Raw genomic sequence first — 57671 nt, 5'->3', positions numbered from 1 at the left:
AAATTATGCAAGATCCCCTCAAAGGGATGGCGTTTTACTCGAATATCCCCACGATCATTCACGTATTTGAATTCAATCTCACTACGCCCAGATCCTTGTAAAATCATATCTTGGATACGTTTCGACAGTTTATTAAATGGGGTATGCAAATCAAAATTATAGTGTTCTGCTAATGAGGTGAGCATCTGAAAATAATAGTAATTTTTTTGATCCCAACCGCGAATCGCTCCCTGTGCAAGGCTTAAGCTTGCATCTTGAATCACTCGGGTAGGATCAAAATATTGTTGTACACCTAATCCATCACAAGTTGGGCAGGCACCTGCCGGGTTATTAAATGAGAATAAGCGAGGCTCTAGTTCACGCATACTATAGCCGCAGTGTGGGCAAGCAAAGTTGGCTGAGAAAATTAGCTCTTCCCCTTCTTCTTCCATCGGGGCTATCACCACAAGCCCACCTGATAACTCTAGGGCAGTTTCAAAGGATTCAGCTAAACGTTGCTGGAGATCGGTGCGAACTTTAAACCGATCAACCACCACTTCAATGGTATGTTTCTTATGTAATTCTAGTGTGGGAGGGTCGGTGAGATCACAAGTTTCACCGTCAATACGGGCCCGGATAAATCCCTGTGCTGCTAAATTTTCTAATGTTTTAACGTGTTCGCCTTTACGCTCTTTGATAATGGGAGCAAGCAGCATCATTTTTGAACCTTCAGGGAGGGCCAATACTTGATCAACCATTTGACTGATGGTTTGCGCCGCGAGAGGAACGTGGTGTTCAGGACAGCGGGGTTCGCCCACGCGCGCATAAAGTAAGCGTAAATAGTCATACACCTCAGTAATTGTTCCTACGGTTGAGCGAGGATTATGCGAGGTGGATTTTTGTTCAATAGAGATAGCAGGAGAAAGCCCTTCGATGTGATCGACATCGGGCTTTTCCATTAAAGATAGAAACTGCCTAGCATAAGCGGAAAGCGATTCCACATAACGACGCTGGCCCTCTGCGTATAGCGTATCAAAAGCGAGAGAAGATTTTCCCGAACCGGATAAACCGGTGACGACAATTAACTTATCACGGGGAATCGTCAGGTTAATATTCTTTAAATTATGGGTACGAGCACCACGTACTTCGATTGTGTCCATCAGATCAACTCTATGTAATGCCAAGTTGCACAAGTATTACATAGAGTGAGATTTGTGCAATAATCACTGGATAAAAAAACAGTAATAAATTAAAGCCACCCAGTGGATGGCTTTAAAAATCGGGAAAAATTAATGATTAAGACTTTGTGGTAGATTGTTTGGCCAGAGTGACATGCTGTTCATTTTGTTGGTATAAATGCTCATAACAGTAATTGGTTGCTTCAATATACCCTTCTACGCTGCCGCAATCGAAACGTCTACCTTTAAATTTATAGGCAAGTACGCAGCCTGCTTTCGCTTGTTTGAGTAGGGCATCGGTGATTTGGATCTCGCCCCCTTTACCGGGTTCGGTTTGCTCGATAAGCTCAAAAATATCAGGAGTAAGAATATAACGGCCAATAATGGCTAAATTGCTTGGTGCGGTACCGGGTTCTGGTTTTTCAACCATATCATCGACACGGAACAGGTCGTCTTTAATCACTTCACCGGAAATCACCCCATATTTATGGGTTTCATCGACGGGCACTTCTTGAACGGCAACAATTGAACAGCGAAATTGTTTATAAAGCGCGACCATTTGCGCTAGAACGCCTTGCTGTTCATTGACACATAAGTCATCGGCTAAGACGACCGCAAATGGTTCGTCACCGACGAGTTCTCGTCCAGTTAAAATGGCATGGCCTAAACCTTTCATTTCACGTTGACGAATATAGGTAAATTGTGCGGTTTCGATGATCTTTCGAATATCGATCAATAATTCTTCTTTGTTGGTACCACGAATTTGGTGCTCTAACTCATAGTTCATATCGAAATGATCCATGATGGCATGTTTGCCTCGTCCGGTTACAATACACATCCCCGTCATTCCCGCCTGAATTGCTTCTTCAACGCCATATTCAATCAATGGTTTATTGACGATAGGCATCATCTCTTTTGGCATCGATTTGGTTGCTGGGAGAAAACGGGTGCCGTAGCCTGCTGCCGGGAAAAGGCATTTGTTAATCATAGTAAAAGCCCTATTATTATGAATTATCAATAGAAAAAAGACCGTATCACTTTTTCATATCGAGCCGTTGTTAGCCAAGTTTTGTCTAGCTTGCAACCGCTTATATGATCAAAACAATACGGTAATTTTTGTCTATGGTGAATAATGAATTACAAGAGTGTCGCAACTTTACCATGTTCTGTTTTGAGTATTCAGCACATTCTCGGCATTATGAATTGAAAATGTGCTGATAGACTCAATTAAGAGAAGAGACGTTGGTTGGCCCATGCAATGGCTTGAGTTCGGTTTTTGACCGATATTTTCTTAAAGATCTGATATAGATGGGACTTTACCGTAAATTCGCTAATGAATAAATTTTCCGCAATGTTCATATTGGATGCTCCTGTTTGTAAGCAGCGTAATATTTGAAGCTCTCTTGCGGTGAGGTTTATAGTGGCCTTAATTTGATGCTCTTGAAAAATGTAACGGTAATAATGCAGTAATTGACTAGAGACATGACGAGGTAGCCAGTTTTGCCCATTGATAATTTCAGCTAAGCCATGTGCTAACTTGTCCGCCGTTTCCGTTTGGTAGAAAACTCCTTTTAAATTCCCAAAATTTAACAGCGTATCGGTATGGAGTCGTTTTTCTACATTAAATAGAATGGTTTCCAAATGAGGGCTGGTGAGTTGTAATGGGCCAAGGCGTAGTCTGATTGATTCATGTTGTTGATGATCCAATAACAAAATTTTATGTTTTGAGTGTTGATAAGCACTAATCAGTTGCTCTGGTTCGATTTTTGGAATAGGAATAGCGAGCTGTTCAATTGCATCACGTAAAAGAGGCGGCGTGGCACTTTTCTCATCTAACGTTAGATAATATATGGTTCGAGCATAGTTTGATCTTGGCATGACTGCATCCTTGAGTATGGCGAAGATTAAGTATTATGAGCACCATGCCGAACAATGAGGCTTGATGCGAAACGAGAATGTTTATTTTGCGTGGCTTTTCAATATGACAAGTAAATGAGGATATTATCAAAACTGAAAAAAGTGAGAATGGCCGGAAAAAATGGCCTCTGTCTATCGATTAGATGAAGAGAGAGAAGCACACTACGACAGAGCATTGGTACTGATAAGAAAGCGTGCTATTCTTACAAACTATTTCTAAATCGAAAGATGGTAAACGGAGCAAATAATGGCAACCCGTGGTGTGAACAAAGTTATCTTGATCGGCAACTTAGGTCAGGATCCAGAGGTTCGCTATATGCCGAGTGGGGATGCGATGGTCAACTTGACTGTAGCGACTTCAGACACTTGGCGTGACAAAGCGACCGGCGAACAACGTGAAAAGACAGAATGGCATCGTGTCTCTGTGTTTGGTAAAACCGCTGAGTTTATTGGTGAGTATGCCAAAAAAGGTACTCAAGTTTATATTGATGGGCAACTACAAACCCGTAAATGGCAAGATCAGCAAGGCCAAGAAAGGTACACCACCGAAGTGGTTGTGCGATGGCCAGTCGGTGAAGCTCAGATCTTAGGGAACCGCGGCCAGCAAAGTGGTGCGTCAGCGCAAGGTGGCATGAATCAAGGTCAACAAAGCCAGTGGGGACAGCCACAACAACCAGCAGCCCATTCTCCTAAGCCGCAGCAACCAGCCGCTCCTCAAGCCGCTCAACCGCAATATAATGAGCCGCCAATGGATTTTGACGACGATATCCCATTCTAGGACTCTAATTTTGAAAAAAAGCCGCGAAATACGCGGCTTTTTTATATAGTGATAGTGTACGTTATGCTTTGATTTATATGCCTTGTCTCTATGCATCGAGTTGGTTGCTAGCCAGACTCAATGCTGTGTGAGCCTCGTTTTCTCAATCAGTGGGTGAAAAGGAACTTCAGCTTCATGCGCTATACCCCAACACTTAAATTGAGTACACGCTTGGTTGCTTTTGTTACGGTAATTGTAACCAGTGCCATGTTTATTCTTTTTTTAGGAGGAACACTCTCTTTTCAGAAATTAGGGCAAGAGTACTTGAATCATTACTTGCGTGGCATTGTTGACGTGGTGGATAAAGAACTTCAAGAGCCAAATGCCATGGATTCAATGCAGGCTTGGATGCCTAAAATGTTACAAGCCTCGAATATTGTCGAAATGCAGCTCTCTTCCGAGGCTGGGATCGTATATCGTTTCAATGATTCATCATCTAAAATCGCCACGGAACGTTTATATCAAGCTGATTTTGTTTTAGCGCATCATCAAGGTTACCGTATCCATTTTAAAGCCGTCCCGCCTTACCTGAGCTATGACTATTCAATGAGTGCAATGGGGGCAATTTCATTGGCGGTCGCTTTGATTGTTTTTTGCTTAGTTCAAGGCATTAAGTGGCTTAAAGAACAACTGCTTGGTTCTGAACTGCTTGAAGAGCGGGGAAGAATGATTTTAGCGGGGCGAGTTGAGCAATATGCTAAAGGCGATCTCCGTGAATGGCCTTATACCGCCAGCGAAGCGATAGATCGTTTAATTGAAGAGTTACAAGATGCTCGTCAAGAGCGAAGCCGATTTGACAGTTTTATCCGTAGCCAAACCTTTCTGGATCAATTAACCGGAGCGGCGAACCGAGTGTTGTTTGATAGTAAGCTCGAGTCCGGCTTATTAGAAAGTGGCGCTTACGGCGGAGTGATTATGATTCGGATCGATGAACTCGATGCTGCGCGAGAAGAGGTGGGGCCACGAGTGGTTGATGATTTAGTCGTCGAAGTTGGCGAATGCATTACCAATATTATCGCTCGTTACCCTGATGTTATTTTATCGCGTTATTATGAGTCTGTTTTTGCGATATTTATGCCTCATCAAGGCTCAAAAGAAGTGGTCTATGTTGCGAGCCAATGCCTTAAATTCATCGAGAGGATCATTCCTCCATTTCCGATTGATCGTAATAATTGGGTTCATATCGGAGTGAGTATGTATCGAGAAGGAGAGCGAAGAGGTCGTATTATTGATGAAACTGAAACCGCTTTACGCAGTGCTCAGATGCAAGGCGGAAACGCTTGGAGTCGATTCAAAAAAGCCATTAAGGCCGATGATGAACGTGGCAGTGTCCGTTGGCGAACGTTATTTGATCAGTTATTACTTCCTGAGAAAATTAGCTTATTTCAACAAGCGTGTTATTTAATCACACCAGCAAATAAACTGGCCATAGTTCATCACGAGCTGTTTGCTCGAATCAATGATCCCGATAAAGGCTTGCTCAAGGCCTCTCGTTTTATTTCAGCGATAGAAACAGTAGGATACGAAGTGGCTTTTGATCGAGCCGTACTGGCTCGTGTTTTTGCGTTAATTCGGGATGAACGGCAAAGTGATCACTATTCGATTAACCTTCAAGTTGTTCCTTTTGCGAATAAGTTTTATTGGCGATGGTTTCGTAATGAATTGATGCAATTGCCCATCGCATTGCGAACAAGGCTCTCTTTTGAATTTGCTGAGGGGCGATTGGCTCAACATCTCGATTATATGCGTCCCGTCATGAAAATGATCAGTGGATTGGGATGTAAATTAGTGGTTGGCCAAGCGGGGCGCACCATTGTCGCCACACATTACATTAAGGATCTAAATATTGATTATCTTAAGCTTCATCGGAGTTTGATCAAAAATATCCATCAACGCCATGAAAATCAGCTATTTGTTCGTAGTCTGATTGGGGTATGTAGTGGCACTCCTACCCAAGTGATTGCGGTTGGGGTTGAACATGAAGCAGAGCGACAATGTTTGCTTTCTTTAGGGGTCAATGGTGTTCAAGGACGCTTATTTGACGTCGAGCAGCCTTTGTTAATCTCCTCACATTCAATCAAGCAACCTTCTGTTAAACCCGGTAAACGAAACCGATGGCGGACAAAATAATAGACATGAAAATTGATGTTCTGATAAAAAAAATCATCGGCAAAAAGAAGCAAAGTCACTCACTCTTTGCTGTCATTCAACCTGATGCGATTTATTTTTCATCTGCAGACACTTTGACAGTACCAGAATGCTATCCGCTGGCTGATCGTGATTGGTCACATGCTTTAATAAAGGCTTTAAAAGCGGCTGGCGTGCAAGGGGTGGTGATTGATCTGGTGTTACACTCCCAACTTTACCAAAGCTACCAAATTGATAAACCTAATATTGCGCGTGAAGAGTGGCCTGCCGCACTCCCCTTTTTAATCAAAGATTTGATTAATGAGAAACCCGCAGAAGTCGTTGCAGACGCTTATCCATTGAGTGGGACGAATAAAGTACAGGCCTACGTCATCAGCAAGAAAGTGATTCTTGAGATGGTTGAATTGCTGAAAACACAAGGTTGCCAATTGGGGCGAGTGTTACCAGAGCAAGAAGTGTGGGCAAGCAGTGGTGATACTTTAACGCAGTTTTTACTGCTGCAGCGTAATAAGGCAGGAAATTTTAAATTTGATGCTTTTGTCGATCAACGTTGCTATTTTCAACGTACGTTACGCGGGGTTGTCGCGCCAATCACCGGCGTAGCCAGCTCAGGCCTTCAATTTGATAGCTTAGCATTGGAATTACAGCGTTCAATTGATTATTTATCTTCACAATTAAAAGGAATAGCGCTTCATCAGCTCAAAGTGTGCTGCGATGGCGAAGATCACGACGAGCTTGTTGCGGCACTGAATGAACGTTTGAATGTGAAAGTCAGCACGCTGTCGAAGGCGGTTTCTCAGCCGCTGTCTGGCACTATGTTGGCTCATTATGCTCAATTGGCTCCTCATGAGGCTTTAAATTTCTACCAAAGCCATTTAAAACCTAAGAAAGATTATTTTTCACTGATGACCGTTAGCTCGGTTTTGCTTGGTTTTATGGTTTGCATGTTAGCGATTGCGGCGGTTTATCATTATCAGGGGATAAAAATCGAGCAGCAAGTCATCTTAGCGGAGCAGCAATCAGCCGCGCTTTCTTTACAACTTAAACAGTTGAAAGAGCAAAAAGCGCGACACCTACCGTCGCCATATAAACTGGCGGCAGCTGCGAGAATAAAAAAAGATATTGCGGCGCAACAGGCGTCATTAAATGCGATCAATCGCTTCGAGCATCTGCAAAGTGAAGGGTATTCGGGTGTGATGGAAGCACTGGCAAACCTCGCACGTAAGGATATTTCGTTAACGCAAATTGAGATTGATCAGCAACGTTTTGATATCCAAGGTTTGGCCCGTGATGCGAAAGCGATTCCACACTGGATCGAACAATTTCAACAAGAGTTACATTTAGTTGGCCGCAGTTTTGAGCGGTTAATAATAGGACGTGATGAGAACGATATTGTGACGTTTGAGCTAAAAACTAAGCAAGAGATGTAGAGATGAGAGTGCTTTGGAATAAATTAAATCAAGCCTTTAATCAGCGCTTGCCTCGTGAAAAATGGTTAATCAGTGGCTGCGGTTTAGTGGTGATCATTGTCTCATTGCAAACCTTTCTGATTGATCCGCTTTTGACACGTCATCAAATACAGTCGAATCGCCTAGCCAGTTTGCAGTCATCTAATCAAGGAATGCAATTGGCGGTACAGCAGTTACAGCATGAGTTAAGTAAGGATCCTGATGTAGACATCGAGATTGAGTTGACACAACTTAAAGCACAACATCAACAACTTTCAGCTCAACTCGATCAAGTGATGGAGAATTTAGTCTCGCCCTCTCAAATGGCAAAAGTTTTGCGTGAAGTATTAGAGAAGAGCCAGCAATTGAAATTGCTTCGCCTGACTTCTTTACCTGCCGAGCCAATGGGTAAGCAACAGGATGAGTACCCAAGTCAGTATTTTATTCATCCTGTTAGAATGGAATTGACTGGCAGTTATTTTGCTATTTACGATTATCTTGCTGCTCTAGAAGGTTTGCCTGTTAACTATTATTGGCGGCGTTTTCACTATCAAGTGGTGCAATATCCTCAAGCAAAATTAATTTTGGAAATCTATACACTCAGTTCTCGTAAGGAGTTTATCGGTGGGTAAAATAATGCGGTTGACGATCTTGCTTTTACTGAGTCATCAGGTCATTGCGGCAGAGGATCCCACGGCTCCATTAGCTGGGCATAGAGCTTCAATGGCCGAGGTTCAGCAAGCGCCATTACCTGAATTGCAAAGTATCGTATGCCAAAAAGAGTGTTATGTTGTATTGAATAATCAGGTACTGTCGGTTGGCGAAAATATCCAAGGTTATCAGATAGCCAAAGTGACAGATTCCAGTGTGATTTTGATGCGTGGTAAACAGCGTTGGGAACTACAGTTGTTCTCGCTAGACATCAAAAATTAAGGTATGAGAGTGATGCATAAAATTATAATCGGTGTCGTAGTAACTAGCTTAGTGGGCTGTGCAATGGGCCATCGGGATCCTGTTGAAATAAAAGACTCACTGAATCAAGTATTGAATGAAACCAATAGCCGAATGATTGATCAATTGCCCGCTTCGGTTGAAGCTGATCTTATGCCCGATCTCAGTGAGCCGGTTCTTGATTCATCAGCCAATACGCAGCGTTTTCGTATTCAGGCCAATCAAGTGGAAGCGAAAGCCTTTTTTGCCAGTTTGGTGAAAAATAGTGAGTTTAGTGTCGCTATCCATCCTGACGTTGAAGGCGAGATCACGATCAATTTATCCGATGTAACTTTAGATGAAGCCTTGGATGTCGTACGTGATTTATATGGCTACGAAGTGGAAAAAATCGGTAAAATTATTCAAGTTTACCCGGTCGGGCTGAGAACCGTCTCTATTCCAGTTGATTACTTACAATTTAAACGTACAGGCCGCTCATTAACATCCATTAGCACCGGAACCATTACCAATACTGATAGCGGCTCTAACCGTACCAGCAGTAGTGGTGTTAGCCGTTCAGAGACTAGCACTTCCATGCGTGGTGGAACAGAAATTGAAACCATCAACGAAAGTGATTTTTGGTCTCAGCTGCAGCAAGCGGTCGCTCGCTTAATTGGTTCTGATCGTGGACAGAGTGTCGTGGTTACACCCCAAGCGGGCATTTTAACCTTACGAGCTTATCCTGATGAAATTCGCGAAGTTCGACAATTTTTAGCTATTTCACATCAACGTATGCAGCGGCAAGTGATCTTGGAAGCCAAAATATTAGAAGTCACCTTAACGGATAGTTATCAGCAAGGCATTAATTGGTCAAACATGTCGTTTGGTAACGGCAAGGTGGTGCTTAATCGGATTGGAAGTAACACGTCAAGTTTACCCGGATTGGATGCGATTGGCTCACTGTTGGGTGGACAAACCAATATTACCATTTCAGATGGTAGCTTTGACTCCGTATTGAGCTTTATGGCTACTCAAGGGGATTTGAATGTCTTGTCTAGCCCTCGAGTCACCGCCGCGAATAACCAAAAAGCGGTGATAAAGGTAGGAACGGACGAATATTACGTGACGGATTTAACCAGTGTGGTCGGAAGTGGTGACAATTCGAATGCCTCGCCCGATGTCGCGTTAACACCTTTTTTCTCCGGTATCTCTTTAGATGTGACCCCACAAATTGATGATAAAGGTAACGTTTTATTGCATGTACACCCTTCGGTGATTGAAGTTGAGCAACAAACCAAAGATATTCAATTCGGTAGCGAGCTTTATTCATTACCACTTGCTCGTAGTTCGATTCGTGAGTCTGATTCAGTGATTCGGGCGCAGGACGGTGATGTGGTCGTCATTGGTGGATTAATGAAAACCAACACCAATAATCGGGTGTCCAAGGTTCCTTTTCTTGGCGATATTCCCGTGTTAGGGCATTTGTTCCGTAATACTACAGAGTTAACGCAAAAAACCGAGTTAGTGATTTTGCTTAAGCCGACGGTGGTTGGGGTAAATACCTGGCAAAAAGAGCTGGAGCGTTCAAGAGATCTATTACAAGAGTGGTTTCCAGACGCAGAATAAGGTTTGAACTAAATCAGTTATGTACCTGACACATTATGGATTTGAGCAATTTCCATTTCATTTGACACCCGACACGGCGCTTTTCTTAGGGTTAGCACCGCACTATGAAGCGCTACAAACTGTGAATGCTGCGTTAGAAATGGGCGAGGGGATCATTAAAGTCACCGGTGAAGTCGGCACCGGAAAAACCATGGTGTGTCGTATGCTATTGACTCATTTAGCGGCGGATATTCACTGGATTTATCTGCCTAATCCAGCCTTGTCAGGCATTGAGTTGCGCCGCTCAGTGGCGACGGCGTTGAAGGTACCTTTGGTGAGCGATAGCGTATTGATCGATGCTATTCAATCTCGTTTAATCGAATGGTATGAGCAAGGAAAACGAGCGGTTGTGATTGTGGATGAGGCGCAAGCCTTGTCTGATGATGCTTTGGAAACCTTACGTCTATTTGGCAACTTAGAAACAGAACAGCGTAAGTTATTACAAATGGTGTTATTAGGTCAGCCGGAATTAGATGAACGTTTAGCTCAACATCAGCTAAGGCAGCTGCGGCAACGTATCACATTCAGTGCTCAACTCAGGCCGCTATCGCAGGCTGAAGCTTTAGCTTATATCGATAACCGGTTGCGAAAATCAGGTGTTGAAAAAGCATTGTTTAGTGTACAGCAGAAGAAAGCAGCGTGGAAAGCCAGCCAAGGAATCCCTCGCTTATTAAACCAAATTTGTCATAAGGCATTATTACTTACGTTTTATGCCAAGCAGTACGAAGTCTCCAATGTGCATTTGTATCATGCTATTCACGATACCTTCGACGCCTGTCAACCAAAATTCAAATGGCCTCTTTTGTGGGGATGGAGCAATCAATGAGTGTAATTAATCAGGCACTGTCACAATTAGTGTCAAAACAGAGTAAGACACTCGGTGACATTGAACGGGTCGAGCTACCCATGGCTAAAACTCGCCCTGCATGGATCTGGCTCGTTGGTGGTTTTGCTCTTAGCCTCGCCGTCGGAGGCTGGGCCGTCTCGCAGCAAGCGAGTGATGTCATGCCAAATGTGCTGATCGATTCATCGCTGGCATCACCCCAAATCGCCAATAACTTTTCTTCACCGACGCAACATGTTCCCTCTTTAGCGGTCGCGGTGTATCGCTTAGCGCCAACGCAAGAGGTGGCCGACCCTCCGGTGACGTCGCCTGAAATGACATTGGCCGCAGTAACAACGGCGACACCCAAGCCGGAACCCTTAACCGCCACCTCAGCGGTTGCTTTGCCAAGCAAGCCTGAGAAAAACATGTTGGTTGAGCAAGTAGAGCTGACACCTCAAGCATTATCAAACCAAGCATTAACACGTGCGAATAAGGCATTAGATAGTAATGACTTTAACGGTGCGGTAAAAGCATACAGTGAGGCATTGCGTTATACGCCAAGAAACGAGCAAGTTCGTCAGCAATTGGCTGCGCTTTATTACGGCAAAGGCGATGTAAGAAAAGCCTTTGAGTTGCTACAACGAGGGGTTGAGCTTGACTATGATGGCGAAACCTTGCGTATCGCATTGGCAAAATTATTAGTGAAAGAAGGCCAGAATGAAGCAGCATTATCGCCGTTAGATCATGTGCCTGATGGTGCTTCTGTTGAGTATCTTTCTTTGCGTGCAGCTTTGGCTCAGAAAAATAAATTGAATGATATTGCGTTAGATAGTTATCAACGCTTGACTGAAAAAGAAGCCACTAACGGTCGTTGGTGGTTGGGGCTGGCAATTCAGCAAGAGCGAGCGTTAAGGTATAACGAAGCTCAAGAATCTTATCAAATGGCGTTAAAGAACGTCGGGTTATCGACCCAATCTCACGCATTCATTCGTCAGCGTTTGCAATTACTCATGCAGCAAGAGGTGAGCCAAGGTGAAAATTGAGTTAAGAAAACGTCTTGGTGATCTTCTTATTGAAGAAGGTATCATCACAGAGCAACAAGTTGAACAAGCATTGGTGGTTCAAAAACAGACTGGCAGCAAACTGGGTCGTACCTTGATTGAGTTAGGCTTTTTAACTGAACAGCAGATGTTAGCCTTTTTGTCTCATCAACTATCATTGCCTTTAATTGATTTGAATCGTGCCAACATTGATATTGATGCGGTCCAATTACTGCCGGAAGTGCATGCCCGTCGTTTGCGTGCTTTAGTGATTGGACGTAACGAGGATATACTGCGCATTGTGATGAGTGATCCGGCGGATCTTTTTGCACAAGAGTCCTTATTGACACAACTGCCAAACTATCAGTTTGAGTATGTTCTTGCGCCCGAAAAACAGTTGGTTGAGGCTTTTGATCGTTATTATCGACGGACGAAAGAGATCGCTTCATTTGCTGAGCAGTTGCAGGCCGAGCATCAAGACAGTGATGCATTTGATTACAATATTGCCGGTGATGAATCCGATGATATGACGGTGGTGAAACTGATCAACTCGCTGTTTGAAGATGCGATTCAAGTTGGGGCATCAGATATCCATATTGAACCGGATGCCAACCTCTTACGTATTCGCCAGCGTATTGATGGTGTATTGCATGAAACTTTGCTTAATGAAGTTAATATTGCTTCTGCATTAGTTCTTCGTTTGAAACTGATGGCGAACCTAGATATCTCTGAAAAACGCTTACCTCAAGATGGTCGCTTTAATATCCGTACAAAAGGTCAGTCGGTCGATATTCGTCTTTCCACGATGCCAGTTCAATATGGTGAATCGGTGGTCATGCGGTTACTGAATCAAACCAGTGGGATTCGAAAATTAGAAGAGTCTGGTATTCCCGCCGATTTACTGCAGCGACTGAGACGACAACTGAAACGACCTCATGGCATGATTTTGGTGACTGGGCCGACGGGGTCAGGTAAAACCACCACGCTTTATGGGGCGCTTTCTGAATTAAATGAAGCGGGCAAAAAAATTATTACCGCAGAAGATCCGGTCGAATATCGGATTGCTCGCTTAAATCAAGTTCAAGTTAACCCAAAAATTGGCCTCGATTTTTCAACCTTATTGCGTACTTTCTTACGCCAAGACCCAGATATTATTTTAGTCGGTGAAATCCGAGATCAAGAAACCGCTGAGATTGGGTTACGAGCCGCATTAACGGGCCATTTAGTGTTGAGTACCTTACACACTAATGATGCGGTCGATAGCGCTTTACGTTTGATTGATATGGGTGCGCCAGGGTATCTGGTTGCTAGTGCAGTACGTGCGGTGGTTGCCCAGCGCTTAATTCGTAAAGTTTGCCCAGATTGTAAAACAGACGATCCGCTAGATGAGGCCCGTCGACAATGGTTGGCGGAACGTTTTCCTAATCAAGTGTCCCAGCACTTTGTGCATGGGCGAGGTTGCCAAAGTTGTAACTTAACCGGATATCGAGGACGAATCGGTGTGTTTGAAATGCTGGAGCTTGAGCCGTCGATGATGGATGCTCTAAGAGCGAACGATACATCGGGCTTTGCTCATGCCGCTCGTTCATCACATCATTATAAACCGCTATTAGCCCGAGCAATGGAATTGGCAATTCAAGGGGTTGTCAGCATGGATGAAGTGATGGTTCTCGGTGAAGGGGATGCCTCCGGTATGGCTCAACCCATCTATTTATAAGCGATAGGAAGGATTATGCCACACTATCAATATCTAGGCCGAAATGCCGATGGCAGTAAAGCCTCAGGCAGTGTTGACGCCCCGAGTGAAGAAATGGCGGTGGAAGCTTTACTCAGCCAAGGGGTGATCCCAACCTCTATCGTGGCAAAAAAATCAGCGAACTCGACCAATATTGACTGGAAAGCCTGGTTAACGCCTGCCGTACCGCTGGAAATCTTAGTGATTTTTTGTCGGCAGATGTACAGTTTAACCAAGGCTGGAGTTCCATTATTGCGCTCTATGCGAGGCTTGACACAAAACTGCACCAATAAGCAGTTGCAACAGGCATTAGAAGAGGTGACCAGCGAGCTTACCAATGGGCGTGGGTTATCTGCCGCCATGCAAATGCATTCCCATGTTTTTAGTCCGCTGTTTGTCTCGATGATTAGCGTCGGAGAAAATACCGGCCGGTTAGATCAGGCTTTATTACAACTGGCAAACTACTATGAACAAGAGGTTGAGACACGCAAACGTATTAAGACGGCGATGCGTTATCCCACTTTTGTGATCAGTTTTATTACCATCGCCATGTTTATTTTAAATATTAAGGTTATTCCGCAATTTGCGACCATGTTCAGCCGCTTTGGGGTTGATTTGCCCCTACCCACACGCATATTAATTCATATGTCGAACTTTTTTGTCAATTATTGGTTAGCCATTATTGGCGGAATAGTTGGCGTGATTATCGCCTTTCGTGCTTGGGTGGCCACGCCGCAGGGGCGAGAAACATGGGATAAGTTTCGGTTACGAATACCGGTGGTCGGCGGCATTGTCAATCGGGCTCAGTTGGCTCGCTTCTCTCGAACCTTTTCTTTAATGCTTAAAGCTGGAGTGCCGTTGAACCAATCTTTGGCTCTTTCCGCTGAAGCGTTGGAAAATAAGTTTTTAGAATCACGTTTACTGAAAATGAAAGGCGAAATTGAAGCGGGCGGCAGCATTACCGTTACTGCGACCAATACCCAGATCTTCACGCCATTAGTGATGCAGATGATTGCCGTCGGAGAAGAAACTGGCCGAGTGGATGAGTTATTGCTCGAAGTGGCTGATTTTTATGACCGTGAAGTGGACTATGATTTAAAAACCCTCACGGCGCGAATTGAACCCATTTTACTGGTGATCGTTGCTGCGATGGTCTTGGTGTTGGCGTTAGGTATTTTCTTACCCATGTGGGGCATGCTTGATGCAATCAAAGGGTAGGGTAATTAAGCAAGCAAGATACATGATGTGGTTTTTGGTCATTGGCATCTTGTTGATCGGCTTATTACAAGCCTGGCCGCCAATACAAGCGGCGTTGGAGCGTACCGCACTAGAGCTTGCCAACCGTGAGATTATTGAGCGAGCGAATGATTATAAACAGCTATGGCTATTAGAAAATCAGCCATCCGATTTGCAATGGCAAGGGCAACGATTGACTTTTTCTGCGACAGGGTGGGTGTTACCAACACAAGTTGATGGCAAGCGGTGTACTCAGCTTTTAAACTGGTTGTACCCTAAACAACACATTTTGCAAAAAAAGTTGCAAGTGGAAGAGCAACCCATACCACAAGGGTATCAGTGTGAGCTATATTATACGCAAGCGCAATTTATAAAAATTACCTTACAGAACAACAGTTTTTCATCTACGGTTTCAAGTTTACAATAGAGCGAAGCTTTATCGCATAAAGGCGCGTTAAGCAAAGTGACAGATACAGGTTTTATGATGCTCTTTAAAGAAGGTGATTCATGAAGAAAAAATACGCTGGCTTTTCCTTAGTTGAATTAGTGATCGTCATTGTCGTGATCGGTCTATTAGCCGTGGCTGCTTTGCCCCGTTTTCTTGATGTGACCGACGAAGCAAAAAAAGCGAGTATTGAAGGGGTTGCCGGTGGCTTTGCAACGGGTGTTTTATCGGCTCGCGCCCAGTGGGAAGCCAAAGCCCGCCCCTCAATCTCGGCAGAGGGACAGACATACAACACAATTGATTATGATGGGGTTGAATTCTGGCTCACTCGCGCCAAAGACAGCAGTGGCGCAGACACAGGATTTCGTGATGGCTACCCGATAGCGATTAATGATGGCGGCGCGTTCCCAACTAGCCTTACCGATCAACAATGTGTCGCTTTAATGGAAAATTTACTGCAAAACCCACCGCAAGTTGCAGTGGTTGGCGGTGATAATAAGGCTAATCTGCGTTATACCGCTCAAGCGAATGGCTCAGATTGGACGTGCACTTATCTTCAGCAAGAAGGTAAGAGTGAACATCAATTTGTTTATGATCTAAAAACCGGCCGTGTCACGGTCACCTTAAATTAATCCGATGGATTTTGATATATAAAGAGAGAGTAGCAATGAAAAAACAAGGCGGTTTCACCCTAATCGAATTAGTGGTCGTGATTGTAATTTTAGGGATTTTGGCGGTCACGGCAGCACCACGGTTTTTAAATTTTCAGGGAGATGCCCGTAAAGCCTCCTTGCAAGGATTGAAGGGCGCTATTGATGGGGCGGCGGGTATTGTTTATGGTAAAGCAGCATTGACAGGTAAGGAAACTGAACCGTCAGGAGAAGAGGTTGATGGTATCAGCTTGGTTTATGGTTATCCTGCTGCTACTTCAGCAGGTATTGGTAAAGCAGTTGTTGGCCTTGAGTCAGACTGGGAGGCTCATTTGCCAACTCCCTCAACTAATCCTCGAACAATACATTATTCATTCAAAGGTAACACCAACTGGGGAACAACGAGCGCAGCCTGTAATGTTATTTATAAGGAAGCGACCTCGTCAGCAGTTCCGACTACCAAAGTATTCTCTGGTTGCTAAGTAAGCATAAAGAATAAACGGTTTATGAGGGTAGCAGACAGGTGACCGTTTAAGTCACTTGTCTTTATTAGTGTTATTCATAATGGAATTTCGTTTTCCGCAAGATCCCAACTCCGTGAGGCAGCGATGCGCCAATCCATTGGTCGAACATTGGGCTTTACCTTAGTCGAGCTGATTGTGATTATTCTTTTGCTCGGTATTCTGTCTGCCTATGCCGCCAGCCGTTATTCGGGCACCAGCTCGCTTGCTGCGCTCACCAGCCAACAAGAAATTCTTGCCTCACTGCGCTTAACCCAAAATCGCGCCATGCAGCGTACCGGTTTCTGTAATCGCTGGGTTTTAACCGCTAATCAAGCCGGGCCTGTTTCCACTAATCAGTCGGTAGCCAATTGCGCGGAGCAGGGTTTTGAGCAGCAAGATGCTGGTTTTTTTGATGCCAAGCTCAACGGGGTAAACTTAGCGATAGTGACTGAAACCGGGCAAACCTACCTTGATTTTGATTCCCTTGGTCGGGTTGCTCAATGTGGCACAGAAGTCTGTACGATTTCGATCTTTTCTGCCACCGATCAGCGCCAAGTGTGCATTAATACTGAGGGCTATATCTATGCCTGTGAAGCCCATTAAGCTAAGGCGTGCTTTGACGCGCGGTTTTACCCTGGTGGAAATGATCATTGTTATTACCCTTACCGCGATTGCCATTACTGGCTTGGCGGCAGCGCTATATCCGCGTTCGCAGCAGAGCGCCGAGCAAGTGATTGCAGTCAAAGCCGCTGAGCTGGGCAGAGCGGTATTGGACGAAATTTTGGGGCGTCAGTTTGATCGCAATTCAGGCCCTAATGGCGGTTTGCCTGAGTGTTTATTGAGTGGTCCAGAAGAGCGTCTCTGCACGGATCCTTCTGCACTTGGGCCTGATATTACGGCAGGTGAAAACGATCGAACATTGTTTAACGACGTCGATGATTTTATCACGGGGGATCAACCTAGACCGATTCAGGATGTGCTTGGTCAGACTCTTGATAGCAGTTATCGCAATTTTACGGTTACCATTAATGTCTTTTATGAACAGGATAATAGTGGTCAGTTTACTAGCGTTAATGCCAATCAGCGTACTCATTATAAACGCATCGAGGTGGTGATTATTGATTCACAAGGCAACCGCTACCCGTTTGCTGCGATTAAGGGGAACTACTGATGCAACGTGGTTTTACCTTAATCGAGATGGTGATGGCGATTATTTTACTTGGCATTGTCGGCCTGTTTCTCGGTAATATTGCTGGTCAAGCCATGGGTATTTATGCCACCAGCACATCTCGTGAAGCGCTGATTCAGCAAGGCCAATTTATGACTGAGCGCTTAAGCCGTGAAATTCGCCAAGCGGTACCCAATAGCGTCATCGTCGAAAATGACTGCATTGAGTTTTTGCCGATCATTAATAGCGGGGTTTATAGTCAATTGCCTCATCAGGCAAGCGGCATAAAAATGTTGCCACTACTTCGGTCAACTCAAGATAACTTGACGCTAGAAGCGGGAGATCGAATTGTTGTTTACCCGACAAATCCAATGATGTTACGTCAATCACTTGATCCAGTCGGCCCTCATCAGCAGGTTGCCGAATTAACCGATAAGGTGACTTTTTCTGAGGCGAATGCTCACCATGAAGTTGAACTTGATTTCACTCGTCTAACGAGCTTTGAACTGCAATCGCCAGCTCGACGCGTCTATGTCTATCGAGAACTGGTTGCGTACTGCTATCTCAAGGCTGAAAAAAAAATCTACCGTTATCAAGGTTACCCATTAACGCTCAATCAACTTCCCCCACAGCAACCCAATGCCAAGGTATTGATGGCAGAAAAGATTAGCAAAGCTAATTTCGTCGAAGCAGAGCCAGTTTTGCAACGCAACGGTTTAATTAAAATGGAACTAACCTTTGAAGATCGCGGTGAACAGGTGAGGTTTGATCACAATGCACTTATCTATAATGCGCCGTAGCCAGCAAGGCAGCGGCTTGGTGATGGTTATTTTTATCATCGTCGTGGTCGGCTTTGTTGCCGCGGTTGCCAATCGTAATCAGCAGCGCAATAGCCAGCAGTTGGTGTCGATGGTGATGGGTACTCGCGCCGAAATGGCCGCTCGATCGGCAGCGGAGATCGCCATTAGCCGCTATTATCAAGAAAATAATCAACAAAGTAGTTGTCGCGTTGCTCAGTCAAATGCTCAGCTTTCAACACCGGATTATACCCCTGTTACAAGTAACATTGAGTTTCAAGGGGATGGCTTAGCGCAATGTGCGGCGCAAGTTAGCTGTGAATATATCGGTGTATTAGATAATCAGCAAACGGTGCTGCAAATTACCAGCATCGGACAATGCAGCAGTGGCGACTGGCCATGGCAACGGACAATTCAAGTGGGGGTGCGGGGTGAGAATTAAACTATGGCGATTAGCACAAGCATTTTTGTCCTTGGTGGTAATGAGCTTTGCAAGCTATTCTTTCGCTTTCCAAGAGATTAATAATAGCATCTATTTCCCTCGGGTTGCTCAAGGTCATGGTAGTTGTAGTGGTGCACCGAATCCGCAATTTACACAAAATAACTCAGCCAAAATAACGGGAACGGGTGGTCAGGCGTTAGCGTTTTGTTCTTCTAACCTTGGGGCTGGATTACCTAGTGATGGTTGTGATGGTCAACAATGTGTGGTTACGGGGAGTTTATCGACACCGTCTTTGTCTCTTACGGGGCCAAATTCTTTCCCTATTTGGAATTCGAATGAAACTATTGAATGTTCAACCACTCAATCCACGTCAATAAATACGCTCAATCAAGTTAATTTAACTAGTGGATGTGAACTGACATTTTTGCCAAACAATAATGGATATCGAATCAAAAATTTTCAACTAAATCAAAATGCCAAAGCAATTTTAAGCAGTGGAGATTATTGGTTTGAGTCAGCAAATTTCGTCCAAAATAGTCAATTGGTCATTGATGGTGATGTACGGATTTTTATTTTAGGTAATACCCAAATCTCTGGCAGTCAACTCAATGCAACATCTACGGGCAATTTGACGATTGTTGCTTATGGTAGTATCTCATTCAATAATCAAAGTATTGTAAATGGATATATTTATGCTGCAGATCAACTGACCTTAAATAATAATTCAGTATTAAATGGCCGAGTGACCGCAAAGCAATTAACGATGTCGGGTTCGAGTCGTATTAATCAATTTGAACAACAAGGCTATACTTGCTTTAGCGATGATTTTAATCGCTCAAGCCTAGGGCAAAGCTGGGTACCTTTTACCAGTAGTGGTAACTTTACACCGAGAATAGTTAGTGACCGCTTGCGTCTTACCGAGGATATTGGAAACCAAGCGACCGCTGTGACTTATCAACGAATTTTTCCTGCAGATGGTAATTTAGTGCAAGTCGAGTTGGATTACTACGCATGGGCGGATTTAACAGGTAATGGTGCCGATGGGATTTCACTAATTTTTTCTGATGCCAGCGTAACCCCACGTACTGGTGGGTTTGGCGGTTCACTTGGTTATGCGCCTCGTAATCCAACGTCTACGACTCCAGCTGTATCTGGGTTTGCTGGTGGCTGGCTGGGTATTGGCTTAGATGAATGGGGTAACTATTCCAACCCAACCGAAGGGCGGCAAGGTGGTCCTGGTTTTCGCGAGCAAGCTGTGGCGATTCGTGGCTCTGAGTCAGCGAATTATCAATATTTAGTGGGCACTGACGCCAACCTCAATCCTAAATTAGATGTGCGTCGGACATGTCAATGGTGGGGAGGCGGATGTTCTTTTCCTGGTGCAGGCCCCGGCCATCGTTATTTCATCACTATTGATTCGCGCAGTGGTGGTGCCGTTTGGGTTCGCGTCGATCGATCTGTGAATGGCACTATGCAAACGATCATTGATTGGTATAACGTGTTGAGTAATCCCAATCAAGGGGCAACTCCCGTTGACTTTCTACTTTCTCTCGCGGGCTCGACAGGTGCATCAGTCAATCATCATGAAATCGATAATTTCCGTGTTTGTGCGTTAAAATCTCGTGAGGTTGGTGAACAGGTCGATCATTTTCGTTTTACTTTACCATCGTCAGATGCGCTAACTTGTAATGCCGCTGATGTACAAATACAAGCCTGTGCAAATAGCAGTTGTAGCGAGCTTTACCAGCAGCCAGTTAGTGTTAATTTAAGTCCTAATGCATCTCCTTCTGCTAGTGGGGGATGGGTTAATGGCCCGCAGATTAACTTTTCGAATGGCATCGCCAATCTAAAACTAAGGCGCAATACTCCAGGAAGTGTGACTGTAGGTGTACAAAATTCCACTCCTACTGCGAAACCTTTTTCTACCAACTTATGCAGATATGGCACTGGTGACTATTCAGCACAAAACTGTTCATTAGTTTTTTCTGATAGCGGTTTCATTATCGATGTCCCCCATGCTTATGCCAATCAATTAGTCACTGGAACTATCACTGCATTAAGTAAAGGAGATAATCCTGAACAATGTATCCCAAGTTTTGCTGGTGTAGACAAAGATGTTTCATTATGGAGTGAATATCTTACCCCTTCGGGAGGGCAAGGGTTTTCAGCAATGAATGTTGTCGTGGATGATTTACCGATTAGCAATAATAGCGCAGCCCCGAGTCATCGTAGCCTGTATTTTGATGAAAATGGTCAAGCGGAATTTGAACTTACCTATCGCGAAGCGGGGAGCTTAGCTTTGCACGCCCGTTTTAATGGCAGTGGCGATGAGCAAGACTTACAATTGACTGGACAAGCGAATTTTATTCGGGTGCCGCGTGCATTAGTGCTTAGTACCAATCACTCGTACAACTCTGCTCATCCCGATGGTAAGTGTCCTGCTGCTGACTTAAGCTGTTTGGTTTTTGCAAGAGCGGGGGAAGGATTTAATCTTAATATCAAAGCGGTAGCGGCTGAACCGAATGAAGATAATGACTTTACCAATAATTTGGGAGTAATTAATTATCAGCAACAGTCGATTATTCTCAATCATACGCTGGTTGAACCTTCCAATGGTTCTGCTGGTTCTATTGGTACGCTAAATTACGATCATGAGTTTGGAGAGGTTACAACCGTTCAACAGAGTGTGAGTGAAGTCGGGGTGTTTTATTTTTCATTAGTGCCGCCTACTTCTTATCTTGGCCTCAATTTAATTGAAGCTGATTTGCCGATTGCAGTGACGTCAACAGGGCCGATAGGGCGCTTTATCCCGGCTTATTTTGCTGTCTCACCGATGACGGTCACATTGACTTCTGCGTGTTCGACAGAAGGTCAACCTTTTACCTACCTAGGCCAACCGTTTGCTTATGCGAACAATCCAGGGCTTTATTTACAGCCTAAATCAGGTAGTGGCTCGGATACGCTTAATTATTTAATTGGCGATTGGTGGCGTTATAACAACCAATGGGCAGAGAGAGCTTATCATCACGCTGTTGATGATAATGACTTCCCGATCGATTTTACTAACGAATTAATCGCTCCGGTCAGTCGTCAATCCCCATCAACCAGTGGGGTGATATTAATGGGTGAAAAACTGCGCTATCAAAAACCGATAGATCCTATGGTTCCGTTTAATGCAGACTTTAACTTACAATTGTCAATCAATGATCTAAGAGACAGTGATGATGTCTGTTATCGGACGTCTTACTCAGAGGATTGCTTAGGTTACACCTTTGAAAATATCGACCAAACCATGCCGTTGTATTGGGGACGTTTAACCATTGAAGATGTGTTTGGCCCTGAAACACAAGGCTTACAGCAAAAAATCATCAGTGAGTATTATACCTCAGACGGATTTGTAACCAACACTCATGATAACTGTACTGAGTTACCTCAGCTAAGCGTTTTTGAGTTTCAATCGAATGATTTTAGTGTTAACCAAGCTGGGTCTAAGCCTCCCGTTACCGTAACCATGCAGCCAGATACAAGCCCATTGACTTTAGAGCAAGGGATGAAAAGGCTAGACTATACCGCACCGGGGGTAAGCAATCGCGGTGTGATCAAAGCGCTACTCAATTTAGAACAGCATGGGCTACCTTGGTTACGCCGTTATAATTCTCAAAGTGAAACCTGGGATGATAGTGTCTCTGGCCAAGTGCAATTTGGCTTGTACCGTGGCAATGACCGAGTCATTTGGTGGCGGGAGCTAAATTAGCAAAGAGATGTCTGTTCATTTATTCCGATTTCACTGTTTAAGTTAGGAATCTGTTAGATATTCTGGGTTTTCCTTCATATTTATGGATCAACGCCTTGCTGTGATTGCAAGGCGTTGGTACATTTAGTGCAATTTTCATTTTATTCATCTTGCAGGACGAACGAAGATTATGTTTAAGAAACTTCGTGGCATGTTTTCCAATGACCTATCAATAGATTTAGGTACAGCCAACACACTTATTTATGTAAAGGGACAAGGGATTGTTCTTGATGAACCTTCTGTCGTTGCGATTCGCCAAGACAAAGGCCGCGGTGGAAAAACCGTTGCTGCCGTGGGGCATGCAGCGAAACAAATGCTGGGTCGCACACCGGGTAATATTTCTGCGATTCGTCCCATGAAAGACGGCGTGATTGCCGATTTTTACGTGACTGAAAAAATGCTGCAGCATTTTATTCGCCAAGTGCATGACAACAGCGTACTAAAACCCAGCCCACGCGTATTAGTGTGCGTGCCTTGTGGTTCAACGCAAGTTGAACGTCGTGCCATTCGTGAATCAGCCCTCGGCGCTGGTGCGCGTGAAGTTTATCTAATTGACGAGCCGATGGCGGCGGCGATTGGTGCAGGTTTACGTGTTTCTGAGCCAACCGGCTCGATGGTGATCGATATCGGTGGTGGGACCACTGAAGTTGCGGTTATCTCACTTAATGGGGTGGTTTATTCTTCTTCCGTACGTATCGGCGGTGACCGCTTTGATGAAGCGATCATTAACTATGTGCGTCGTAACTACGGTAGCTTGATCGGTGAAGCCACCGCTGAAAAGATCAAACATGAGATTGGTTCAGCTTATCCGGGTGATCAAGTCTTAGAAATAGAAGTTCGCGGTCGAAACTTGGCAGAAGGGGTTCCGCGCAGCTTTACCCTTAATTCCAATGAAATTCTCGAAGCGCTGCAAGAACCATTAAGTGGCATTGTTTCCGCAGTAATGGTGGCGTTAGAACAGTGTCCACCAGAGCTAGCGTCGGATATCTCAGAAAATGGCATGGTGCTGACCGGCGGCGGCGCTTTATTAAAAGAGCTGGATCGTCTATTAACCGAAGAAACGGGGATCCCCGTGGTGATTGCTGAAGATCCGCTGACTTGTGTTGCCCGTGGTGGCGGTAAAGCTTTAGAAATGATCGATATGCATGGTGGCGATCTGTTCAGCGACGAATAATGGCTTTTTGGCAGGATCACTATGCCAGAATACAAATCTAGGATTGTTTAAGATGAAGCCAATATTTGGTCGAGGGCCTTCTCTTCAGCTACGTCTATTTTTTGCGATCATCGTATCAGCCAGCCTCATGCTGGCTGATAGTCGTTTAGATGCATTTTCTCAAGTTCGTTTTCTACTCAATAGCATGGTCGCTCCAATTCAATATGCCGCCGACTTGCCACGCAGTATGTTCGATGGTTTTTATGAACGATTTAGTTCTCGACAACAGTTGATGGACTCTAATCGCAGTCTAAAACGAGAAGTGTTAGCACTAAAAAGCGATTTGATCTTACTGGATCAATATCGGGAAGAAAATCAACGGTTACGTAAGCTGCTTGGTTCGTCTTTTGTGCGAGATGAGAAAAAAGTCGTGGCTGAAGTTATGGGGGTCGATACCTCGCCTTATCGACACCAAGTGGTGATCGATAAAGGGCGATTGGATGGTGTTTATGAAGGTCAACCGGTGATTAATGAGAAAGGGATCGTCGGTCAGGTGACTTTCGTGGCGGCACATAATAGTCGGGTATTATTATTAGTCGATCCCAACAGTGCTATACCCGTACAAAATATTCGTAATGATATTCGGGTGGTTGCCTCTGGTAATGGACAAACCGATGAAATCCAGTTAGAGCATATCGCAACCAGCACCGATATGGAGGTGGGAGATATGTTGGTGACTTCTGGCCTTGGTGGTGTTTACCCAGAAGGATACCCTGTCGCTTATCTTTCGCACGTTGATAAAGACACCCGACGTGAATTCGCTTCAATAAAAGCGTCACCCGTGGTGGATTTTAATCGTCTGCGCTACTTGCTATTAATTTGGCCAAATGAAGATCGCCAACAAAAAGTATTACAAGCGAATCCGGAGCAAATGACCAAGGAGAGCGATAATGGCGCACAATGATTGGACCAGTCGTAGCGTTATTTGGGGATCTTTTTTACTGGCGTTAGTGGTGCAAACCATTCCTTGGCCTGGGACGCTTGACCTATTGCGTCCTTCATGGCTGTTACTGGTGACTTGCTATTGGGTGATGGCTTTGCCACATCGCGTGAATGTTGGTACTGCTTTCACTCTTGGATTGTTTTGGGACTTACTGCTTGGTTCAACTCTGGGTATTCGCGGTATGATGATGTCGATCATCATTTATCTTGTCGCGATGAACTTTCTGGTCCTGCGTAATATGGCGTTATGGCAGCAAGCGATCATTATTGCGTTATTAGCCATGGGGTTGGAAGTTTTGATTTTTTTTGGCGAATATCTCATTCAAGATGTGGCTTTTAACCCTCTCTCTCTTTGGAGTGGCGTGATTAGCTGTATACTTTGGCCATGGATGTTTTTACTGCTGCGTCGAGTTCGACGCCATTGGCATATAAAATGAGTGAGAAAAAATTAGTATTGGCGTCCGGCTCACCGAGACGCCGTGAGTTGCTCACCCAATTGGGTTACTCCTTCGATATTGTCGTTCCGAACGTAGAGGAATCACGCCAAGTAGGGGAAACTCCCCGAGCATATGTTGAACGTTTGTCGCAAGACAAAGCCTATGCAGGTCTGACATTAGCGGGGGCTAACGCTATCGTTATCGGCTCAGATACCATTGTTGTGCTTGATGATCAGGTGTTGGAAAAACCCAGTAATTTTATTGATGCCCATCGTATGTTGCAGCAGTTATCTCAGGCTCGCCATCAAGTCATGACGGCGGTAACGGTGGCGACGATGGCGCGTCATCGTACTGTGGTTGTCACGACGGATGTTTGGTTTAAGCCGCTATCTGAACACGACATTGAACAATATTGGCAAAGTGGTGAGCCATGCGATAAAGCTGGCAGTTATGCTATTCAGGGATTGGGTGGAAAGTTTGTAACTAGGATTGAAGGTAGCTATTACGCGGTCGTTGGGTTACCGCTATATGAAACTGACCAGCTCTTGCACGAATTTTTATAATTTTAATCATTGAGGTGCGCTCATGAGTGCGGAGTTGTTGTTAAACGTGACACCGAGTGAGACTCGGGTCGCTATGATTGAAGGTGGTGTTCTACAGGAAATCCACATTGAACGTGAAGCTAAACGCGGTATTGTTGGCAATATTTATAAAGGAAAAGTGAGCCGGGTATTACCGGGGATGCAGGCGGCATTTGTTGATATCGGGCTAGATAAAGCGGCTTTTTTACATGCCTCCGATATTGTTCCTCATACTGAATGTGTGTCAGAAAACGAGAAACAGCAGTTTAAAGTTCGTGATATTTCAGAGCTGGTTCGGCAAGGGCAAGATATCGTAGTACAAGTTGTTAAAGATCCACTTGGTACGAAAGGAGCTCGCCTGACCACTGATATTACTCTTCCTTCGCGCTATCTGGTTTATATGCCAGGCGCAAGCCATGTTGGCGTTTCTCAACGGATCGAAAGTGAAAGTGAGCGAGAGCGCTTGAAAAAAGTGGTCGCTCACTATTGCGATGAACATGGCGGCTTTATTATTCGTACCGCAGCCGAAGGCGCAAATGAAAAAGAATTAGCCCAAGATGCCGCTTTCTTAAAGCGCTTGTGGAGCAAAGTGATGGAGCGCCGAGCGAAATACAAAACGCGTTCAACGCTCTATGGTGAGCTAGGGCTTGCACAACGAATTATCAGAGATTTTGTTGGTACAGACTTGACTAAAATTTTAGTCGACTCACGGATTGAATACGATAATCTGATTGAATTTACCTCTGAATTTGTTCCGGAACTGACGGATAAACTGTGTTTGTACGAAGGGGATAAACCTATCTTCGACATGTACGATACCGAAAATGAAATTCAACGCTCATTAGAGCGAAAAGTGGAGTTGAAGTCGGGTGGTTATCTGATCATTGATCAGACCGAAGCCATGACAACGATAGATATTAATACCGGCGCTTTTGTAGGGCGGCGAAACTTAGAAGAAACGATTTTTAATATCAATGTCGAAGCAACGCAAGCTATTGCTCGCCAACTACGACTACGCAATCTTGGTGGGATTATTATTATCGATTTTATCGATATGGCGTCTGATGAACATCGTAAGCGAGTGTTAATTTCTTTAGAAGCCGCATTAAGCAAAGATAGAGTGAAAACCAATATTAATGGGTTTACTCATCTCGGTTTAGTTGAAATGACCCGTAAACGTACCCGAGAAAGTATTGAACATGTGCTCTGTTCTACTTGTCCAACTTGTGAAGGTCGCGGCACAGTGAAAACCGTGGAAACCGTTTGTTTTGAAATTCTGCGTGAAGTAACACGAGTCAATCGTGCTTATGATGCGGATAAGTTTGTGGTATATGCCTCACCTGCAGTGGCTGAAACTTTACAAGGGGATGAGTCCCATTCTCTTGCTGAGCTTGAAGTTTTTATTGGTAAAGAAGTGCGCATTAAAGCGGAATCTTTGTATGTTCAAGAGCAATTTGATGTTGTCATGATGTAAGTAGGATTGTGGGTGATTTCGAGTTTAACTCGCCTTGGGCGGATGGTGTTATGGCTACTGATTAGTGTATTAGTGGTGCTGGCTTTGCTTGTCACCTTGCTACGCGTTCTGTTGCCAGAAATGAATCGTTTCAAAGACGAAATTCAACATTGGGTGAGTGACGGTACTCAAATCCAATGGGTTGTTTCAGATGTGCGTGGCTTTTGGCGCAATACTCACCCTTCGTTGTCATTAGAGGGGGTGCAGGCTAATTTGCCAGACGGAAGTCAGATCCAGTTTCAGGCTCAACGTGTGGATGTGGAATTTGATTTATTACAAAGTCTACTGCAACGTCAGCCTGTGGTTGCCAACCTTATTATCCACCAACTGAACTTAGATATTCGTTCGATTGATTGGTTAGCATTACAGCAAGCGGAATCTAACCCTTCATTTAATAGTCAAGGTGTGATCCTGCAGCGTATAGATAACCTATTTTTACGTCAACTTGATGATTTTTCTATTCAAGATTCTAGGGTTTTTTACCAAACGCTGGCGGGCGATCTGCGCCAGATTGAAATTGAAAAACTCCATTGGCAAAACCAAGAACAACAGCATCGAGCGGAAGGGATCGTTAGTTTAGCCGATAGTGAAATCAATTCATTAAATGTACGGGCCGATTTTCAGGATCATGGTTCATTGCGTGATATCTCAGGCAATTTTTACATCAGTGCTGATCAGTTAAGAGTGCGTCCATGGCTGACTCGATATTTCACCGATGAAGTCGGTATTGAGCGCGGCGTGGTGAGTTTTAATGCCTGGGTGACACTTGAGCATAACCAACCGATTGACGGCTATGTGGAGCTAAAACCCTCGGAAATTTCTTGGCATGGGCAAGAACAGCATGAATTATTATTAGAGTCAGGAATACTTAAACTATCTCCGACAGCGAAGGGATGGCAGGTGAGTGCTCATGCCTTGAATTTACGTACCGATCATACACCTTGGCCTAGCCTTGATGTGGCGTTTGATTGGCAGCCTGATCGTTGGCGAGTTAATGTTTCTCAGTTGGCGCTAGAAACGTTATCCCCCTTTATGACGCTAGTTCCAGAGAAAAATGAACTTCGAACTTGGGTTGCTAAGCTTAACCCACACGGCAGGCTCGAAGATATTCGTATTAGCAAACACATCAATCAACCGATTCATTATTCCGCTAAACTCAATCAAGGAATGATTGATCAATGGGCATTACTGCCGGAAGTTCATCACTTACAAGCTTATATTTCAGGTACGCCAGATCAAGCTGTGATTCATGCTTCATTGATCGATGACACGCTTCCTTATGGGGAAGTTTTTCAAGCTCCTTTATCTGTTCGTCAAGCCGCGCTTGATCTTGTTTGGCAGAACAATGAACAAGGTTGGTCTTTATGGGCGGATAAAATTACTGCCGCTACGCCAGATTTACAAGTATTAGGGGCTTTTCGGCTAGATTTTCCGCATCAAAGCCCACCTTTTCTCTCCTTCTATGCTGAGGCTGATTTATACAATGCCGGTGAAACTTGGCGTTATTTACCCACTTTAGCATTAGGGCAAGAGTTAACCGACTACCTCTCGACCTCAATTCAGGGCGGCAAAGTAAAAACAGCAAAGTTACTTTGGTATGGTGCATTGAATGAATTTCCTTATTCGAAGAACAATGGCGTTTTTCAAGCTTGGGTCGGATTAAAAGAGGCACAATTTAGTTTCGATACGGCTTGGCCAACGATCACCGATTTACAGCTCGATTTACTCTTTGAAAACGATGCCATGTACCTCGACTCACGTTCTGCGACCCTGATGGGAGTGAAAGCTCAGCGGATTGTTGGACAAATAGCGGAACTTGCCAGTGACGGAAAGTTAGAACTAAATGCCACTGTCGAAGGGCAAGGCAATGCCGTACGAGACTATATGACCGCCACGCCATTAGTTGATTCGGTTGGCGCAGCGTTAACAACCATTGAGGTGAATGGTTCGGTAAGTTCTGAGTTTCAACTGAGTATTCCATTTGAGCATACCCGAGATATTCGAGCTTGGGGATGGGCTGATTTAAAGCAGAATCATGTCAATATTCAAACACCCTCGATGACGCTAGAAACCGTATCTGGACGCATCCATTTTGATAATGATAGAGTGACGGCGGCTGGATTATCGGCTCAATTGTTAACCCAGCCGATCTCTTTTGACTTCAAAGGCGAAAGTGCTCAGCAAGGTTATAATGTGGCGATTGATCTGCTTGGTGACTGGGAAACATCGCGGCTTAAACCTTATGTGGGTGAGTCCTGGCTAGCCCCTGTATCTGGCCATGCCGCTTGGCAAATGGGAGTCGATATTCAGCTTAGTGATGTGGGGTTTACTTATCAGATTGATACGCAGGTAAACCTACGCTCGATAACCAGTGACTATCCTTACCCATTCACAAAATCATTCAATACGCCTGGCGTTGCACGTTTACAGGCTTCAGGTAATCAACAAACGATCTCAGCACGGCTACAGCTTCCTGAGGCCAAATATCAAGCAGAAATTGACATCACTCAGTCAATGCCTGAACTGAAGGCAAGTTATCTTTTACTTGGACAAGGTAGCTTTAAGATGAGTCCGGTTGTGGGACATCAGGCTCAAATACGGAGTGAACGGTTCAATGTCGATCAGTGGTTAGCGCTTGTTCAGCAAATATCACCCTCCTCTTCTGGTGCTAGATTGAATTCGATCAATCCCCCACCAATACCATTACCTGAGCGTATCGATGTGCATGTCAAGGAACTCACATTAGGGGAGTTAGAGTGGCATGATGTCGAATTTTCAGCTCGACAAAAAAATCTTGGCTGGCAGGCAGAGATCAATAGCCAAGAAATACAAGGACAGGCCAGCTATATTGAACCTTATGATCTCAGTATTTCGTTGCAACGTTTGCATATTTATCTCCCCCAACTTGAGATGAAACCTAGTGATGGCAGTACCTTGCTCGTGGATAGATTAAAGCAACAAGCGCCGTTAATTTCTGAATTTGATCGTCAATTCCATGCGTTGATGCCCAATTTAACCTTACTGATTGATGACTTTTGGTTACAGGGGTATAAGGTCGGTACGCTTAATATGGATTTTCAACGTCAAGGTGAAACTCTCGCGTGGAAGCGAATTGACATCGTCAGCGGGTCAAACCAAATACATATCAATGGTGAGTGGACACTCACGGAAAACGACAGTCAAACCAGTATGAATTTGGCGATGAAGGGTGAAAATAACAGCGATTTAATGGAGCGGTTCGGAATTACTTCTGGTATCCAAAAAGCTCCATTTGAGATCACTAGCCAGATGCAATGGCAAGGCTCTCCTTGGTCGATGAAGGTTAATACTTTACAAGGTCAATTGGCAACCAAATTAGGTAAAGGGGTGATCTCTAATGTCAGTGGCGCATCTAAGCTACTAGGCATCTTTAGCCTTGATTCGATCATTCGTAAAATGCAGCTAGACTTTAGTGATATTTTTGATAAAGGCATGGCATTTAGCCGCATCACTGGCAGTGGTGAGTTTTCGCAAGGTATTTTTGTCACGAATAACATCAAAATGGATGCGATTGCCGGTGAGATGACGATTAAAGGCATGGCGGACTTAAATACGCGCACGGTCGATGCTGAGGTGAATTTTATTCCAGATATTACCTCCGGACTCCCAGTGATGACCGCTTTTGCCGTTACTCCCGCTACGGCTTTGTATGTGTTGGCGATTACTACGGTTATCTCTCCTGTGGTGGAAGTCTTTACCCAAGTTAATTATCAAGTCATTGGTCCGATTGACTCGCCTACGGTGAAAGAGTTATCGCGCAGTAAAGGGGAGTTTAAGTTGCCAGAAAAACTGAAGAAATAACCGAATAAGGAGTTTAGTATGGCAAGGTTAGGTTTAATACAAATGACCTCAGGCTCATCGGTCAGTGACAATCTTCAGGCGATTGAACGGCAGTTAGCCCAGTTAGCGAAACAAAAAGTAACATGGGCGTTCACACCAGAAAACGCCATTCTATTTGGACGACATCTGGATTATCGGCAACAGGCTGAGCCTCTACTTCAAGGGCCTATCCAACAAAAATTGGCAAAGTTGGCGAGACGTTATCAAATGTGGTTTTTGGTGGGTAGCTTGCCTATTCGTCGTCAAAATGGCATCACCAGCAGCTCGATACTGTTTAATCCTCAAGGTGAACGGGTAGCTGATTATGACAAGTTACATCTATTTGATGTGGAGATCGCAGATAGCCATCTTGATGTGGAGATCGCAGATAGCCATCATCGTTACCGAGAATCGGCCACATTTACGGCTGGTAACCGAGTGGTGGTCGTAGACACACCTCTCGGTATGTTAGGCTTGTCGATCTGTTACGATCTGCGTTTTCCTCAGCTATATTGTCAGCTACGTCAGCAAGGGGCTCAAGTGTTATTGGTGCCTGCCGCCTTTACTGCGGTAACCGGCAAAGCCCACTGGCAAATATTGTTGCAGGCAAGAGCGATAGAAACTCAGTGCTGGGTTATTGCCGTCGGTCAAACGGGCCGTCACCCCTGTGGTCGTGAAACATGGGGACACTCCATGGTTGTCAGCCCATGGGGAGAGGTGATCGCTTCACTTGCTCAAGAGCCCGGATGTTTAGTGGTAGAGATTGATGTCAAGCAGATAGAATCCATTCGCCGTACCATGCCTGTTATGGAACACACACGTTTTTATAATCAATTGATAGAGAAAAAGAATCCGCTATGAGTATTACCCGTATAGAAGAGGCACTACTAACCCCTACCGGCCTCAGTGAGCAAGATGTTGCTGATACTTTGGTCAGTATCACCACTCGTGACATTGATTATGCAGATATTTATTTTCAGTCCAGTTGGCATGAATCTTTGGTCTTAGAAGACAGCATTATTAAAGATGGCTCGTTTAATATTGATTGTGGGTTAGGCGTCAGAGCGATCAGTGGCGAAAAAACTGGTTTTGCGTACGCTGATCAAATTCAATTAGAGGGTTTAAAGCAGAGTGCAATCGCCGCACGAGGCATTGCTCAGCAAGGAAAAAATGCGCATGTCAAAGCATTTCATCGTACCGAAAATCAACACTATTATGCAGCCGCTAACCCGTTAGACAGTTGGGAAAAACAGAAAAAAACCGAGTTATTACAGCAGTTAGATGCTTATATCCGTACCAAAGAACCTTTGATTCAAGAGGTATCGATCAGTTTAAGTGGAGTACATGAGCAGATGCTAGTCGCCGCGACTGATGGGACGTATGCGGGTGATACCCGTCCATTAGTACGCCTATCGATTTCGGTACTGGCGACCAAAGGTGAGCGTCGCGAGCGTGGTAGCGCCGGTGGCGGTGGTCGATTTAATTACGATTACTTTCTCAATGAGGAGAATGGTCAGAAAATTGCCTTTGCTTATGCAGATGAAGCCATTCGACAAGCGTTAGTCAATTTAGAGGCGGTTGCCGCTCCGGCAGGAACCATGCCCGTGGTACTTGGTTCTGGCTGGCCGGGGGTTCTACTACATGAAGCTGTCGGACATGGGTTAGAAGGTGATTTCAATCGTAAAGGATCATCGATGTTTGCTGGAAAAATAGGCAAAAAAGTCACCTCAAATCTTTGCACAATTGTTGATGATGGCACGTTAAAAGATCTGCGAGGTTCACTTAACGTTGATGATGAAGGTGTCAATGGACAATATAATGTGTTGATTGAAAATGGTGTACTCAAAGGGTATATGCAAGATAAGTTGAACGCACGTCTTATGGGGGTTGCGCCAACAGGGAATGGTCGCCGTGAATCTTATGCGCACTTGCCGATGCCCCGCATGACCAATACCTATATGTTGCCAGGCCAACATACACCAGAAGAGATCATCGCCAGTGTCAAAAAAGGAATTTACGCCCCTAACTTTGGTGGGGGGCAAGTTGATATTACTTCAGGAAAATTCGTGTTCTCAGCATCAGAAGCTTACCTAATAGAAAACGGTAAGATCACTCAACCAATTAAAGGAGCCACCTTGATAGGATCTGGCATCGAGGCAATGCAGCAAGTTTCTATGGTTGGTAACGATCTGAGCCTTGATCGTGGTGTCGGTGTCTGTGGGAAAGCTGGACAGAGTGTGCCAGTTGGGGTTGGGCAACCGACATTGAAACTCGATGCGTTAACTGTTGGCGGAACGGAATAAGCGATATTGGAGAGAGCCTCATCTATTCCTGACCGAGCGAGAGAAAAGATCGGTAGAAGATCATTTTGCTGGTGGTAATTTATGAGGAACCGTGCGATATTTCGTCGCACAAAAATTTAAGCCTATTTACTTGGAGCCACAGCTATGTCTCATGATGATGACTATCTCTCTGTTGAAGCATTTATTGAAATGCAAAAAGAAGAGACTCGTGAAATTATTCAAGCGCTACTCGATGACGGCAGTGATCCAGAAGCCTTATATGAAATTGAACACCACTTCTTTTCAGAAGACTTCGATAAGTTAGAAAAAGCGGCGGTTGAAGCATTTAAACTTGGCTTTGAAGTACTGGAAGCTGAAGAAGCCGAAGATGAAGAGGGTAATAAGTTACTCTGTTTTGATGCGACCATGTCATCGGTACTAAACCCTCAAGCTATTGATGAACAAGTTGAAAAATTAGTCAATCTGGCCGAAAAATTTGACGTTATTTATGATGGATGGGGAACCTATTACGAAGGTGACGACGCGTTATACGATGAAGAAGATGACGATAACGAAGAATAGTCATTATTAATCAAGGCCTTGCCATACATGGTGAGGCTTTTGCGCTGATACCTCTCTCCGTTAAGCACTCGCTCTAACTCTTAATTACTTTTTATAAATGAAGAGATTTGGTTAACAGATAACCATTAGGATGGTGGGTCATTTGATACTGTTAACCAGCGGAGCCATGCTTAAAAACAGTGGAAAAATGATGTAGGGGCGTCACGCCGACTCACGAATAATGAGCTTTGGTGGAAGGATTAAGCTATAAGGTTCATCGTCTTCTTGTTTCAGTTGATTGATCAATCGTTTTGCGGCTTGTCTTCCCATCTCGCGCGCATTGGAATTAACAAAAGTGAGCGACGGCTCAATCAGTTCTGCTTCTTCAACATCATCAAAGCCGATTACCGATATTTGCTCACCAATAAACTGATCTTTACCGATTGAGCGTCCAGCTCGATGTATGCCATAGACAGCGCCCAGTGCTGTTGATGAATGATGGCAAAGCATTGCGGTGATTTGTGGATGTTCTAACAACAATTGCTGCACGGTTTGTGCTGCAGAGGCTTGGCTTTTCTCACATTCAACGATCCACTCTGATTTAAAGGGTAAACCAAATTGCATCAGAGAAGAACAGTACCCGCCAATACGCTCAGCACGGCACAATGAACTACTTGCGCCACCAACATATGCAATTCTTCGATGACCTTGCTGAATTAGATGTTCTGTCGCAAGTTTAGCAGCGTACATATTGTCTGGGCCTACGTAGTCGATTTGCTTATCCACCGAGGCTCGTGAAATGCATACCATTGGTAGATTATGCTGTCTTAAGTTTTCTGCGTTGAACTGTTGGTTTTCACCCACTGGACAAAATGCGATTCCACCTACGCCTTGGTTTGCCATAGTGAAAATACATTTTTCAAATTTTTCTTGGCTATCACCACTTTGAGCTAAAAATAACATGTAACCTTGTCGCTCTATCTCTTCACTCAATCCTGCAGCGATTTCCGCATAGTAAGGATCGCTGATGTCTTTGAGAATCAGTCCGATAATTTCACTTGAGTTAGAGCGTAAGTTGGCAGCAGTACGGTTGCGGATATAGCCGAGTTCCTCCACCGCAGCGTTGACCTTTTCTATTGTGTCTGAAGATATCCGTCCTTTATTCCCCAGCACCATAGAGACAGTAGTAATTGATACGCCTGCATGCTGAGCAACTTCTGTGATAGTCACTTTTTTGGATAACATAAATTCACTTTATCGATTGAAAAAACGTTTTATCAGTAAACTTTAACCCTATTAGCGTTAACTTGAAAGTCCCACACGGTTTATGTAAAGAGTTATTTAACTGGATCACAGAATGTTGGTAAAACGTTTTATCAAAATTTTTATCTATGTATATTAAGCGCATAAAAATAATACTTAATGTGCACATAATGTGATGTGCATGAGCCCTACAAGCTTTTAAATTTCGGAGACAAACTATGTCTAAAAGTAATAAATCGACGATGTGGGAGTTCTTACAAAGCCTCGGTAAGACCTTCATGTTACCCGTCGCGCTGCTGGCATTCTCAGGCATTCTTCTTGGTGTCGGTAGTTCGTTTTCCAGTTCAGCCATCAAAGAAGCCATTCCATTTTTAGATAATACCCTTTTGCAATACCTGTTTATGTGGATGACTAAAATTGGTCTTGTCGCATTTATCTATTTACCCGTGATGTTTGCGGTTGCGATTCCTCTTGGTTTGGCGCGTGAAGAAAAAGGCGTGGCAGGTTTTGCAGGTTTTGTTGGTTATGCAGCGTTCAATCTAGCGATCAACTTTTTCTTAACCGTAGCAAATGTATTGGATAGTGAAACAGAACGTACAGCTTATGGTGTGAAAAGCATTATCGGCATTGAGTCGATTGATACGGGGATTCTCGGTGCGGTTATCGTTGGTGTGATCGTTGCGAAGCTTCATCAACGCTTTTATACCTTTAGAATGCCTGATGCGCTGGCATTTTTTGGCGGCGCTCGCTTTGTTCCGATCATTTCAGCATTGGTGTTGGGTGTTGTCGGTGTGTTCATCCCATTCGTATGGCCGTATTTTGCTGCGGGTATTAACGGCATCGGTCATGTAATTGAAGGTGCTGGCGATTTCGGTCCAATGCTGTTTGGTACAGGTGAACGTTTACTGCTGCCAATCGGTCTTCATCATATCTTGGTGGCGTTGATTCGATTCACAGAAGCGGGCGGTACAATGGATGTGTGTGGTCAAACGGTGTCTGGCGCGCTAAACATCTTCTACTCTGAATTGTCTTGTCCTGATACGAAGGCGTTTACACCGGAAGTCACGGCATTCTTGTCTCAAGGTAAAATGCCAACTTTCTTAGGTGGTTTACCGGGTGCGGCTCTTGCGATGTATCACTGTGCTCGCCCTGAGAACCGTTCAAAAATTAAAGCGTTGCTTATCTCTGGCGTTGTAGCTTGTGTGGTTGGTGGTATTACTGAGCCGCTTGAATTTTTGTTCCTATTTGTTGCCCCCGTGCTTTACTTCGTCCATGCGATTCTAACGGGTCTAGGTTTTATGATCATGGGCTTACTTGATGTAACCATCGGTAACACAGACGGCAATCTGATTGACTTTTTGGTATTCGGTATCTTGCAAGGCACAGCGACGAAATGGTACTTAGTGCCGTTGGTGGCAGGTGTTTGGTTTGTGGTTTATTACTCGGTGTTTAAGTTTGCGATTACTAAGTTCAACCTAAAAACACCAGGTCGTGAAATCGATACCACGGAAGTAGACAAAGAGCTTGAGGCCGCATTCATCAACGAATCCGGCAAAGGTGCTGCGGTACTGGCAGCACTCGGTGGCAAAGAGAACATTATGGCATTGGATAACTGTATTACTCGTCTTCGTTTGTCTGTTAATGATATGAGTTTGGTTGATGATGCTAAGTTGAAAGCCAACGGCGCGCTAGGTGTAGTGAAGCTTGATGAACACAATCTGCAAGTCGTAATTGGTACGCAAGTTCATCTAGTGAAGAACGAAATGCAAGCCATCATGTCAGCTAGCTAATCATTACTTTGATAGATGCTCCCCCTCGTCACAATCGAAAGAACCCCCAAATGTGATTGTGATGAGGGATCTTAATATTGGAAGATTCGTATGACTCAAAATTTCGATTTTGATACCCCCATTAATCGCACCGGAACTTACTGCACACAATGGGATTATGTTCAAGATAGATTTGGTAAAGCAGGTCTATTACCATTCACGATTTCAGATATGGATTTTGCTGCGCCAGAGCCGGTCATCAATGTGCTTAAACAACGGCTGGAACATCCGGTGTTAGGTTATAGTCGCTGGAATCATGATGATTTTAAATCAGCAATTCGTTATTGGTACCAAACTCGTTTTGAATGCGAAATTGATACTCAGCAATTGGTGTACGGCCCATCGGTTATCTATATCGTATCAAAATTGATTGAGCAGTGGAGTCAGCCAGGGCAGGGCGTAGTGTTCCATACACCTGCTTATGATGCGTTTGACAAGATGATTGAAGGGCAAGGTCGGACGTGCGTTCGTAGCCAGCTTATCCGGCAGCAAGGTCGATTTGATATTGATTGGTCAGATCTAGAAACAAAGCTTGCTGACGTGAATAACACCGTGCTGCTGTTGTGCAGTCCTCATAATCCAACTGGGCGAGTTTGGTGCCAAAGTGAGCTGGAACAAATGGCTGTACTTTGTGAAAAGTATCGAGTCAAAGTGATTTCCGACGAAATTCATATGGATGTGTGCTTTAAGCGTCATATTCCATACGTGGGATTTGGAAACACGCAAGATTGGGCTGTGGTTACTTCTGCGTCTAAATCATTCAATATTCCCGCATTAAACGGAGCTTATGCGCTGATTGCAGATTCACAAACGCGTGAACGTTATCTGCATAAACTCAAGGAAGTGGATGGACTTTCATCGCCTTCTATCATGGGCGTTCTCGCGACGATGGCGGCTTACCAGCATGGTGAAGCTTGGTTAAATGCGCTCAATAATTATGTATTGGCTAATCATAAATACGTGAAAGAAACGCTACAAAGTACATTTTCTGACGTGATCTATCTGGTGCCAGACGCGACGTATTTGGCGTGGATCGATTTGTCTGTTCTGAATCTAGATATGGTGATGCTTAATCAGGCGTTAATTGAACAATTCAATGTCGCTATTATGTCTGGTGACGTTTATGGCGATTCAGGTAAAGGTTACCTCAGACTCAATCTAGGTTGCCCAAAAAGCAAAGTCGAGCAGGGTATTTCCGCCTTGATTCAAGCCATCAAATTGCAGCGATAAATCGATCGTGGCAGTGTTTGAGAAATGGCTACTTAAACATAGAGTCTGTTATTTAAAACTGTGTTGTAGAAGAAATAGAGTTTCAAACTATTTGGTATCGGCCATGCTAAACATCAAGTTTAAGCTCATATTTGGCTAGTGGTATGCTGGTGTTTTTTCTATACGATAAATACCAGCGACTTGGCTGGTATTTTTGATCTAGATCATGTATACATGGCGAAAACAGATTAACCTTGATAACCATTATGCAACTTTCTCTTGCCGGATTTTGGCAGCTTTCTCCCTTGACCGATTTATCTATTCCACAGCAGGATCTCTGTTTTCCTGCACCACTTAGTTCAGTTTTACCTGAATCACTTGATGAATCTATTATTGCGGCACAAGAATGGCATTTAATGCACGATATTGAGGTTGATGAGCAATTGCTGCGTTATCCTGCGATCGATCTGGTGCTAGAAGGGATCGATTATCATGCAGAGGTGCGGTTGAATGGGGTGGCTCTGTTTGATTGCGATGGTACTCAGGCAATCTATAAAAAAGAAATTCGCTCTTTGCTTAATCTAGGTAGAAATCGGGTCGAAATTCTATTTCTTTATCCAGAAGAAGAATCGTTGATTGATCATGATGAGGTGGAGCAGTGTGTATTAGGTGAGTTAATACCCCAGCGTTACGACGAGCGAATGGGAATATGGCGTGCGCCTTATTTACAATGCATTCGTCATGTTCGGCTTGAACACATTACCACTGAGCAAATTTGGCATCATGGTGGAGGATGTGAACTACTGATTCGCTTATTTTTTACATCGTATGCGGCTGGGTTGATTTCTGCAGTGGTCAAGTTTGATCATATGACTTATCAGTTACCGATTGATGTTCGTAGTGATTGTGTGAGTGCGCTATTTCAAGTTGAGGCTCCCAAGATTTATCGGCCTGAGAACCCTGATTCTGCTGCGCTTTATACCATCAATGTTGAGTTAGATGGACAAAAAGTAGCGCTGAAATTAGGTTTAAATGAGCACCTTTGTGTCACTCACTTTCCTTTATAATCCTTGATGATTAATGGGCACAGCCCCAATGATTTTGCTCTGAACTTTTGGCCTGTGGATGCATACTTTGCCACAATCTTTCGTGGAAATAGTAAGCGCAGGTATTAAAGCTAGGTTCAATCATCGCCATCACGCCACCAACTAACCAACTGCCAGTTAATAGGTAAGCAATACTAAAGGCAACACTGAAGTGAATCACAGCGAAGCTGGCGGTTTTTAGCTGTGGCTTACTTGCATATCGTAGTAAGAATGGATGTTTGGTCCATGCTTTTTCGTGGAAATAAAAAGCAACGGTGTTCACCATCGGCTCTAACATTGCAATTAAACTTCCGAGGATAATGTCGCCAGTTAGGATGTAAGCGATAGTGAAAGCGATGGTAAAGTGTATAGCAGCAAAGCTTAATGTCTTTTTCATAATGTCTACTCGCTCCGTTTCTTTTTGATGTAATCATTATTGATAATTATTCTCAAAAAGAAAAGGGGAATTGAACAATTAATTTGATAGGTAATAACGAACAAAAAAAGGCGCATGAAGCGCCGAGGTATTATCTATCCTTGTGGTTTGACAACCAGCACATTGATGGGTGAGTGTTCAACCACTTTGCTGGCCACAGACCCCAGCATCACTTTATCCATGCGTGAACGTTTATGGCTCGGCATAATAATCAAGTCGGCGTGAAGTTTAGCGGCATGTTCCAGAATGGTCGCGTATGGTTTTCCTTCTGCGACATGCAGTTGATATTCAACGTCAGAGGCAACATTTTGCTGAGCAAATTGTGCCAACCTTTCTCGCACATCCTGCTTCATTTTTGCTGCAGCATCACGGGGAAAGTAAGTGGCCACCATCGACATATGAATACCAGGTAAAACGGTTAATAGGTGTAGTTTAGCGCCACTTTGTTGGGCGTGCCATACGGCGAGTTGGGTTGCTTTATCTGCAAAGCCCTGCTCATTTAAATCGACAGGAACCAAGATATGGTGATACATAATTCATTATCTCTGTGTTAGTACTGATGAAAACTATACCCAAGCGTGGCGTTATTGCTTGGGTATAGGTCTGATTATTATCAATATATTAAGCGGCTAAGGCTTGTTTAGCTGCTCGTCTTTTTTGGTTCCACCCTAATAGTAGAGTAAAGAAGATGGCAGGGAGGAATACCCACTCTTTCATGGGCCGGTCGCTGTCGACAATTATCGAACGAACTTCCCAATCAAAATCAATGCCTGCCGCTTCCGCGGGGCTACCAAATTCAACCATATCAATCAGCATGCGATTATTGGCTTTATTGATGATTAGCCCCATTGAAGCAATACGTTGTGCTGCATTGGTTGCTTGGTCATCAAAGGGCAGCATGACGGTTTTAGAAACGTAGTTCCCCGTTAAGGTTTCTCCTGCGACAATCATGGTAAGTGGTTGACCAACCGGGGTTTGTTCAACAAGTGATTCAAGTTGTGTTCCAGGATAAATGTGTTGTGCGGGATAAATCATATCCCACCAAAAACCGGGTCGGAAGAAGGTAAACGTTAGTAATAATAGTGCGACCACTTCCCACCATTTTGTTTTAGTAAACCACCAACGCTGTGTTGCCGCTGAAAATAGTAGCATCGCGATGATGGCGGAGGCGATGGTAAGAGCAAGATGCCACCAGGTATCAATCCCCATCAGTAATAGCTGGGTATTAAACACAAACATAAAGGGCAAAATCGCGGTACGGATATCATAAGCAAAGCCTTGAATACCTGTACGGATAGGATCGGATTGAGCGATGGCAGCAGCGGCAAAAGCGGCTAAGCCGACTGGAGGAGTATCATCCGCTAGAATACCAAAATAAAATACAAATAAATGGATTGCTATCAGTGGAATAATTAAGCCGTTTTGTGCGCCTAAAGTGACGATCACGGGGGCCATTAAGGTCGAAACTACAATATAGTTAGCCGTTGTTGGCAACCCCATTCCCAGTAAGAGGCTGATCACGGCAGTAAAGAGCAGCATTAAGATAATATTCCCGCCAGAGACAAACTCAACGAAGTCGGTCATGACTAAGCCTATTCCTGTTAAGGTGACCACGCCAACCACTGTTCCGGCAGCGGCGGTAGCGACACCAATACCAATCATATTTCTGGCACCGGAGACTAGGCTTTCAAGCAAATCATTTACCCCCACTTTGGCTTGAGTGGAAGCATCCCCCGCCTGATTAAACCAAGCCATCAAGGGACGCTGGGTCAGTAAAATGAAGATCATAAATATGGTCGCCCAAAATGCCGAAAGTCCTGGTGAAAATCGTTCAACGGTTAAGCACCAGACTAATACCACAATAGGGAGTAGATAGTGTAAGCCAGATTTAATGGTTGGGCCAACTTCAGGGATCTCTTGTATATTTTGATCGATGTTGGGTGCTTTTTCATGGTTAAACTTTGCCGCAACTCGCACTAAGAGAAGGTACGTAACCAGTAGAGCGGTTCCCACTATCGGTGTTGCAGCAGCACCAAATGCCTCTTTAGTCCAACCAATACCATAGTAAACAATGGCGCTTAATACACATAGGCCCAATATTGTACCGGTAAATGAGAGCAGGCTTTGTATTAATGTCGTGGTTTTACGTCGTGGAAGCCCCGTCATACCTGCTTTACAAGCTTCCAAATGCACAATATAGATCAGCGCAATATAGGAAATCAGCGCAGGGAGTAATGCTGCTCGAATAACTTCAACATAGGAAATACCAACATATTCCACCATTAAAAAAGCCGCAGCCCCCATGATCGGTGGTGTTAGCTGACCATTAGTTGATGCTGCAACTTCGACGGCTCCCGCTTTAGTGCCCGGAAAGCCAACTCGTTTCATTAATGGGATGGTAAAGGTGCCGGTGGTTACGACATTAGCAATGGAAGAGCCTGAAACTAAGCCGGATAAGCCGGAAGCGACAACGGCTGCTTTTGCTGGGCCACCGCGCATATGGCCAAGTAAAGAAAAAGCGACGTTGATAAAGTAAGCGCCCGCTCCGGCTCTATCAAGCATGGCTCCAAATAGCACAAATAAAAACACAAAAGAGGTAGATACGCCTAAAGCGACCCCAAAAACCCCTTCAGTGGTTAGCCATAAATGTGACATGGCTTTTTGTACGCTAGCTCCCTTATGAGCAATCACGTCTGGCATGTAAGGGCCTGCAAACGTGTAAAAGAGAAATAACCCGGCGACACACATTAGTGGAGGGCCTAATGCTCGGCGAGTGGCTTCTAGTAATAACAGCATACCTGTTACCGAGATTATAATATCCGGTGTAGTGGGGGCTCCAGATCGGCCAGCTAATGAGGCATAAAACAAGTAAATGTAGGCGGCTGAAAAACTACCTGCTAATGCGAGTAACCAATCGGTGAGAGGGATATGCTCTCTCGATGAATTTTTTAATGCGGGATAAGCCGTAAATGCAAGAAAGACGGCAAAGCTTAAATGGATGGAACGTGCCTGAGTATCGTTGAGAATGGCGAAGTCAAAGATAAAAGGCAGAGGTGAGGCATACCAAAGTTGGAAGAGTGACCAACAAAGGGGCACAAACCATAAAATACGGCCGGGCAATCCTTTAGGGTTTCTTGCTCCGGTATCTGCTTGTGCAACCATCTCTTGCACATCTTGTGACGGGATATTGGCCTGCGTCATGTACGTTATCCTTATTATTGATGGTCTTAATTGGGTAGACAAAAAATGTGGCTTTACTAACGGAGTGAAAGCCAAGGGTTTATCTGAGGGAAAAAGCCCGGAAGGTTCCGAGCTTTTTCTGCTCTCGCATGAGTGCTCATTGCGAGATGGGAATGGATGTTAAGCCATTATTTCAAAAGACCCACTTCTTTATAGTACTTGACTGCACCAGGATGAAGAGGGATTGAAAGTCCGGCTTTGACCATGTCTTCTTTTTTCAGTGTCGCAAAAGCAGGGTGAAGGCGAGTAAAGGTATCAAAATTTTCAAATACTGCTTTTGCGACGTTGTAAGCCACTTCATCGGACACGTCGGTACTGGTCACTAATGTTGCTGCAACCCCAAAACTGGTTACATCAGTATCGGTTCCGCGGTACATGCCAGCAGGTACTGTGCTATAGGCATAGTATGGGCGTTCTGCAACAATTTTGGTGATTTTGGGCCCCGTGGCTGGAATGAGTTTAGCATCACAAGAAGTAGTGGCTTCTTTGATTGAACCATTTGGGTGGCCAACCATGTAGATAAAGGCATCAATTTTGTTGTCACACAAGGCTTGTGAACGCTCAGAGCCTTTAAGTTCTGCCGCAAGCTTAAAGCTGTCGTTAGTCCATCCAAAAGCCTCCATGACGACTTGCATGGTTGCGCGGTCACCCGAGCCTGGGTTACCAATGTTGACGCGTTTACCTACCAGATCGTTGACATTTTGGATTCCTGAGTCAGTGCGAGCAATAATATTAAAAGGTTCGGTATGAAGAGAGAACATCGCCCGTAGATTTTTATTTGGCCCTTGTGCCTTAAATTGGCTGGTGCCGTTATACCCATGATATTGCCAATCGGATTGAACAATACCAAAATCTAACTCGCCACTTCGAATCGTATTGACGTTATAAATAGATCCACCCGTGGATTCAACAGAGCAACGAATATTATGCTGCTGACGATCTTTATTCACCAAGCGACAAATAGCGCCTCCAGTAGGGTAATAAACGCCTGTGACTGAGCCTGTACCTATGGTTATAAATTCCTGCGAATAGACCGTGCTTGACCCCATCACTACTGCGGCAATTGCCCCGATCTTAATGATTTTATTCAATACCATGAATGTCCCTTCCTTTTTGTTATTACCCGAACATTGAATAGAGAATGTCGGGGTGTTTCTTCAGTGAGAAACCGAAACTTTTTCAATCCATATACCGAAAAAGCGACTGAATAATAGCAAAAAATGGCAAAGTAATTATAGAATTGTAAAATAATATAGTGAGGCAAGTTAGTGAAAGAGTGGGGGGAACCTAGCTGATTAACTGGATAACTAATTGATGAATAAAGAGTTGGAAGATAAGTTATACGGCTTGATAACTTATCCGATATGTGAGGTGGATCACGTCGATTTGGTAATCAATCCACCTGTTTTCATCCTTATTTTATGCACTCATGGTATGAAATGCCATTAACCGGCATATTCAAAAAGTTCACAAACTGAGGTGAATAACTGCTTGGTTGTTATATTGAGAGTCGGGGTAATAAAGATGGTATCATCACCCGCAACGACACCTAATATACCTTCTGATTTGCCAAGCGAATCGAGTAATCTGGCGATAAGTTGTGCCGCTCCTGGGCCTGTATGAATCACAACTAAGGCATTATTGTGGTCGATATCTAGCACTAGCTCGCGTAAAGAGCTTGATACTGTCGGTACTCCCAGTTCTGCCGGAAGACAATAAACCATCTCCATTTTGGCATTACGAGTACGAACAGCCCCAAATTTGGTCAGCATGCGTGATACTTTTGATTGGTTAATATTATCAAAACCTTCATTTTTTAAGGCATCAACAATATCGCTTTGAGAGCCAAATCGCTCTTCTTTTAGTAGCGCTTTAAAAGTGCGAACTAAATTATCTTGTTTATCCATATGGCGCATTATTCTTCTTACTTTCGCTCAATCAACCATGAATGGGTATTTTCACATAGCCGATACTAGGGTGGCAAATTATGATACAAAACTGTCTAAAAGGTCACTGTAAAAATTTCCGATTTTGGTTTAGATAGAGGGTAAATTTTTGTTATTAAGTCATTATGACGTCATAATCGAACCTTAAGTTGTAGCACGGCTTCAGGGAGTTGCGCAAAGTCGCAAAGCTGAAGTTAATTGATTGTAATCAAGTTGTACTTGCTATAGCGTTTTAAATCTACCCTACTAAAACATTTATAAGAGATTAACTCTCAAGGAGAACCACGATGAAAGTTGCTGTTATTGGTGCCGCTGGCGGTATCGGTCAGGCCCTAGCTCTGTTATTGAAAAATCGTCTTCCTGCTGGTTCAGATCTTGCCCTTTATGATATCGCACCGGTAACGCCTGGTGTCGCAGCAGATTTGAGCCATATTCCAACCCCAGTTTCAATTAAAGGTTATGCGGGTGAGGATCCGACTCCTGCCCTTGATGGTGCTGATATAGTGCTTATCTCTGCTGGCGTCGCTCGTAAGCCGGGTATGGATCGAGCGGATCTCTTTAATGTGAACGCAGGCATTGTTAAATCGTTAGCTGAACGTATTGCCGTGGTTTGTCCAAATGCATGTGTTGGCATTATTACCAACCCAGTTAATACAACCGTTCCTATTGCTGCAGAAGTGTTGAAAAAAGCCGGTGTCTATAACAAAGCGAAGCTTTTTGGTGTAACAACCCTTGATGTTATCCGCTCTGAAACCTTCGTTGCTGAACTGAAAGATAAAGATCCAGGTCATGTGCGTGTACCGGTGATTGGCGGGCACTCTGGCGTGACTATCTTGCCGCTTCTTTCTCAAGTGGAAGGGGTTGAATTTACGGCTGAAGAAGTTGAAGCGCTTACAAAGCGTATCCAAAATGCAGGAACAGAAGTGGTCGAAGCGAAAGCGGGTGGCGGTTCAGCAACGCTGTCTATGGGACAAGCTGCTTGCCGTTTCGGTCTGTCTTTAGTGAAAGCACTGCAAGGCGAATCGGTCATTGAATATGCTTATGTTGAAGGGGATGGCAAACACGCTCCATTCTTTGCCCAACCGGTTAAACTTGGTAAAAATGGCGTAGAAGAAATCCTTAGCTATGGAGCGCTTAGCGAGTATGAGCAGGCCGCGCTGGATGGAATGCTAGAAACGCTAAATAAAGATATCGAAATTGGGGTCGATTTCGTTAAATAGACCAATATCCATCGTGAAAAAAAATGCCGCTGAGTTATCGCGGCATTTTTTTCATCTGATTTTATGAATTAACATAGTGATTATAAATTAACACAGTGAAAGGGCTATTTATTCCGTTTCACTGCCATATGAGCCAAAGCAATTAGTGCTTGTTTATAGTCACTTTCAGGGATGATTGCTAACTCAGCAATCGCTTTATCCGCTTCTTGTTGCGCTTTGGCAGTTGTATATTCTAGTGAGCCCGCTTGATGCATGGCGGCTAAAATAGCGTTTAGTTTGTCCATACCATTGGCTTTTTCAATCGCTTCACGGATCATCGCTGCTTGTTCTGGGCCGCTATGATGCATGGCATGTAGCAAGGGGAGCGTTGGTTTACCTTCAGCTAGATCGTCTCCGACGTTTTTACCCATCTCTTTGCCGTCGGCGGTGTAATCCATCACATCATCGATTAATTGAAAGGCTGTTCCTAGGTATCGGCCGTAGTTCTGTAGTGCTTGCTCAACTTCTGGTGAAGCAGCTGACAATACCGCACCAATCTGCGTTGCAGCTTCAAATAAGCGTGCGGTTTTTGAGTAGATCACCTGCATGTAACTTTCTTCAGTGGTATCAGGATCATTGCAATTCATTAACTGAAGTACTTCTCCTTCGGCGATCACATTAACCGAGTGGCTCATCAGTTTTAGGATCTTCATTGATCCTAATTCGGTCATCATCTGAAATGAGCGGGTATAAATAAAATCGCCGACTAAGACACTGGCAGCGTTTCCAAACATCGCATTGGCTGTCGCCTTGCCACGGCGCATATCCGACTCGTCGACCACATCATCGTGCAATAATGTTGCGGTATGAATAAACTCAATAAAAGCGGCGGCGAGCGTGTGCCCTTGGCCTTGGTAACCTAATGCTTTGGCCGATAAAATGGCGAGCAGCGGACGCAGACGTTTTCCGCCTCCGCTGACAATATAAAAACCGAGTTGATTGATCAGAGAGACATCAGAATTGAGTTGAGCAAGTATCGTTTCATTCACTTTTGCCATGTCATCGGCAGTAAGCGCTTGGATAGCTTTAAAATCCATTATAAATCCGGCTGAAGTTAGAGCTTGTAAGGCATAATGTTCTTCGTTAATTGATCAATAATACACTAAAAAATATTGATTAATATATGGCTTAAAGGCATGATTGCGCCACTTTTGTTTGGCGATTAGCTTTTCGCCAATTTTTTTCAAATATGGCTTGTCATAGGAACGCCATTCACGTAGAATCTGCGCCCTATTGATGATTAGTTTAGCGCACACCCTTTTTGCTCAAATTACAAGCATAGGCTGTGCGGAAAGAGCGGAGTAAAATATGTACGCTGTTTTCCAATCTGGTGGTAAACAACACCGTGTAAGCGAAGGTCAAACTCTTCGTTTAGAGAAATTAGACGTTGAAACTGGTGCGACAGTTGAATTTGATAAAGTTCTTCTTGTTGCTAACGGTGAAGAAATTCAAGTTGGTGCTCCTCTTGTAGAGGGCGGTAAAGTGACTGCTGAAGTGGTACAACATGGTCGTGGCGATAAAATTAAAATCGTTAAGTTCCGTCGTCGTAAACACTCTCGTAAGCAACAAGGTCACCGTCAGTGGTTCACAGAAGTGAAAATCACTGGTATCAACGCTTAAGTTATTAGGAGAGTTTAACAATGGCACACAAAAAAGCTGGTGGTTCTACTCGTAACGGCCGCGATTCAGAAAGTAAACGTCTTGGTGTTAAGCGTTTTGGTGGTGAGTCTGTATTAGCAGGTAACATCATCATTCGTCAACGTGGTACTAAGTTCCACGCTGGTAATAACGTAGGTATCGGTAAAGATCATACTCTATTCGCTCTATCTGATGGTAAAGTGAAATTCGAGACTAAAGGTCCTAAGAACCGTAAATTCGTTAGCATCGAAGCTGAATAAGTTTAGTTTCTCGCTGAATGTAAAAGCCCTGCCATTTTGGTAGGGTTTTTTGTTTATAAATAGAGCAGATAACACGTCATCTATAAGTTAGGGTGACTTGTTATGTGTTCCTAGGCAGCAAGCGGGGGAGGTGTCCAGCTACCTTAAGCTTCTGCTAAAATAGAGATCATGGGTACCCAATGATAGTGCACGCAAGTAATGCGGAGTAAGAAATGAAATTCGTTGATGAATCGGTAATAAAAGTTCAGGCCGGCGATGGTGGCAACGGGGTTGTTAGTTTTTGGCGAGAAAAATTCGTTACTAAAGGCGGCCCGGATGGTGGTGATGGTGGTGATGGCGGTGATGTTTACATGCTTGCCGATGAAAACCTCAATACATTGATCGATTACCGTTTTCAGCGCTTCTATGAAGCAGAACGGGGTGAAAATGGCCGTGGGGGGAATTGTACGGGTAAACGAGGTAAAGATAAGATTTTACGCGTTCCGGTCGGTACTCGTGCGGTTGATATTCACACGAATGAAGTGATTGGCGAAGTGGCTGAACACGGTAAGAAAGTGATGATCGCCAAAGGTGGTTGGCATGGGTTGGGTAATACTCGCTTTAAATCTTCCGTTAACCGTGCACCACGGCAGAAAACCATGGGGACCAAAGGCGAAGTTCGAGAAATTCGTTTAGAGCTATTGCTGCTGGCTGATGTAGGTATGCTTGGCCTGCCAAATGCAGGTAAATCGACCTTTATTCGTGCGGTATCGGCTGCAAAACCTAAAGTGGCTGACTATCCATTTACCACTCTAATTCCAAGCTTAGGCGTGGTGAGTGTCGTGCCAGAAAAGAGCTTTGTAGTGGCCGATATCCCAGGCTTAATTGAAGGAGCGGCGGATGGCGCAGGTTTGGGGATTCGTTTCTTAAAACATCTAGAGCGTTGTCGTGTTTTGCTACATATGATCGATATTATGCCGATTGATCAAAGTGATCCCGTGCAAAATGCACTTACGATCTTGGATGAGCTTGAGCAATACAGTGAAAAGTTAGCCCAAAAACCTCGTTGGCTTGTGTTCAATAAAGTGGACTTGATGCCAGAGGAAGAGGCGAATGAGATTATCCAAAATGTACTTGATGCATTAGGTTGGGAAGATCAATATTTCAAAATTTCCGCGCTTAACCGCCAAGGCACTAAAGAGCTATGCATGAAATTGGCTGATTTCATGGCTACTCTTCCCCGTGAGCAGGAAGTGGCCTCTGCTGAGCAAAAAGTCGAGTTCATGTGGGATGATTACCACAAAGATGCCATGTCTGGTCAAGATGTTGTCACTGAAGATGACGATTGGGACGATTGGGATGACGAAGAAGATGACGGCCATGTTATCTATGTTCGAGAGTAATCAAAGCCATATGATTAGGCTGTACTGAATATCTATTATCGTTAGCCGCAATCTTGATTGCGGCTTTTTAATATTCTAAATCATGTTGTTGTGATGAAAATTATTGCAAAATACGACAGTTATTTCTCTCGATGGTTAGGAATGGAATCATGACATCTAAACAAAGGGCCGTTTCTCGATTAATTGCTCAGGCTGGACAAATGTTACATGCACATGGTGCGGAAAGTACCTTGATCGGTGATATTATGCGCCGGATGGGCTTTGCATTGGGCATGAATGAAGTTGAAATTTCATTGTCTGCTAGCTCGTTAGTGGTCACTACCGTTTATCAACAACATTGCATTACCACCGCTCGGCGCTGTGCTGACCGAGGGATTAATATGCGGGTGATTACTCAGATCCAACGTATTTGTATTTTGATGGAAAGAGGCTTACTCGATTATTCGATGGCCCAGCATAAGCTCAATCGTATAACTCCAGAGCGCTATAATCGTTGGTTGGTGGTGGTGATGATCGGGTTGTCTTGTTCAGCATTCAGTCGATTAGCGGGGGGAGATTGGATTGTTTTTGCTATGACCTTTCTCTCTTCGGCGATCGGGATGATCGTTCGTCAGGAAATTGGTCATCGTCAATTTAATCCGCTATTAAATTTTGCCGCGACCGCTTTCGTGACTTCTCTTATTTCTGCTCAAGCGGTGATGTATCAATTGGGAAATAAACCCACGTTAGTGATGGCGTCATCGGTGTTGATGCTCGTTCCTGGTTTTCCTCTGATTAATGCCGTTGCTGATATGTTGAAAGGTTATATTAATATGGGGATCGCTCGCTTTGTGATGGCGAGTTTATTAACTTTTGCCACCAGCTTAGGCATCATCGCAGCAATGAGTGTAACCGGAATTTGGGGGTGGTAAGTATGCTGACATGGTCACTTTTTTGGGGGTTGCTCAACGATATGTTGTTTGCTTCTATTCCCGCAGTTGGGTTTGCTCTGGTGTTTAATGTGCCTGTCCCCGCTTTAAAATATTGCGCATTAGGGGGGGCGATAGGGCATGGCTCTCGCTATCTAATGATGCATTTTGGCATTCCAATTGAGTGGGCGACATTTTTTTCTGCCACTCTGGTTGGGATGATTGGTGTACAGTGGTCTCGTCGTTTTTTAGCTCATCCCAAGGTGTTTACTGTGGCGGCCTTAATTCCGATGGTTCCTGGTGTTTTTGCTTATAAAGCCATGATTGCTATGGTGGAAATTAACCATTTAGGATTTACTCCTGAGTTGCTGGGCACCTTGATGGAAAACTTTTTAAAAGCCATGTTTATTATTGGTGGTTTAGCCGTTGGTCTTGCCGTTCCTGGGCTGTTATTTTACCGCCGTAAACCCATCGTATAATATCGAAAGTAGCGCTTAAACGAGAAGAGGATCTATTGATGATTATCAGCATGATTGCCGCGATGGCCAACGAGAGAGTGATAGGTAAAGATAATCAAATGCCGTGGCATTTACCCGCTGACTTTGTTTGGTTTAAGCGTTGTACGATGGGGAAACCGGTGATTATGGGGCGCAAAACTTATCAGTCGATAGGGCGTCCATTACCGGGACGGTTGAATATTGTGATTAGCCGCGATCCTCACTTGATGATTGAAGGTGTGGCGGTGGTTTGTTCACTGGAAGCCGCATTGGCGAAAGCGGGAGAGGTATCTGAAGTGATGATTATTGGCGGTGGAAGTCTCTATGCTGAGTGTCTACCCTATGCCAGTAAGCTGTATATTACCCACATTGATGCTCAGTTGGTCGGAGATACTCAGTTTCCCGATTGGGGGGATGATTGGCATGAGTGTTATCGTGAGCACTATGCTGCAGATGAGAAAAACGCCTATTCAATGGACTTTACCATTTTAGAACGGAAGTCTGTAGAACCTAGAACCTAGAACCTAGAACCTAGAACCTAGAACCTAGAACCTAGAACCTAGAACCTAGAACCTAGAACCTAGAACCTAGAACCTAGAACCTAGAACCTAGAACCTAGAACTTCTTGCCTAATGCTGGCTGCTGGAAGTACTGCTTATCTTCCCAACGCAACATGGTTAATGGGCCTCCCCATACGCAGCCAGTATCTAATCCGATCACCTGTTCATCTGCATAGCCTTCAAGCGCGGCCCAATGGCCGAATAGTACGGTCTTTTCCAGTTGGATGCGTTGTGGTAGGGCAAACCAAGGCATTAAATTTTCGGTGGGTACTTGTGCTGGAGGAAGTTTGCAGGCCATATCTAACCGTCCATCGCTAAAGCAAAAACGCATACGAGTGAAGGTGTTAATAATATAGCGATAACGTTCAATGCCTTGTAAGTTTGTATCCCAGAGATCGGGCGTATTAGCGTACATATTCGCTAATAACCATGGAAACTTCGGGCTGCGTAACAGCTGTTCGACTTCTTGAGCTGAGGCTCTTGCCGTAGCTAAATCCCATTGTGGGGAAATGCCCGCATGTGTTACGACAAATTCAGGGTGCTCTACTAATAAGGGAAGATGGCGTACCCAATCTAAAAGTTCATCGGCATCGTCAGCTTCAAAAATAGCCAGAGTTTTGTCTTTACTTTTAACAGGGTGAATCCCCTGTGCAACCGCCAATAAATGCAAGTCGTGATTACCTAGAACGGCTTTTGCTGAATCACCAAGCCCTTGGATAAAACGTAGTGTTTCTAATGAGTTCGGACCTCTAGCAACCAAGTCACCGGCTAACCATAAAGTATCCTGCTCGGGAGTAAAGTCGGCCAGTTTAAGCAGTTGGTGTAGTTCAGCTACGCATCCTTGTATATCACCGATAATATAGTTCGCCACAATCACTCCGTTAATTTAATACGTTAGGGACAGCCAAGCGGAATGGTTCAATTTCCGTGATAAAAGTATCGCCCACTTGGTCAAGAAATGTGTAATGTCCTTGCATGACACCAACCGGAGTTGCTAGCGCAGTACCACTGCTGTATGTGTATTCATCATTGGCGGCAATAACTGGTTGTTCACCGACGACACCTTCGCCTTCCACATGCATTTGTTTGCCATTGGAGTCCGTAATTAGCCAATGGCGATGAGTCAATTGCACCGTTTCATGACTGAGATTTCTAAGGGTAATTAAATATGCGAAGACATAACGGTGGTGGTGCGGTTCTGACTGCTCAGCGATGTATTTTGTTTGAACCTGAATCTTGATACAAGGTTGCGAAGTCTTCATAAGCGCTCCTTATTCTTCTATCCAAACGAAGAAAATAAGGATGGTGTGTTGACCATCCTTACCCTTTTAAGCTTGTTGAGCATCAAGCCAGTTAGCCATGGCAACGAATTGTGCCAACGTCAGGTTTTCAGGCCGCATGCTAGGATTGATATCCAATTTAGCAAAAGTATCATCATTCACGAGGCCTTTATAGCAATTACGCACAGTCTTACGTCGTTGGTTAAAGCCTTCTCGTACCACTCTATCTAGCCATTTTAGGCTGGTCGTTGGGTGTGGAAGTTGTTCATAAGGAACGAGCCTGACTACTGCTGACTCCACTTTTGGTGGTGGGACAAATGCGCTAGGCGGCACCTCTAATACGGGAACGACTTTGCAGTAATATTGTGCCATAACGGTTAATCGTCCGTAGGCTTTACTTCCCGGGCCCGCCGCTAAGCGATTGACTACCTCTTTTTGCAGCATGAAGTGCATATCTTGAATATCTTTGTGGTATTCAAACAAATGGAACATCAATGGCGTAGAAATGTTATAGGGTAAGTTGCCAAAAATTCGTAGCTTGTTGTTGGACTGAACCAATTGGCTGAAGTCGAAGCGCATGGCATCGCCTTCGTGAATCGTCAACTTGCTCGATAACTCAGGATGGTTGCGTAAACGCTCAGCGAGATCACGATCGAGCTCAATGACCGTAAATTTATCGACTTCACGACCCACGGGCTCAGTAATTGCCCCCAAACCTGGCCCAATCTCAACTAGGTTTTGTCCAGGCAGAGGATTGATCGCAGAAACAATACCATCGATGATATAAGGATCGTTTAAAAAGTTTTGACCAAAACGTTTACGCGCTTTGTGCCCTAAATGGACATCATTTCTCATAGTTTTCTCGAATTATTGCATTTTTATCAACAAGCGCTATTGCGTGAGCGAGAGCTGTTTTAAAACTACCCACCTCGGCTTTCCCACTTGCGGCAAGATCTAATGCTGTACCGTGGTCGACTGAGGTACGAATAAAAGGCAGGCCTAAAGTAATATTAACTGAACACCCAAAACCTTTATATTTTAACACAGGTAGCACTTGATCATGATACATGCCTAATACGGCATCAGCTTGCTGTAAATATTTGTCATTAAAGATAGTATCAGCAGGTAATGGCCCGATCAGATTGATACCTTCTTGCTGACGTAGTTTTTCCAAGGTTGGGGTGATGGTGTCGATCTCTTCATGACCAAGAACACCCTCTTCTCCCGCATGTGGATTGAGGCCGCAGACATAGATGGCTGGTTTTTCAATCGCAAACTTCTCTACTAAGTCCTTGTGGAGAATATGAATAATTTTTTCTAACCGCTCAGCAGTCACCGCTTTTGCTACATAAGCTAGTGGGATATGAGTCGTCACCAAAGCGACACGAAGCCCTTCTGTTGCTAGCATCATCACCACTAGGGGGGTATTAGATTGCTCAGCAAAAAACTCAGTGTGGCCACTAAATGCTACGCCTGACCGGTTAATTACCCCTTTATGCACAGGGCCGGTGACAATAGCATCAAATTCGTGATTCATACAGCCTAAAGCGGCTCTTTCTAATGTTTTTAAGACATAATGACCATTCGCGGCATTGAGCTGACCAGGAATAACCCTTTCGGCCACTGGAATATGTTCTACGACTAAAGAACCCGCTTGTTGAGGCTGAGGTGAGTCAGTTGGATCATAGTCAATGAGCTCGACAGCAATACCCAGAGCCTGAGCCCGCTGTATGAGCATGCTTTTATCCGCACAGACGACCACTTGATGAGGCCAACTCTCTTTAGACAGCTCAAGTACAAGATCAGGGCCTATGCCAGCTGGCTCTCCTGCCGTAACAATAATGCGCTTAATCGTCATCTTGATTATCCTCTAACACTTCGACAAAGGCGGCGGCTCTTAACTCTTGTAGCCAAGCGCTGGCTTCTTCATTGAATTTTCGGTTAAATAGAATACGATAAGCTCGATTTTTCAAGGCCGTATCGGTTCGATCGACATTACGGCGATCCAGTACTTCAACAATATGCCAGCCATGGACGGTCTTAAAGGGTTGACTAATACTTCCTACCGCGAGTGTTTCAATTTGGTGTTTAAACTCAGGAACATAGATATCAGGGGTTTGATAGCCTAATTCACCGTTTTGCGCTGCCGAGCCAGGATCTTGACTGTATTGTTGGGCTAATTCAGCAAAGCTTGCTTCTCCGGCCTGAATTCGGCGAATAAATTCCTCAAGTTGCTTCTGGGCACCTTCATCACTCAAGATAATGGTCGGTTTAATCAAAATATGCCGCGCATTAACTTCGGTTACTGCAACCGTTTCTAACCCTTTTACATCATCAATTTTCAGGATATGAAAACCGACACCACTGCGAAATGGGCCAATAATACTGCCTTTATTTTGCATTTTGATCTGGTCGGCAAAAATGGTTGGCATCTCTTCTTTACGCATCCATCCCCAATCTCCGCCTTGTAGCGCTTTAGGGCCTTTGGAGTAGGTGATCGCTAAGGTTCTGAAGTCTGAGCCGTTATTGAGTTGTTCGATCAGTTTTTTGGCTTGCTCTTCAACCTGTGATTTTTCTTGATCTTGATTGAAACGTAGTTGTATGTGGCTAATTTTATATTGAACGGCAGCGTTGGTTTCTTGGGCGAGTAATTCAGCCAATGTTTCCACTTCTGCGGGAATAATATTAATTCGGCGACGCACTAAAGCATTACGCGCTTCACTGGCGGCCATTTCTTTTCTCACTTGTTCGCGAAATTCAGCGTAGGTTAACCCTTCTTCGGCAAGGGAGGCGCGAAATTGTGTTGGGGTTTGCTGATTATTGTCAGCAATTTCAACGATGGCATCATTTAAGCGATTATCGTCAATACGTACCCCAATGCGTTGCGCTTCTTGTTGTTGTAGGGTATCTATAATCAGCTTTTCGATAACCTGTTCACGTAAGACATTTCCTGCTGGAAGTGTTTGTTGATTTTGTTTTGCGTTCGCTTTAACTGTTAGCAGCGCACTCTCAATCTCACTTTCTAAAATAACACCACTGTTGACGATGACGGCAACCCGATCTAATTCAACGGGCTGTGCCTGTACGGCGGTCGTACCAAGCAGCGTGATTAACGTGCATAATGCGGTGGTCCACAATTTCATTCCATGTCCTATCAAAATCGATGAGCCTAAAGCTAGGGTCTGTTGACCTTTCGCGGTTAAATTTTGTTCGAGATAAAAGCGTTTTAATCGCGGCGAGAGGTTTGTCGCCTAGTTATTCTAAGCAAAATACCTCTCAACAAGGAGTAAAACGCTTTTAGCCGAACCCTTCGGGCAGCATTTGTGGCTCCTTTCTACGGCGTTATCGGCTTCTCGAGTAGAGTCACTACATTTCAAAGCCTCTGCCTTGTATAAAGAAGCCACAAATTGCTGCAAAAATCAGCTCGAAAGGTCAACAACCCCTAGGTTCGTCATTAGTTATTTAAAAAGAAAGGGCGGCCATAGCCGAGCGAGTTATTTGACCCTTTGTTGCTTGCCATACCTTCACTCGATTGAACACTTGTGCCAAAGCCAATGATACCAATATTAAAGCTAAAGTTATTTTCATAGTCAGGTGTGGCATGTTCATCGGTAATAAAGTCACCTTGCCAACTTTTCAATTGATTACTATAAGCAAAGCCCATATACCAGCAGTCCGAGGTGTAGCGTAATCCGATTAGCCACTCGAGTGCTTCTCTCGTGGTTGTGTCGTAAAAATATTGCCCGTTCATTTGCCATTTTCGGGTTAATTGATAGCCACCGAGTAACCCAACTTGTGAAATACCATTTTTGGTGATTCGATTCACAGGAATCGTATCGCCAACCGTATTCTCGATATATTCTTTAGTGACATAACGGTAGTTGGTCTGTAGATAGCCATCCGTAAAACGGTATTCCAATGTACTGTTGGCTAATTGCATGGCGCTAGTATCAATATCATATTGCATGCCACCATGGTAGAAGAGGTAGTCGTTATAATTAAAATCCATTTCTACCGCCCAAGCGGAATAGCTGCTTTGTGATTCTTCTTCAGCTGGTGAAATTAGATTGCTGGCTTTTAGGCTTTTATCCAGATAGAAAATTTGCCCAAAGGCAATATTTAGCCGCTCTTTGTATTGATCATCAAAGAAACGAGTGGATGCTCCATAGCTTATTTGGTTCGCTGGCGCGATATAGTCAACACTGCTGTATTTACGGCTGCGGAACAAACCATAGTAATCGGTTTGCAGCAGGGTGGTGTCATACAGAGCGATTTTTCTCTGATCTTCTTTTGGAACATACAAATATTGAATTTGCGGCTCTAGTGTTTGGGTATAGTCATTAAATAACACGGTATCGCGCTCAAGAATAATTCCAGCATGAGTTCTGAACTCAGGAATGACTCGTGAAACCTCTTCCTCAAGATCTTGATAGTCACTGTTGTTGACTCCTTTTAAATCTTGTTTGTAATACGTGCCAAGTACCCGAGCTTCAGTTGTCCAGGTTCCCCATGTATTGCCGAGTGGAATGGTTATGCCCGGCTCGATATGAGCACGCGTTGCTGATGGTTTTCCTGGGGCATCGGTGTCAAAACGAGAAATATGACTTTTTACATCCAAATTTAGGTAGCGTAATACTTCAGGCGCATAATAATTAAACGCAATTTGAGGCATTAAACGATAGGGTTGGTTATCGCCCGTCGTTAAGACTTGAAAATCTCTCGCGAGTAATGATGCATCCCATGTCGCACTTCGATAAGTAACTCGACCTTGTTGA

General features: G+C 44.3%; 53 protein-coding genes (2 of these 53 cut by a window edge). 37 read left to right on the top strand and 16 right to left on the bottom strand.

The annotated features are described in order from the left end of the window. The 3 genes from uvrA to CAG57_RS01315 form a co-directional block, all read right to left on the bottom strand. Positions 1-1139, bottom strand: the 5' portion of a protein-coding gene (gene uvrA, locus CAG57_RS01325) for an excinuclease ABC subunit UvrA (RefSeq protein ID WP_161427259.1). The gene continues 1687 nt to the left of window position 1, outside the view; 1139 of the gene's 2826 nt are visible here — the first part of the coding sequence; its start codon is at positions 1137-1139; its stop codon lies beyond the left edge, outside the window. A gap of 136 nt (positions 1140-1275) precedes the next feature. Further along, complete coding sequence (galU, locus tag CAG57_RS01320) at positions 1276-2145, bottom strand: UTP--glucose-1-phosphate uridylyltransferase GalU (protein ID WP_099611673.1); 870 nt, start codon at positions 2143-2145, stop codon at positions 1276-1278. A gap of 239 nt (positions 2146-2384) precedes the next feature. Next, on the bottom strand, positions 2385-3035 hold the full coding sequence (locus CAG57_RS01315; RefSeq protein ID WP_099611674.1) for a LuxR C-terminal-related transcriptional regulator: 651 nt from the start codon (positions 3033-3035) through the stop codon (positions 2385-2387). A gap of 286 nt (positions 3036-3321) precedes the next feature. On the opposite strand from CAG57_RS01315, the gene CAG57_RS01310 reads away from it, so the two are divergent. The 27 genes from CAG57_RS01310 to rraB all read left to right on the top strand — a co-directional run bounded on the left by CAG57_RS01310 (position 3322) and on the right by rraB (position 34125). Further along, positions 3322-3852, top strand: coding sequence for a single-stranded DNA-binding protein (locus tag CAG57_RS01310; RefSeq protein ID WP_161428226.1), 531 nt, complete (start codon positions 3322-3324; stop codon positions 3850-3852). 174 nt (positions 3853-4026) lie between these two features. After that, complete coding sequence (csrD, locus tag CAG57_RS01305; protein ID WP_161428225.1) at positions 4027-6021, top strand: RNase E specificity factor CsrD; 1995 nt, start codon at positions 4027-4029, stop codon at positions 6019-6021. Positions 6022-6026: 5 nt separating this feature from the next. Continuing rightward, positions 6027-7469 carry an MSHA biogenesis protein MshI gene (locus tag CAG57_RS01300; RefSeq protein WP_099611676.1) on the top strand — a complete coding sequence of 481 codons (1443 nt, stop codon included), beginning with the start codon at positions 6027-6029 and terminating at the stop codon, positions 7467-7469. Positions 7470-7471: 2 nt separating this feature from the next. Then, on the top strand, positions 7472-8119 hold the full coding sequence (gene gspM / locus CAG57_RS01295) for a type II secretion system protein GspM (RefSeq protein ID WP_099611677.1): 648 nt from the start codon (positions 7472-7474) through the stop codon (positions 8117-8119). Beyond that, entirely contained in the window at positions 8112-8420 is a 309-nt protein-coding gene (locus CAG57_RS01290) for an MSHA biogenesis protein MshK (protein ID WP_337247007.1), read from the top strand. Before gspM ends, CAG57_RS01290 begins: the two co-directional genes overlap by 8 nt. Positions 8421-8432: 12 nt before the next feature. Beyond that, positions 8433-10043 carry a pilus (MSHA type) biogenesis protein MshL gene (gene mshL / locus CAG57_RS01285; protein ID WP_161428224.1) on the top strand — a complete coding sequence of 537 codons (1611 nt, stop codon included), beginning with the start codon at positions 8433-8435 and terminating at the stop codon, positions 10041-10043. Between the two features lie 19 nt (positions 10044-10062). Continuing rightward, entirely contained in the window at positions 10063-10908 is an 846-nt protein-coding gene (locus CAG57_RS01280) for an ExeA family protein (protein WP_161428223.1), read from the top strand. Beyond that, positions 10905-11951 (top strand): tetratricopeptide repeat protein, encoded by a 1047-nt coding sequence (locus CAG57_RS01275; protein WP_099611680.1) that lies wholly within the window; start codon positions 10905-10907, stop codon positions 11949-11951. Before CAG57_RS01280 ends, CAG57_RS01275 begins: the two co-directional genes overlap by 4 nt. Further along, positions 11941-13665 carry an ATPase, T2SS/T4P/T4SS family gene (locus tag CAG57_RS01270; protein WP_161428222.1) on the top strand — a complete coding sequence of 575 codons (1725 nt, stop codon included), beginning with the start codon at positions 11941-11943 and terminating at the stop codon, positions 13663-13665. The genes CAG57_RS01275 and CAG57_RS01270 overlap by 11 nt, the downstream gene beginning before the upstream one ends. A gap of 15 nt (positions 13666-13680) precedes the next feature. Continuing rightward, positions 13681-14901: a type II secretion system F family protein gene (locus CAG57_RS01265; protein ID WP_161428221.1), complete on the top strand. Its 1221-nt coding sequence runs from the start codon at positions 13681-13683 to the stop codon at positions 14899-14901. A gap of 22 nt (positions 14902-14923) precedes the next feature. Next, on the top strand, positions 14924-15346 hold the full coding sequence (locus tag CAG57_RS01260; protein ID WP_157928698.1) for an MSHA biogenesis protein MshF: 423 nt from the start codon (positions 14924-14926) through the stop codon (positions 15344-15346). Positions 15347-15426: 80 nt separating this feature from the next. Next, positions 15427-15996, top strand: coding sequence for a prepilin-type N-terminal cleavage/methylation domain-containing protein (locus tag CAG57_RS01255; RefSeq protein WP_161428220.1), 570 nt, complete (start codon positions 15427-15429; stop codon positions 15994-15996). Between the two features lie 35 nt (positions 15997-16031). Further along, entirely contained in the window at positions 16032-16496 is a 465-nt protein-coding gene (locus CAG57_RS01250) for a type II secretion system protein (protein ID WP_161428219.1), read from the top strand. A 126-nt stretch (positions 16497-16622) separates the two neighbouring features. Beyond that, positions 16623-17120, top strand: a complete 498-nt coding sequence (locus CAG57_RS01245; protein ID WP_161428218.1) for an MSHA biogenesis protein MshC — start codon at positions 16623-16625, stop codon at positions 17118-17120. Then, positions 17101-17688, top strand: a complete 588-nt coding sequence (locus CAG57_RS01240; protein ID WP_161428217.1) for a prepilin-type N-terminal cleavage/methylation domain-containing protein — start codon at positions 17101-17103, stop codon at positions 17686-17688. The genes CAG57_RS01245 and CAG57_RS01240 overlap by 20 nt, the downstream gene beginning before the upstream one ends. Continuing rightward, entirely contained in the window at positions 17688-18485 is a 798-nt protein-coding gene (locus CAG57_RS01235) for a PilW family protein (RefSeq protein ID WP_099611686.1), read from the top strand. Before CAG57_RS01240 ends, CAG57_RS01235 begins: the two co-directional genes overlap by 1 nt. Further along, entirely contained in the window at positions 18460-18924 is a 465-nt protein-coding gene (locus CAG57_RS01230; protein ID WP_099611687.1) for an MSHA biogenesis protein MshP, read from the top strand. Before CAG57_RS01235 ends, CAG57_RS01230 begins: the two co-directional genes overlap by 26 nt. After that, positions 18920-22678: a DUF6701 domain-containing protein gene (locus CAG57_RS01225; RefSeq protein WP_425445511.1), complete on the top strand. Its 3759-nt coding sequence runs from the start codon at positions 18920-18922 to the stop codon at positions 22676-22678. Before CAG57_RS01230 ends, CAG57_RS01225 begins: the two co-directional genes overlap by 5 nt. 169 nt (positions 22679-22847) lie before the next feature. Continuing rightward, positions 22848-23891, top strand: a complete 1044-nt coding sequence (locus tag CAG57_RS01220) for a rod shape-determining protein (RefSeq protein WP_099611689.1) — start codon at positions 22848-22850, stop codon at positions 23889-23891. Between the two features lie 52 nt (positions 23892-23943). Next, the gene (gene mreC / locus CAG57_RS01215) at positions 23944-24834 is read left to right on the top strand and encodes a rod shape-determining protein MreC (RefSeq protein WP_099611690.1); all 891 of its coding nucleotides are present in this window, start codon (positions 23944-23946) and stop codon (positions 24832-24834) included. Further along, on the top strand, positions 24821-25309 hold the full coding sequence (gene mreD / locus CAG57_RS01210) for a rod shape-determining protein MreD (RefSeq protein WP_099611691.1): 489 nt from the start codon (positions 24821-24823) through the stop codon (positions 25307-25309). The genes mreC and mreD overlap by 14 nt, the downstream gene beginning before the upstream one ends. Then, positions 25306-25872 (top strand): Maf family protein, encoded by a 567-nt coding sequence (locus tag CAG57_RS01205; RefSeq protein WP_099611692.1) that lies wholly within the window; start codon positions 25306-25308, stop codon positions 25870-25872. The genes mreD and CAG57_RS01205 overlap by 4 nt, the downstream gene beginning before the upstream one ends. 22 nt (positions 25873-25894) lie before the next feature. Continuing rightward, positions 25895-27364, top strand: coding sequence for a ribonuclease G (rng, locus tag CAG57_RS01200; protein WP_099611693.1), 1470 nt, complete (start codon positions 25895-25897; stop codon positions 27362-27364). Between the two features lie 12 nt (positions 27365-27376). Continuing rightward, positions 27377-31243, top strand: coding sequence for a YhdP family protein (locus CAG57_RS01195; protein WP_099611694.1), 3867 nt, complete (start codon positions 27377-27379; stop codon positions 31241-31243). 18 nt (positions 31244-31261) lie between these two features. Further along, positions 31262-32122, top strand: coding sequence for a carbon-nitrogen hydrolase family protein (locus tag CAG57_RS01190; protein WP_161427131.1), 861 nt, complete (start codon positions 31262-31264; stop codon positions 32120-32122). Next, positions 32119-33564 carry a metalloprotease TldD gene (gene tldD, locus CAG57_RS01185; protein WP_161427130.1) on the top strand — a complete coding sequence of 482 codons (1446 nt, stop codon included), beginning with the start codon at positions 32119-32121 and terminating at the stop codon, positions 33562-33564. Before CAG57_RS01190 ends, tldD begins: the two co-directional genes overlap by 4 nt. A gap of 144 nt (positions 33565-33708) precedes the next feature. Continuing rightward, complete coding sequence (rraB, locus tag CAG57_RS01180) at positions 33709-34125, top strand: ribonuclease E inhibitor RraB (protein ID WP_161427129.1); 417 nt, start codon at positions 33709-33711, stop codon at positions 34123-34125. 201 nt (positions 34126-34326) lie between these two features. On the opposite strand, the gene malI is transcribed toward rraB, so the two are convergent. Next, complete coding sequence (malI, locus tag CAG57_RS01175; RefSeq protein ID WP_161427128.1) at positions 34327-35349, bottom strand: Mal regulon transcriptional regulator MalI; 1023 nt, start codon at positions 35347-35349, stop codon at positions 34327-34329. 236 nt (positions 35350-35585) lie between these two features. Between malI and malX the strand changes: the two genes are divergently transcribed. The 3 genes from malX to CAG57_RS01160 all read left to right on the top strand — a co-directional run bounded on the left by malX (position 35586) and on the right by CAG57_RS01160 (position 39472). Further along, positions 35586-37157, top strand: a complete 1572-nt coding sequence (gene malX, locus CAG57_RS01170) for a maltose/glucose-specific PTS transporter subunit IIBC (RefSeq protein ID WP_099611699.1) — start codon at positions 35586-35588, stop codon at positions 37155-37157. Positions 37158-37247: 90 nt separating this feature from the next. Continuing rightward, on the top strand, positions 37248-38426 hold the full coding sequence (locus CAG57_RS01165; protein ID WP_161427127.1) for a MalY/PatB family protein: 1179 nt from the start codon (positions 37248-37250) through the stop codon (positions 38424-38426). Between the two features lie 245 nt (positions 38427-38671). Further along, positions 38672-39472, top strand: a complete 801-nt coding sequence (locus tag CAG57_RS01160; RefSeq protein WP_161427126.1) for a glycosyl hydrolase 2 galactose-binding domain-containing protein — start codon at positions 38672-38674, stop codon at positions 39470-39472. A 10-nt stretch (positions 39473-39482) separates the two neighbouring features. On the opposite strand, the gene CAG57_RS01155 is transcribed toward CAG57_RS01160, so the two are convergent. The 5 genes from CAG57_RS01155 to argR all read right to left on the bottom strand — a co-directional run bounded on the left by CAG57_RS01155 (position 39483) and on the right by argR (position 45082). After that, positions 39483-39887 carry a DUF2061 domain-containing protein gene (locus tag CAG57_RS01155; protein WP_099611702.1) on the bottom strand — a complete coding sequence of 135 codons (405 nt, stop codon included), beginning with the start codon at positions 39885-39887 and terminating at the stop codon, positions 39483-39485. Positions 39888-40021: 134 nt separating this feature from the next. After that, on the bottom strand, positions 40022-40459 hold the full coding sequence (locus CAG57_RS01150; protein WP_099611703.1) for a universal stress protein: 438 nt from the start codon (positions 40457-40459) through the stop codon (positions 40022-40024). A gap of 88 nt (positions 40460-40547) precedes the next feature. After that, positions 40548-43127, bottom strand: a complete 2580-nt coding sequence (locus CAG57_RS01145) for a TRAP transporter permease (protein WP_161427125.1) — start codon at positions 43125-43127, stop codon at positions 40548-40550. Positions 43128-43294: 167 nt separating this feature from the next. Further along, a complete protein-coding gene (locus CAG57_RS01140; protein ID WP_161427124.1) occupies positions 43295-44263 on the bottom strand; it encodes a TAXI family TRAP transporter solute-binding subunit in 969 nt (322 codons plus the stop codon). 348 nt (positions 44264-44611) lie between these two features. Next, a complete protein-coding gene (argR, locus tag CAG57_RS01135) occupies positions 44612-45082 on the bottom strand; it encodes a transcriptional regulator ArgR (RefSeq protein ID WP_099611706.1) in 471 nt (156 codons plus the stop codon). Positions 45083-45399: 317 nt separating this feature from the next. Between argR and mdh the strand changes: the two genes are divergently transcribed. Next, complete coding sequence (mdh, locus tag CAG57_RS01130) at positions 45400-46332, top strand: malate dehydrogenase (RefSeq protein WP_099611707.1); 933 nt, start codon at positions 45400-45402, stop codon at positions 46330-46332. A 104-nt stretch (positions 46333-46436) separates the two neighbouring features. Here the strand turns inward: mdh and ispB are convergent, their stop codons facing one another. Beyond that, a complete protein-coding gene (gene ispB / locus CAG57_RS01125) occupies positions 46437-47408 on the bottom strand; it encodes an octaprenyl diphosphate synthase (protein WP_099611708.1) in 972 nt (323 codons plus the stop codon). 271 nt (positions 47409-47679) lie between these two features. Here ispB and rplU point away from each other — a divergent pair, with 271 nt between their 5' ends. From rplU to folA, 6 genes are all read left to right on the top strand, one after another. Next, complete coding sequence (gene rplU / locus CAG57_RS01120) at positions 47680-47991, top strand: 50S ribosomal protein L21 (protein WP_078926510.1); 312 nt, start codon at positions 47680-47682, stop codon at positions 47989-47991. Positions 47992-48011: 20 nt separating this feature from the next. Then, complete coding sequence (rpmA, locus tag CAG57_RS01115; RefSeq protein ID WP_078926511.1) at positions 48012-48269, top strand: 50S ribosomal protein L27; 258 nt, start codon at positions 48012-48014, stop codon at positions 48267-48269. A gap of 212 nt (positions 48270-48481) precedes the next feature. Further along, complete coding sequence (gene cgtA / locus CAG57_RS01110) at positions 48482-49651, top strand: Obg family GTPase CgtA (RefSeq protein ID WP_099611709.1); 1170 nt, start codon at positions 48482-48484, stop codon at positions 49649-49651. A 149-nt stretch (positions 49652-49800) separates the two neighbouring features. Next, entirely contained in the window at positions 49801-50562 is a 762-nt protein-coding gene (locus tag CAG57_RS01105; RefSeq protein WP_099611710.1) for a threonine/serine exporter family protein, read from the top strand. 2 nt (positions 50563-50564) lie between these two features. Further along, the gene (locus CAG57_RS01100; RefSeq protein WP_161427220.1) at positions 50565-51038 is read left to right on the top strand and encodes a threonine/serine exporter family protein; all 474 of its coding nucleotides are present in this window, start codon (positions 50565-50567) and stop codon (positions 51036-51038) included. Between the two features lie 38 nt (positions 51039-51076). Beyond that, positions 51077-51577 (top strand): type 3 dihydrofolate reductase, encoded by a 501-nt coding sequence (gene folA / locus CAG57_RS01095; protein ID WP_161427219.1) that lies wholly within the window; start codon positions 51077-51079, stop codon positions 51575-51577. Positions 51578-51671: 94 nt separating this feature from the next. Here folA and apaH read toward each other — a convergent pair whose 3' ends face one another. The 6 genes from apaH to lptD all read right to left on the bottom strand — a co-directional run. Then, entirely contained in the window at positions 51672-52487 is an 816-nt protein-coding gene (gene apaH / locus CAG57_RS01090; protein WP_161427218.1) for a bis(5'-nucleosyl)-tetraphosphatase (symmetrical) ApaH, read from the bottom strand. Positions 52488-52497: 10 nt separating this feature from the next. Continuing rightward, positions 52498-52878: a Co2+/Mg2+ efflux protein ApaG gene (gene apaG / locus CAG57_RS01085; protein ID WP_161427217.1), complete on the bottom strand. Its 381-nt coding sequence runs from the start codon at positions 52876-52878 to the stop codon at positions 52498-52500. 66 nt (positions 52879-52944) lie between these two features. After that, entirely contained in the window at positions 52945-53751 is an 807-nt protein-coding gene (gene rsmA, locus CAG57_RS01080) for a 16S rRNA (adenine(1518)-N(6)/adenine(1519)-N(6))-dimethyltransferase RsmA (RefSeq protein WP_099611715.1), read from the bottom strand. Then, entirely contained in the window at positions 53741-54754 is a 1014-nt protein-coding gene (pdxA, locus tag CAG57_RS01075; RefSeq protein WP_161427216.1) for a 4-hydroxythreonine-4-phosphate dehydrogenase PdxA, read from the bottom strand. The genes rsmA and pdxA overlap by 11 nt, the downstream gene beginning before the upstream one ends. Beyond that, the gene (gene surA, locus CAG57_RS01070; RefSeq protein WP_161427215.1) at positions 54744-56039 is read right to left on the bottom strand and encodes a peptidylprolyl isomerase SurA; all 1296 of its coding nucleotides are present in this window, start codon (positions 56037-56039) and stop codon (positions 54744-54746) included. Before surA ends, pdxA begins: the two co-directional genes overlap by 11 nt. Before the next feature lie 311 nt (positions 56040-56350). After that, positions 56351-57671, bottom strand: partial view of an LPS assembly protein LptD gene (gene lptD / locus CAG57_RS01065; protein WP_099611718.1) — the 3' portion only. The gene runs 1031 nt beyond the window's last position; the window shows 1321 of its 2352 coding nt (coding positions 1032-2352); the start codon falls outside the window, past its right edge; it ends in the stop codon at positions 56351-56353.

This window comes from Vibrio sp. V30_P3S12P165 (assembly GCF_009904905.1).
GTDB lineage: Bacteria > Pseudomonadota > Gammaproteobacteria > Enterobacterales > Vibrionaceae > Vibrio > Vibrio fujianensis.
Note: the sequence above shows the minus strand (reverse complement) of the source record. Positions and strands in the feature narration are given on the sequence as shown.

What these genes read in the sequence shown, in the direction of transcription:
- galU (WP_099611673.1), bottom strand. Translation starts at nt 2,145, where the DNA reads ATGATTAACAAATGCCTTTTCCCGGCAGCAGGCTACGGCACCCGTTTT.
- CAG57_RS01315 (WP_099611674.1), bottom strand. Translation starts at nt 3,035, where the DNA reads ATGCCAAGATCAAACTATGCTCGAACCATATATTATCTAACGTTAGAT.
- CAG57_RS01310 (WP_161428226.1), top strand. Translation starts at nt 3,322, where the DNA reads ATGGCAACCCGTGGTGTGAACAAAGTTATCTTGATCGGCAACTTAGGT.
- csrD (WP_161428225.1), top strand. Translation starts at nt 4,027, where the DNA reads ATGCGCTATACCCCAACACTTAAATTGAGTACACGCTTGGTTGCTTTT.
- CAG57_RS01300 (WP_099611676.1), top strand. Translation starts at nt 6,027, where the DNA reads ATGAAAATTGATGTTCTGATAAAAAAAATCATCGGCAAAAAGAAGCAA.
- gspM (WP_099611677.1), top strand. Translation starts at nt 7,472, where the DNA reads ATGAGAGTGCTTTGGAATAAATTAAATCAAGCCTTTAATCAGCGCTTG.
- mshL (WP_161428224.1), top strand. Translation starts at nt 8,433, where the DNA reads ATGCATAAAATTATAATCGGTGTCGTAGTAACTAGCTTAGTGGGCTGT.
- CAG57_RS01280 (WP_161428223.1), top strand. Translation starts at nt 10,063, where the DNA reads ATGTACCTGACACATTATGGATTTGAGCAATTTCCATTTCATTTGACA.
- CAG57_RS01275 (WP_099611680.1), top strand. Translation starts at nt 10,905, where the DNA reads ATGAGTGTAATTAATCAGGCACTGTCACAATTAGTGTCAAAACAGAGT.
- CAG57_RS01265 (WP_161428221.1), top strand. Translation starts at nt 13,681, where the DNA reads ATGCCACACTATCAATATCTAGGCCGAAATGCCGATGGCAGTAAAGCC.
- CAG57_RS01260 (WP_157928698.1), top strand. Translation starts at nt 14,924, where the DNA reads ATGATGTGGTTTTTGGTCATTGGCATCTTGTTGATCGGCTTATTACAA.
- CAG57_RS01255 (WP_161428220.1), top strand. Translation starts at nt 15,427, where the DNA reads ATGAAGAAAAAATACGCTGGCTTTTCCTTAGTTGAATTAGTGATCGTC.
- CAG57_RS01250 (WP_161428219.1), top strand. Translation starts at nt 16,032, where the DNA reads ATGAAAAAACAAGGCGGTTTCACCCTAATCGAATTAGTGGTCGTGATT.
- CAG57_RS01245 (WP_161428218.1), top strand. Translation starts at nt 16,623, where the DNA reads ATGCGCCAATCCATTGGTCGAACATTGGGCTTTACCTTAGTCGAGCTG.
- CAG57_RS01240 (WP_161428217.1), top strand. Translation starts at nt 17,101, where the DNA reads ATGCCTGTGAAGCCCATTAAGCTAAGGCGTGCTTTGACGCGCGGTTTT.
- CAG57_RS01235 (WP_099611686.1), top strand. Translation starts at nt 17,688, where the DNA reads ATGCAACGTGGTTTTACCTTAATCGAGATGGTGATGGCGATTATTTTA.
- CAG57_RS01230 (WP_099611687.1), top strand. Translation starts at nt 18,460, where the DNA reads ATGCACTTATCTATAATGCGCCGTAGCCAGCAAGGCAGCGGCTTGGTG.
- CAG57_RS01220 (WP_099611689.1), top strand. Translation starts at nt 22,848, where the DNA reads ATGTTTAAGAAACTTCGTGGCATGTTTTCCAATGACCTATCAATAGAT.
- mreC (WP_099611690.1), top strand. Translation starts at nt 23,944, where the DNA reads ATGAAGCCAATATTTGGTCGAGGGCCTTCTCTTCAGCTACGTCTATTT.
- mreD (WP_099611691.1), top strand. Translation starts at nt 24,821, where the DNA reads ATGGCGCACAATGATTGGACCAGTCGTAGCGTTATTTGGGGATCTTTT.
- CAG57_RS01205 (WP_099611692.1), top strand. Translation starts at nt 25,306, where the DNA reads ATGAGTGAGAAAAAATTAGTATTGGCGTCCGGCTCACCGAGACGCCGT.
- rng (WP_099611693.1), top strand. Translation starts at nt 25,895, where the DNA reads ATGAGTGCGGAGTTGTTGTTAAACGTGACACCGAGTGAGACTCGGGTC.
- CAG57_RS01190 (WP_161427131.1), top strand. Translation starts at nt 31,262, where the DNA reads ATGGCAAGGTTAGGTTTAATACAAATGACCTCAGGCTCATCGGTCAGT.
- tldD (WP_161427130.1), top strand. Translation starts at nt 32,119, where the DNA reads ATGAGTATTACCCGTATAGAAGAGGCACTACTAACCCCTACCGGCCTC.
- rraB (WP_161427129.1), top strand. Translation starts at nt 33,709, where the DNA reads ATGTCTCATGATGATGACTATCTCTCTGTTGAAGCATTTATTGAAATG.
- malI (WP_161427128.1), bottom strand. Translation starts at nt 35,349, where the DNA reads ATGTTATCCAAAAAAGTGACTATCACAGAAGTTGCTCAGCATGCAGGC.
- malX (WP_099611699.1), top strand. Translation starts at nt 35,586, where the DNA reads ATGTCTAAAAGTAATAAATCGACGATGTGGGAGTTCTTACAAAGCCTC.
- CAG57_RS01165 (WP_161427127.1), top strand. Translation starts at nt 37,248, where the DNA reads ATGACTCAAAATTTCGATTTTGATACCCCCATTAATCGCACCGGAACT.
- CAG57_RS01160 (WP_161427126.1), top strand. Translation starts at nt 38,672, where the DNA reads ATGCAACTTTCTCTTGCCGGATTTTGGCAGCTTTCTCCCTTGACCGAT.
- CAG57_RS01155 (WP_099611702.1), bottom strand. Translation starts at nt 39,887, where the DNA reads ATGAAAAAGACATTAAGCTTTGCTGCTATACACTTTACCATCGCTTTC.
- CAG57_RS01150 (WP_099611703.1), bottom strand. Translation starts at nt 40,459, where the DNA reads ATGTATCACCATATCTTGGTTCCTGTCGATTTAAATGAGCAGGGCTTT.
- CAG57_RS01145 (WP_161427125.1), bottom strand. Translation starts at nt 43,127, where the DNA reads ATGACGCAGGCCAATATCCCGTCACAAGATGTGCAAGAGATGGTTGCA.
- CAG57_RS01140 (WP_161427124.1), bottom strand. Translation starts at nt 44,263, where the DNA reads ATGGTATTGAATAAAATCATTAAGATCGGGGCAATTGCCGCAGTAGTG.
- argR (WP_099611706.1), bottom strand. Translation starts at nt 45,082, where the DNA reads ATGCGCCATATGGATAAACAAGATAATTTAGTTCGCACTTTTAAAGCG.
- mdh (WP_099611707.1), top strand. Translation starts at nt 45,400, where the DNA reads ATGAAAGTTGCTGTTATTGGTGCCGCTGGCGGTATCGGTCAGGCCCTA.
- ispB (WP_099611708.1), bottom strand. Translation starts at nt 47,408, where the DNA reads ATGGATTTTAAAGCTATCCAAGCGCTTACTGCCGATGACATGGCAAAA.
- rplU (WP_078926510.1), top strand. Translation starts at nt 47,680, where the DNA reads ATGTACGCTGTTTTCCAATCTGGTGGTAAACAACACCGTGTAAGCGAA.
- rpmA (WP_078926511.1), top strand. Translation starts at nt 48,012, where the DNA reads ATGGCACACAAAAAAGCTGGTGGTTCTACTCGTAACGGCCGCGATTCA.
- cgtA (WP_099611709.1), top strand. Translation starts at nt 48,482, where the DNA reads ATGAAATTCGTTGATGAATCGGTAATAAAAGTTCAGGCCGGCGATGGT.
- CAG57_RS01105 (WP_099611710.1), top strand. Translation starts at nt 49,801, where the DNA reads ATGACATCTAAACAAAGGGCCGTTTCTCGATTAATTGCTCAGGCTGGA.
- CAG57_RS01100 (WP_161427220.1), top strand. Translation starts at nt 50,565, where the DNA reads ATGCTGACATGGTCACTTTTTTGGGGGTTGCTCAACGATATGTTGTTT.
- folA (WP_161427219.1), top strand. Translation starts at nt 51,077, where the DNA reads ATGATTATCAGCATGATTGCCGCGATGGCCAACGAGAGAGTGATAGGT.
- apaG (WP_161427217.1), bottom strand. Translation starts at nt 52,878, where the DNA reads ATGAAGACTTCGCAACCTTGTATCAAGATTCAGGTTCAAACAAAATAC.
- rsmA (WP_099611715.1), bottom strand. Translation starts at nt 53,751, where the DNA reads ATGAGAAATGATGTCCATTTAGGGCACAAAGCGCGTAAACGTTTTGGT.
- pdxA (WP_161427216.1), bottom strand. Translation starts at nt 54,754, where the DNA reads ATGACGATTAAGCGCATTATTGTTACGGCAGGAGAGCCAGCTGGCATA.
- surA (WP_161427215.1), bottom strand. Translation starts at nt 56,039, where the DNA reads ATGAAATTGTGGACCACCGCATTATGCACGTTAATCACGCTGCTTGGT.